The organism is Burkholderia sp. E168m15, from assembly GCF_016586105.1.
In the GTDB taxonomy this organism is placed as follows: Bacteria; Pseudomonadota; Gammaproteobacteria; order Burkholderiales; family Burkholderiaceae; genus Burkholderia; species Burkholderia orbicola.
Window position 1 is genome coordinate 1 of record NZ_BCPO01000126.1, and the last position, 55,252, is coordinate 55,252.

General features: G+C 67.0%; 57 protein-coding genes, 1 pseudogene and 1 riboswitch. Of the genes and pseudogenes, 35 read left to right on the forward strand and 23 right to left on the reverse strand.

Annotated features, from left to right (window positions below):
• On the forward strand, positions 1–1,607 hold a 1,607-nt coding region (locus JMF86_RS19985), incomplete at its 5' end, for a sulfite reductase flavoprotein subunit alpha (RefSeq protein ID WP_201317117.1).
• 49 nt (positions 1,608–1,656) lie between these two features.
• On the opposite strand, the gene JMF86_RS19990 is transcribed toward JMF86_RS19985, so the two are convergent.
• Positions 1,657–2,433, reverse strand: coding sequence for an SDR family oxidoreductase (locus tag JMF86_RS19990; RefSeq protein WP_011547606.1), 777 nt, complete (start codon positions 2,431–2,433; stop codon positions 1,657–1,659).
• A gap of 4 nt (positions 2,434–2,437) precedes the next feature.
• Positions 2,438–2,881 carry a heme-binding protein gene (locus JMF86_RS19995; protein WP_011547607.1) on the reverse strand — a complete coding sequence of 148 codons (444 nt, stop codon included), beginning with the start codon at positions 2,879–2,881 and terminating at the stop codon, positions 2,438–2,440.
• A 106-nt stretch (positions 2,882–2,987) separates the two neighbouring features.
• Here JMF86_RS19995 and JMF86_RS20000 point away from each other — a divergent pair, with 106 nt between their 5' ends.
• The 5 genes from JMF86_RS20000 (at position 2,988) to JMF86_RS20020 (ending at position 8,732) form a co-directional block, all read left to right on the forward strand.
• Positions 2,988–3,908 (forward strand): LysR family transcriptional regulator, encoded by a 921-nt coding sequence (locus JMF86_RS20000; RefSeq protein ID WP_011547608.1) that lies wholly within the window; start codon positions 2,988–2,990, stop codon positions 3,906–3,908.
• Between the two features lie 81 nt (positions 3,909–3,989).
• Positions 3,990–4,430: a hypothetical protein gene (locus tag JMF86_RS20005; protein ID WP_011547609.1), complete on the forward strand. Its 441-nt coding sequence runs from the start codon at positions 3,990–3,992 to the stop codon at positions 4,428–4,430.
• Positions 4,431–4,468: 38 nt separating this feature from the next.
• Complete coding sequence (locus JMF86_RS20010; RefSeq protein ID WP_226292054.1) at positions 4,469–4,705, forward strand: hypothetical protein; 237 nt, start codon at positions 4,469–4,471, stop codon at positions 4,703–4,705.
• A gap of 152 nt (positions 4,706–4,857) precedes the next feature.
• A complete protein-coding gene (gene mprF / locus JMF86_RS20015) occupies positions 4,858–7,452 on the forward strand; it encodes a bifunctional lysylphosphatidylglycerol flippase/synthetase MprF (RefSeq protein ID WP_041489388.1) in 2,595 nt (864 codons plus the stop codon).
• Entirely contained in the window at positions 7,449–8,732 is a 1,284-nt protein-coding gene (locus tag JMF86_RS20020; protein ID WP_011547612.1) for a virulence factor family protein, read from the forward strand. Before mprF ends, JMF86_RS20020 begins: the two co-directional genes overlap by 4 nt.
• A gap of 82 nt (positions 8,733–8,814) precedes the next feature.
• Here the strand turns inward: JMF86_RS20020 and JMF86_RS35430 are convergent.
• From JMF86_RS35430 to uxuA, 5 genes and pseudogenes are all read right to left on the reverse strand, one after another.
• Positions 8,815–8,973: pseudogene (locus JMF86_RS35430) on the reverse strand (DUF934 domain-containing protein); the annotation flags it as partial.
• Positions 8,970–9,359 (reverse strand): hypothetical protein, encoded by a 390-nt coding sequence (locus JMF86_RS20025; protein WP_011547613.1) that lies wholly within the window; start codon positions 9,357–9,359, stop codon positions 8,970–8,972. The pseudogene JMF86_RS35430 and the gene JMF86_RS20025, both read right to left, overlap by 4 nt.
• A 106-nt stretch (positions 9,360–9,465) precedes the next feature.
• Positions 9,466–10,899: a PLP-dependent aminotransferase family protein gene (locus tag JMF86_RS20030; protein ID WP_011547614.1), complete on the reverse strand. Its 1,434-nt coding sequence runs from the start codon at positions 10,897–10,899 to the stop codon at positions 9,466–9,468.
• Between the two features lie 130 nt (positions 10,900–11,029).
• On the reverse strand, positions 11,030–12,340 hold the full coding sequence (locus JMF86_RS20035; protein WP_011547615.1) for an MFS transporter: 1,311 nt from the start codon (positions 12,338–12,340) through the stop codon (positions 11,030–11,032).
• A 72-nt stretch (positions 12,341–12,412) separates the two neighbouring features.
• On the reverse strand, positions 12,413–13,474 hold the full coding sequence (gene uxuA, locus JMF86_RS20040; RefSeq protein ID WP_171984320.1) for a mannonate dehydratase: 1,062 nt from the start codon (positions 13,472–13,474) through the stop codon (positions 12,413–12,415).
• A gap of 269 nt (positions 13,475–13,743) precedes the next feature.
• Here uxuA and JMF86_RS20045 point away from each other — a divergent pair, with 269 nt between their 5' ends.
• The 3 genes from JMF86_RS20045 (at position 13,744) to JMF86_RS20055 (ending at position 17,556) form a co-directional block, all read left to right on the forward strand.
• On the forward strand, positions 13,744–14,466 hold the full coding sequence (locus JMF86_RS20045; protein ID WP_011694757.1) for a FadR/GntR family transcriptional regulator: 723 nt from the start codon (positions 13,744–13,746) through the stop codon (positions 14,464–14,466).
• A 190-nt stretch (positions 14,467–14,656) separates the two neighbouring features.
• Positions 14,657–15,787, forward strand: coding sequence for a PotD/PotF family extracellular solute-binding protein (locus tag JMF86_RS20050; RefSeq protein ID WP_006478945.1), 1,131 nt, complete (start codon positions 14,657–14,659; stop codon positions 15,785–15,787).
• Complete coding sequence (locus JMF86_RS20055; protein WP_006478946.1) at positions 15,784–17,556, forward strand: diguanylate cyclase domain-containing protein; 1,773 nt, start codon at positions 15,784–15,786, stop codon at positions 17,554–17,556. The genes JMF86_RS20050 and JMF86_RS20055 overlap by 4 nt, the downstream gene beginning before the upstream one ends.
• Before the next feature lie 84 nt (positions 17,557–17,640).
• Here JMF86_RS20055 and JMF86_RS20060 read toward each other — a convergent pair whose 3' ends face one another.
• The 3 genes from JMF86_RS20060 to JMF86_RS20070 form a co-directional block, all read right to left on the reverse strand.
• Positions 17,641–17,940: a DUF4148 domain-containing protein gene (locus JMF86_RS20060; protein ID WP_006478947.1), complete on the reverse strand. Its 300-nt coding sequence runs from the start codon at positions 17,938–17,940 to the stop codon at positions 17,641–17,643.
• 286 nt (positions 17,941–18,226) lie between these two features.
• Positions 18,227–18,484: a hypothetical protein gene (locus tag JMF86_RS20065; protein ID WP_006478949.1), complete on the reverse strand. Its 258-nt coding sequence runs from the start codon at positions 18,482–18,484 to the stop codon at positions 18,227–18,229.
• Between the two features lie 434 nt (positions 18,485–18,918).
• The gene (locus JMF86_RS20070) at positions 18,919–19,107 is read right to left on the reverse strand and encodes a hypothetical protein (RefSeq protein WP_264168814.1); all 189 of its coding nucleotides are present in this window, start codon (positions 19,105–19,107) and stop codon (positions 18,919–18,921) included.
• An 85-nt stretch (positions 19,108–19,192) separates the two neighbouring features.
• Between JMF86_RS20070 and JMF86_RS20075 the strand changes: the two genes are divergently transcribed.
• Entirely contained in the window at positions 19,193–20,089 is an 897-nt protein-coding gene (locus JMF86_RS20075) for a LysR family transcriptional regulator (RefSeq protein ID WP_011547619.1), read from the forward strand.
• A gap of 118 nt (positions 20,090–20,207) precedes the next feature.
• The gene (locus JMF86_RS20080; RefSeq protein ID WP_171984321.1) at positions 20,208–20,840 is read left to right on the forward strand and encodes a LysE family translocator; all 633 of its coding nucleotides are present in this window, start codon (positions 20,208–20,210) and stop codon (positions 20,838–20,840) included.
• 70 nt (positions 20,841–20,910) lie between these two features.
• Here JMF86_RS20080 and yddG read toward each other — a convergent pair whose 3' ends face one another.
• The 3 genes from yddG to JMF86_RS20095 all read right to left on the reverse strand — a co-directional run bounded on the left by yddG (position 20,911) and on the right by JMF86_RS20095 (position 24,113).
• Positions 20,911–21,855, reverse strand: a complete 945-nt coding sequence (gene yddG, locus JMF86_RS20085; protein WP_041489389.1) for an aromatic amino acid DMT transporter YddG — start codon at positions 21,853–21,855, stop codon at positions 20,911–20,913.
• A gap of 184 nt (positions 21,856–22,039) precedes the next feature.
• Positions 22,040–22,327, reverse strand: a complete 288-nt coding sequence (locus JMF86_RS20090; RefSeq protein ID WP_011547622.1) for a hypothetical protein — start codon at positions 22,325–22,327, stop codon at positions 22,040–22,042.
• A 100-nt stretch (positions 22,328–22,427) separates the two neighbouring features.
• A complete protein-coding gene (locus JMF86_RS20095) occupies positions 22,428–24,113 on the reverse strand; it encodes a metallophosphoesterase family protein (RefSeq protein WP_011694756.1) in 1,686 nt (561 codons plus the stop codon).
• 319 nt (positions 24,114–24,432) lie between these two features.
• Here JMF86_RS20095 and JMF86_RS20100 point away from each other — a divergent pair, with 319 nt between their 5' ends.
• From JMF86_RS20100 to JMF86_RS20130, 7 genes are all read left to right on the forward strand, one after another.
• Positions 24,433–24,732: a YXWGXW repeat-containing protein gene (locus tag JMF86_RS20100; protein ID WP_011547624.1), complete on the forward strand. Its 300-nt coding sequence runs from the start codon at positions 24,433–24,435 to the stop codon at positions 24,730–24,732.
• A 226-nt stretch (positions 24,733–24,958) separates the two neighbouring features.
• Entirely contained in the window at positions 24,959–25,753 is a 795-nt protein-coding gene (locus JMF86_RS20105; RefSeq protein ID WP_011694754.1) for an RNA polymerase sigma factor, read from the forward strand.
• Positions 25,750–26,169, forward strand: coding sequence for a hypothetical protein (locus tag JMF86_RS20110; RefSeq protein WP_011547626.1), 420 nt, complete (start codon positions 25,750–25,752; stop codon positions 26,167–26,169). The genes JMF86_RS20105 and JMF86_RS20110 overlap by 4 nt, the downstream gene beginning before the upstream one ends.
• The gene (locus JMF86_RS20115) at positions 26,166–26,669 is read left to right on the forward strand and encodes a periplasmic heavy metal sensor (RefSeq protein WP_011547627.1); all 504 of its coding nucleotides are present in this window, start codon (positions 26,166–26,168) and stop codon (positions 26,667–26,669) included. The genes JMF86_RS20110 and JMF86_RS20115 overlap by 4 nt, the downstream gene beginning before the upstream one ends.
• Positions 26,670–26,897: 228 nt before the next feature.
• Complete coding sequence (locus JMF86_RS20120) at positions 26,898–28,292, forward strand: DUF1800 family protein (RefSeq protein WP_011547628.1); 1,395 nt, start codon at positions 26,898–26,900, stop codon at positions 28,290–28,292.
• A gap of 2 nt (positions 28,293–28,294) precedes the next feature.
• The gene (locus tag JMF86_RS20125) at positions 28,295–29,452 is read left to right on the forward strand and encodes a DUF1501 domain-containing protein (protein WP_011547629.1); all 1,158 of its coding nucleotides are present in this window, start codon (positions 28,295–28,297) and stop codon (positions 29,450–29,452) included.
• Between the two features lie 58 nt (positions 29,453–29,510).
• Positions 29,511–29,729, forward strand: coding sequence for a YXWGXW repeat-containing protein (locus JMF86_RS20130; protein ID WP_011547630.1), 219 nt, complete (start codon positions 29,511–29,513; stop codon positions 29,727–29,729).
• Between the two features lie 120 nt (positions 29,730–29,849).
• On the opposite strand, the gene JMF86_RS20135 is transcribed toward JMF86_RS20130, so the two are convergent.
• Entirely contained in the window at positions 29,850–31,046 is a 1,197-nt protein-coding gene (locus tag JMF86_RS20135) for a tyrosine-type recombinase/integrase (RefSeq protein ID WP_011547631.1), read from the reverse strand.
• Positions 31,047–31,341: 295 nt separating this feature from the next.
• Between JMF86_RS20135 and JMF86_RS20140 the strand changes: the two genes are divergently transcribed.
• Positions 31,342–31,722, forward strand: a complete 381-nt coding sequence (locus JMF86_RS20140) for a DUF4377 domain-containing protein (protein ID WP_011547632.1) — start codon at positions 31,342–31,344, stop codon at positions 31,720–31,722.
• A gap of 9 nt (positions 31,723–31,731) precedes the next feature.
• Here JMF86_RS20140 and JMF86_RS20145 read toward each other — a convergent pair whose 3' ends face one another.
• Positions 31,732–33,120 (reverse strand): DHA2 family efflux MFS transporter permease subunit, encoded by a 1,389-nt coding sequence (locus JMF86_RS20145; protein ID WP_006478963.1) that lies wholly within the window; start codon positions 33,118–33,120, stop codon positions 31,732–31,734.
• Between JMF86_RS20145 and JMF86_RS20150 the strand changes: the two genes are divergently transcribed.
• The gene (locus tag JMF86_RS20150) at positions 33,062–33,382 is read left to right on the forward strand and encodes a hypothetical protein (RefSeq protein ID WP_166488159.1); all 321 of its coding nucleotides are present in this window, start codon (positions 33,062–33,064) and stop codon (positions 33,380–33,382) included. The two genes, JMF86_RS20145 and JMF86_RS20150, sit on opposite strands and share 59 nt — an antisense overlap.
• A 109-nt stretch (positions 33,383–33,491) precedes the next feature.
• On the opposite strand, the gene JMF86_RS20155 is transcribed toward JMF86_RS20150, so the two are convergent.
• Entirely contained in the window at positions 33,492–34,181 is a 690-nt protein-coding gene (locus tag JMF86_RS20155; RefSeq protein ID WP_171984323.1) for a hypothetical protein, read from the reverse strand.
• A gap of 1,149 nt (positions 34,182–35,330) precedes the next feature.
• On the opposite strand from JMF86_RS20155, the gene JMF86_RS20160 reads away from it, so the two are divergent.
• Positions 35,331–36,008 (forward strand): hypothetical protein, encoded by a 678-nt coding sequence (locus JMF86_RS20160; protein WP_012339913.1) that lies wholly within the window; start codon positions 35,331–35,333, stop codon positions 36,006–36,008.
• A gap of 19 nt (positions 36,009–36,027) precedes the next feature.
• On the opposite strand, the gene JMF86_RS20165 is transcribed toward JMF86_RS20160, so the two are convergent.
• A complete protein-coding gene (locus JMF86_RS20165) occupies positions 36,028–37,254 on the reverse strand; it encodes an acyltransferase (protein WP_012339914.1) in 1,227 nt (408 codons plus the stop codon).
• A 490-nt stretch (positions 37,255–37,744) separates the two neighbouring features.
• On the opposite strand from JMF86_RS20165, the gene JMF86_RS20170 reads away from it, so the two are divergent.
• The 12 genes from JMF86_RS20170 to JMF86_RS20225 all read left to right on the forward strand — a co-directional run bounded on the left by JMF86_RS20170 (position 37,745) and on the right by JMF86_RS20225 (position 46,566).
• The gene (locus tag JMF86_RS20170; protein ID WP_011547638.1) at positions 37,745–37,981 is read left to right on the forward strand and encodes a DNA-binding protein; all 237 of its coding nucleotides are present in this window, start codon (positions 37,745–37,747) and stop codon (positions 37,979–37,981) included.
• Positions 37,968–38,384: a type II toxin-antitoxin system VapC family toxin gene (locus JMF86_RS20175; RefSeq protein WP_027807311.1), complete on the forward strand. Its 417-nt coding sequence runs from the start codon at positions 37,968–37,970 to the stop codon at positions 38,382–38,384. Before JMF86_RS20170 ends, JMF86_RS20175 begins: the two co-directional genes overlap by 14 nt.
• 413 nt (positions 38,385–38,797) lie before the next feature.
• The gene (locus tag JMF86_RS20180) at positions 38,798–39,001 is read left to right on the forward strand and encodes a cold-shock protein (protein ID WP_006483056.1); all 204 of its coding nucleotides are present in this window, start codon (positions 38,798–38,800) and stop codon (positions 38,999–39,001) included.
• Between the two features lie 466 nt (positions 39,002–39,467).
• Positions 39,468–39,731 (forward strand): translation initiation factor IF-1, encoded by a 264-nt coding sequence (gene infA / locus JMF86_RS20185; RefSeq protein ID WP_006483034.1) that lies wholly within the window; start codon positions 39,468–39,470, stop codon positions 39,729–39,731.
• A 569-nt stretch (positions 39,732–40,300) separates the two neighbouring features.
• Complete coding sequence (locus tag JMF86_RS20190; protein WP_011547640.1) at positions 40,301–41,548, forward strand: alkaline phosphatase family protein; 1,248 nt, start codon at positions 40,301–40,303, stop codon at positions 41,546–41,548.
• Entirely contained in the window at positions 41,545–41,793 is a 249-nt protein-coding gene (locus tag JMF86_RS20195) for a hypothetical protein (protein WP_011547641.1), read from the forward strand. The genes JMF86_RS20190 and JMF86_RS20195 overlap by 4 nt, the downstream gene beginning before the upstream one ends.
• A 449-nt stretch (positions 41,794–42,242) precedes the next feature.
• Entirely contained in the window at positions 42,243–42,491 is a 249-nt protein-coding gene (locus tag JMF86_RS20200; RefSeq protein WP_006478971.1) for a hypothetical protein, read from the forward strand.
• 211 nt (positions 42,492–42,702) lie between these two features.
• Entirely contained in the window at positions 42,703–43,002 is a 300-nt protein-coding gene (locus JMF86_RS20205) for a hypothetical protein (RefSeq protein WP_011547642.1), read from the forward strand.
• A gap of 167 nt (positions 43,003–43,169) precedes the next feature.
• On the forward strand, positions 43,170–43,814 hold the full coding sequence (locus JMF86_RS20210; protein ID WP_011694752.1) for a DUF1326 domain-containing protein: 645 nt from the start codon (positions 43,170–43,172) through the stop codon (positions 43,812–43,814).
• Positions 43,811–44,602, forward strand: coding sequence for a DUF2182 domain-containing protein (locus JMF86_RS20215; protein ID WP_011547644.1), 792 nt, complete (start codon positions 43,811–43,813; stop codon positions 44,600–44,602). Before JMF86_RS20210 ends, JMF86_RS20215 begins: the two co-directional genes overlap by 4 nt.
• 53 nt (positions 44,603–44,655) lie before the next feature.
• Positions 44,656–45,003 (forward strand): copper-binding protein, encoded by a 348-nt coding sequence (locus JMF86_RS20220; protein ID WP_011547645.1) that lies wholly within the window; start codon positions 44,656–44,658, stop codon positions 45,001–45,003.
• A 264-nt stretch (positions 45,004–45,267) separates the two neighbouring features.
• On the forward strand, positions 45,268–46,566 hold the full coding sequence (locus tag JMF86_RS20225; protein WP_201317118.1) for a collagen-like triple helix repeat-containing protein: 1,299 nt from the start codon (positions 45,268–45,270) through the stop codon (positions 46,564–46,566).
• A 113-nt stretch (positions 46,567–46,679) separates the two neighbouring features.
• Here the strand turns inward: JMF86_RS20225 and JMF86_RS20230 are convergent, their stop codons facing one another.
• The gene (locus JMF86_RS20230) at positions 46,680–47,141 is read right to left on the reverse strand and encodes an Lrp/AsnC family transcriptional regulator (RefSeq protein ID WP_012339921.1); all 462 of its coding nucleotides are present in this window, start codon (positions 47,139–47,141) and stop codon (positions 46,680–46,682) included.
• A 116-nt stretch (positions 47,142–47,257) separates the two neighbouring features.
• On the opposite strand from JMF86_RS20230, the gene JMF86_RS20235 reads away from it, so the two are divergent.
• The gene (locus JMF86_RS20235) at positions 47,258–47,890 is read left to right on the forward strand and encodes a LysE family translocator (protein WP_011547648.1); all 633 of its coding nucleotides are present in this window, start codon (positions 47,258–47,260) and stop codon (positions 47,888–47,890) included.
• Between the two features lie 43 nt (positions 47,891–47,933).
• Here JMF86_RS20235 and JMF86_RS20240 read toward each other — a convergent pair whose 3' ends face one another.
• The 5 genes from JMF86_RS20240 to JMF86_RS20260 form a co-directional block, all read right to left on the reverse strand.
• Positions 47,934–49,862, reverse strand: coding sequence for a TonB-dependent receptor domain-containing protein (locus JMF86_RS20240; RefSeq protein ID WP_011547649.1), 1,929 nt, complete (start codon positions 49,860–49,862; stop codon positions 47,934–47,936).
• Positions 49,863–50,077: 215 nt separating this feature from the next.
• A riboswitch (cobalamin riboswitch) is annotated at positions 50,078–50,271 on the reverse strand.
• A 284-nt stretch (positions 50,272–50,555) separates the two neighbouring features.
• Positions 50,556–50,804: a hypothetical protein gene (locus JMF86_RS20245; RefSeq protein ID WP_011547650.1), complete on the reverse strand. Its 249-nt coding sequence runs from the start codon at positions 50,802–50,804 to the stop codon at positions 50,556–50,558.
• Positions 50,805–50,919: 115 nt separating this feature from the next.
• Positions 50,920–51,894: a threo-3-hydroxy-L-aspartate ammonia-lyase gene (locus JMF86_RS20250; protein WP_011547651.1), complete on the reverse strand. Its 975-nt coding sequence runs from the start codon at positions 51,892–51,894 to the stop codon at positions 50,920–50,922.
• 66 nt (positions 51,895–51,960) lie between these two features.
• Positions 51,961–52,599, reverse strand: coding sequence for a transcriptional regulator (locus tag JMF86_RS20255; protein WP_011547652.1), 639 nt, complete (start codon positions 52,597–52,599; stop codon positions 51,961–51,963).
• Positions 52,596–53,117, reverse strand: coding sequence for a YbaK/prolyl-tRNA synthetase associated domain-containing protein (locus JMF86_RS20260; protein ID WP_011694750.1), 522 nt, complete (start codon positions 53,115–53,117; stop codon positions 52,596–52,598). The genes JMF86_RS20255 and JMF86_RS20260 overlap by 4 nt, the downstream gene beginning before the upstream one ends.
• Positions 53,118–53,514: 397 nt before the next feature.
• Between JMF86_RS20260 and JMF86_RS20265 the strand changes: the two genes are divergently transcribed.
• Positions 53,515–55,098 (forward strand): isocitrate lyase, encoded by a 1,584-nt coding sequence (locus JMF86_RS20265; protein ID WP_011547654.1) that lies wholly within the window; start codon positions 53,515–53,517, stop codon positions 55,096–55,098.
• Positions 55,099–55,252 lie beyond the last annotated feature (154 nt).

Genomic DNA, 55,252 nt, shown 5'->3' on the forward strand with positions numbered 1-55,252 from the left:
AGGTCACGTTGTTGTGGGCGTCGCAGACCGGCAACATCGAATCGTTGACCGAGGATTACGCGACGAAGCTGATGAACGCGGGCTTCGAGATCCGCACCGCGTGCATGTCCGACTATCCGGTCGCGTCGCTGGCCGGCGCGCAATACGTGCTGCTGATGACGAGCACGTTCGGCGACGGCGATGCGCCGGACAACGGCAGCGAATTCTGGGATGCGTTGCAGGCCGGCAGCGCCGCGCGCCTCGACGGCGTGCATTTCGCGGTGCTCGCGTTCGGCGACCGCAACTACGACCAGTTCTGCGGCCACGGCCGCCGGCTCGACGCACGGCTCGCGGAACTCGGCGCGGCGCGCCTGTGCGCACGCGTCGATTGCGACGTCGAATTCCAGCACGATGCCGATCAGTGGCTCGAGCGCGTCGTCGCGCGCATCAAGGAGGCCGATGCCGCGCTGCACGCGGTGCCGTCCGGTGGATTGAGCCCGTCGGGGCTGTTGCCGACGAAAGCGCATCCGGCGCCGTCGAAGCTCGTCGCGAACCTGCGGCTGAACCGGCCGGGCGCCGCGAAAGACACGCGCTACGTGTCGCTGTCGACCCAGGGCGCGAACCTCGAATACGAAACCGGCGACGCGCTCGGCGTATGGCCGACCAACTGCCCGGAACTGGTCGACGAACTGCTGTCCGTCACCGCGCTGAAGGCCGATGCGCCCGTGTCGGTCGCGGGTGTCGGCGAGATCCGGCTCGGCGATGCGCTCGCGCGCCATTTCGACATCACGCGCCCGCATCCCGACACGCTGGCCTTCATCGCGTCGCGCAGCGCGAACGGCGCGCTGAAGTCGCTGCTTGGCGAAGATCGCAAGGGCGACCTCAAGCAATGGCTGTGGGGGCAGCAACTGGCGGACGTGCTGCACGAATACCCGGTCGAGCTGTCGGGCGCGGAACTGGTCGGCATGCTCAAGCGCATGCAGCCGCGCCTCTATTCGATCGCGTCGAGCCCGAGCGCGCACGAGGGCGAGATTCACCTGACCGTGTCGGCCGTGCGCTATCACAATGGCCGGCGCGCGCGCAAAGGCGTCGCGTCGACGTTCCTCGCCGATCGCGCGGACGACGGCCGCGTGCCCGTGTTCGTGCAGAAGTCCGCGCATTTCCGGCCGCCGGTGAACGGCGACGTGCCGATCGTGATGGTCGGCCCGGGCACCGGCGTCGCGCCGTTCCGCGGCTTCCTGCACGAGCGGCGGGCGCGCGGCGCGCGCGGGCGCAACTGGCTGTTCTTCGGCGAGCAGCACGCGCAGACCGACTTCTACTACGGCGACGAGTTGAGCGAGATGCGCGACAGCGGCTTCCTGACGCGGCTCGACCTCGCGTTCTCGCGCGACCAGGCCGACAAGGTCTACGTGCAGGACCGGATGCGCGAGCAGGGCGCCGAGCTGTTCGCGTGGCTGGAAGAGGGCGCGCACTTCTACGTGTGCGGCGACGCCGCGCGGATGGCCAAGGACGTCGATACGGCGCTGAAGGCGATCGTCGCCCGGCACGGCGGCATGTCGGACGAAGCCGCGAACGACTACGTCGCGCGGCTTTCGAAGGCGCGGCGCTACATGCGGGACGTGTACTGAATCGCGTGAGCGGCGGGCCGTTGCGTTGGCCCGCCGCTTCGCCGCCGGCTTACTGTTGCCGCTCCCACGCACGCGCCTGCTCGGTGCGCACGAACGCTTCCGATGAAGCCGGCAGCAGGTTGCGGAACGCGCCGCCGTCGCTGTCGATCACGTCGACCATCTTCGCGATCATTTCCTCCGGGTCGTGCTGTTCGAGCGGGAACGCCAGCCGCTCGGGCGTCACGGTATGCACGGCCGGATCGTGCCAGCGCCGCGTCGTTTCCATCATCCGGTCGTTGAAGCCGGTGCGGTACGGGCCCGGGTTCACGACCGCGACGCGGATGCCGTGCGGCGCCAGCTCCGCGTGCATCGCCTCGGCCACCGATTCGATTGCGTGCTTCGACGCGCAGTACGCGCCGGTGAACGGCCCCGTGATCAACCCCGCGATCGACGACACGAACACGATCTTGCCGTGCTTGCGCGCGAGCATCCCGCGTGCGATCTGCTGCGTGAGTTCGAGCGGCCCGAACACGTTCACGTCGAACAGCTCGCGGACGATCTCGACCGGCAGGTCGACGAGCGCGCCGGCTTCGCCGACGCCTGCGTTGTTCACGAGCACGTCGACGTCGAGTTCGGCGGCGCGCGCGCGATCGTAGGCCGACGTGACGTCGAGCTTCACCGCGCGCAACGCGGTGCCGCGCTGCGCGGCGGCGTCCGTCAGTGCGTCGATCTCGACGGCCGTGCGTACGCCGGCCGTCACGTCGTGGCCGCGTTCGGCGAGCCGCAGCGCGACTTCGCGGCCGAAGCCGGTGCCCGCGCCGGTGATGAGGATGCGTTTCCGTGTCATGTGCTTACCTTGTGGAGTGAAGGGTTGCCTGAAAAAGGTCGCGGCAGTGCCGCGCGATCGCGGTGTCTTCGTCGACGCTGCCGCCCGAGACGCCGATCGCGCCGACGCAGCGCCCGTCGCCGTCGACGAGCGGCTCGCCGCCGCCGAACGTGACGAGCCCGCCGTGACTGTGTTCGATGCCGCGCAGCGGACCGTCGCCCGACATCGCGCCGAGCGCACCGGTCGACGCGCGAAAGCGCACCGCCGTCAGCGCCTTGCGCTGCGCGAGATCGATCGCGCCGAGAAAACAGTCGTCGGTACGCACGAACGCGAGCAGGTTCGCGCCGGCATCGACGACGGCGATCGCGACGCCGGCCACTTGCAGCGATGCGGCCTGCGCGAGCGCCGCGTCGACCGTGCGGCGGGCGACGGCGAGCGGCAGCGGGAGTGCGGCGGTGAGCGGGTTCATGCGAGGCTCCGAGGGGACGACAGCGCCAGTGTAGGCAGTTGCGGTATATGGGAGAATCCGCATTCCGCTCGAAGCAGTTTCAAGTTTTTTTAATGATGGACAGACGATGAGCAGACGCGATCCGATGGCCGGGCTGCACGTGTTCATGACCGTCGCGACGGCCGGCAACTTCACGCGGGCCGCGGCCGCGCTGGGCCTGACGCCGGCGGCCGTTAGCCTGGCGATCGGGCAACTCGAGGGCGAACTCAACGTGAAGCTGTTCAACCGCAGCACGCGCGGCGTGAGCCTCACCGAGGCCGGCCAGCGCTACTGGCGGCAGACCGAACCCGCTTACCGGCAGGTCATGCAGGCACGCGACGAACTGAAGGATGCGCGCAGCGAGCCGAACGGGCTGCTGCGCGTGACCGCGCTGCCGCTCGCGCGCTTGCTCGTGATCGCGCCGGTGCTCGCCACGTTCCGCGAGCGCTATCCGAAAGTCCGGCTCGAAATCCGCTACGACAACGAACTCGTCGACATCGCGAAGGATGGCTTCGACGCGGGGATTCGCCTGGCCGACCGATTGCAGCCTGGCATGATCGGCGTGCGGATCGCGCCGGCGCTGACGTGTGCGCTGGTCGCGTCGCCGGCCTATCTTGCGCGGCACGGCACGCCCGAGTCGATCGCCGCGCTCGGGCGGCATGCGTGCATCCGTTTCCGGTTTGCGGAGAGCGGACGCCTGCATAAATGGCTGCTGCACGACGGGCGCCGCGACGTCGATCTCGATCCGGACGGCGTGTTCGTGACGAACGACGACGATGCGGTGATCGACGCAGCGCGCGTCGGTGTCGGCATCGCGTTCGCGTTCGTGCGCGAGCGGATCGAGCAGGATCTGCACGACGGCACGCTCGTCGAAGTGCTGCCCGGCGCGTGCCGGACCCTGCCGCCGATGTGGCTGTATTACGTGAACCGCAAGCACGTGCCGGCCAAGCTGCGCGCGTTCATCGACGTGCTGCGCGAGCGCGAAGGCGCGGGCGCGGACGTCGCGTAATCGCATCGGCTCGGGTCACTGCAGCAATGGATTGGGCGGTGCATGATGGCGGCTCCAGCCACGAAGCCATGGAGTTGCGTGATGACGGCATTCCCGTATTTCCCGATTCGAACCCTTTTGATTGCCACGGCGCTGGGTGCTGTCGCGATCGGTAGCGCGCCCGCCGTCGGCCAGACGTCGACGTCGACCGTGCCGGCCGGCTCGGCGGCGGCGACTCCCGACAACGCGATACTGCTGACGGTTTTCCTGAAACACGACCAGTCCCGCCCGCTCGCCGAGCTGAACGCGCAACTCGCGAAGCAGGGTTTCTACAAGGCGTTTCCGCCGCCGGGCGTCGAGGTCGTGAGCTGGACCGTGACGATGGGGATCGGGCAGATCGTCGTGCTGCGACTGCCGGCGTCGCGGCTGCGCGAGGTCAATCGCGTGCTCGAGGATACGGCGTGGGGCGCGTACCGGACAGAGTTCTATCCGAATTACGACTACAAGGCGATCGGTTTGGGGGAGCATGAACGGGCGAAGTGACGCGTAGTGGCGTATTTCCGTACCGGTGGCGCGCCGGAATGAACGCGCCGAATCAACTCGCGGCCATTCCGAAATGCGCCGCGCCGTCGCGTTTTCGTCCTCGCCCGCCGGGCCCGGCGCGGCAAATTCCGCCCAAATGCATCACAAGTCATTCATCCGATGAAAAAAACGCCCCGGTTCCCGGTATGATGCGCACCTTGCGTTCGTGGGACGCCCTGTTTCTTTATGCGTTTTTGATGCGCGAGAAACCACAAATCCGCACAAAGGCGACGTGAAAGATTCTGTAATATAAGTTCCGTATACTCGTAAGTTCTGATCCAGGCGCCTCGAGTCCGTCTTCGGCCGGCCGCCCATGCAGAACAACCAGATACGTCGCCGCCCGGCCAGCCCGCGCCGCGACACGCTATGCACCACCACTGAACACGTTATGTCTTCCCGCCACCCTGGTTCGCCCGGCCGTGCCGAGGCGGTGATCGTCCGTGCCCGGGCGCTGATCCGCAACGAGCGCGTACTGTCGCCGCTGCTCGCGCTCGGCATCGGCCTGCTGCTGATCGTGGTTTTCCAGCATCTGTCGGAATCCGTCGACTATCGGTCGGTGATTCGCCAGTTGCGTCACATGTCCGTCGGCGAGTGGGGCGCGTCGCTGGCCGCGACGGCCCTCAGCTATCTCGCGCTCGTCGCCCGCGATGCGGTCGGCCTGCGTTATGTCGCGGCCAGGGTGCCGCGCGTCGCGCTGTGGATCGGCGCGATTGCCGGTTCCGCGCTCGGCAACGCGACCGGCTTCGGCGCGCTGACGGGCGGCGCGGTGCGTGCTCGCGTGTACGGCGTGTCGGGCGTCACGCCCGCCCAGATCGGCCGGATGACGGTGTTCACGAGCGGCACGCTGGCGCTCGCGATGGTGTTGATGACGGCGGTCGGCATGGTCTGCGTGCCGGAGGCGCTCGCCGCGATGCTGCACGTCGCGCCCGGCGTGCTCACGTGGACGGGCGCGGCACTGCTCGTCGCGCTCGCCGCGCTGGTCGTGCTGTGCGGCAACACCGCGCGCCCGGTCGTCACGCGCTTCAAATGGCTGTCGTTCGACGTGCCGGCGCGGCGCGATCTCGTTGCACAGGTCGTCTATGCGGTGCTCGACGTCGTTGCCGCGGGCCTGACGCTGTGGGTGTTGCTGCCGGCGGCTCCCGTCGGCTTCCCGACCTTCATCACCGTTTATGCAGCCGCGTTGCTGCTCGGGATGATCGGCCATACGCCGGGCGGGATCGGCGTGTTCGAAGCGGCGATGGTCTTCACGCTGGGCCGCGAAGTGCCCGCGCACGCGATGGTCGCCGCGCTGATCGCGTATCGCGCGATCTATTTCGGCGTGCCGCTCGTGCTGTCGGCCGGCCTGCTGGCCGGCTTCGAGGGCCGCGCGCTGCGGCGCCGGCTCGTGACGCGGCAGGCCGTGCGCGTGTCGCAACTGGCGCCGGTGTTCCTGAGCCTCGTGACCTTCGCGGTCGGCGGGATGCTGGTGATCTCGAGTGCGACGCCCGCGTTCTGGCACCGGATCGCGATCCTGCGCCACATCGTGCCGCTGTGGGTGCTCGAAGGCTCGCAGGTGATCTGCAGCGTGCTCGGCGTCGCGCTGCTGTTCGTCGCGCGCGGGCTGCTGCGCCGGCTCGACGGCGCGTGGTGGATGACGTTCGCCTTGACGCTCGCGAGCCTCGCGCTGTCGCTGGCCAAGGGCCTCGCATTCGTCGAGGCAGGCGTGCTCGGCACGCTGCTCGTGCTGCTGCTCGTCAGCCGCCGCCGGTTCAACCGTCATTCGTCGCTGCTTGCCGAGCGCTTTACCGTGAGCTGGTTCGTGTCGGTGGCGATGGTGCTGATGCTGGCCGTGTGGGTGCTGTTCTTCGCGTTCCGCGACGTGCCTTACACGCGCGATCTGTGGTCGCATTTCTCGTTCGATGCGCGCGCGCCGCGAGCGCTGCGCGCGACGCTCGCCGCCGGCGTATTCGTCGCGCTGTTCGCGCTGTGGCAATTGCTGCGCCCGGCGCCCGGTCGTTTCGTGAAGCCCGCGCAGCAGGACCTCATCGACGCGGAGCAGATCATCCGCGCGCAGGAATGCAGCGACGCGGGCCTCGCGCTGATGGGCGACAAGTCGTTCCTGTTTTCCGAATCGCGCCGTGCGTTCCTGATGTACGCGAAGAACGGCCGCACGTGGGCCGCGCTGCACGACCCGGTCGGGCCGCGTGAAGAGTGGCCGGCGCTGATCAGCAAGTTCATCGCGCTTGCGCACGCGCACAGCGGCCGCGCGGCGTTCTACCAGGTGCGCGCGAACGCGTTGCCGCTGTATCTCGACGCGGGGCTCACGCTGATGAAGCTCGGCGAGGAAGCGCATATCGCGCTCGACCAGTTCGACCTGAAGGGTTCGAACCGTTCGCACCTGCGCTACGCGCTGCGTCGCGGCGACAAGGATGCGCTGACGGTCGAGGTGATCGCGCCGGGCGACGTGCCCGCCGCGCTGCCGGCGCTGCGCGACATCTCCGACGGCTGGCTCGACAGCCGCGATGCGCGCGAGAAAAGTTTCTCGGTGGCCGCGTTCCACGACGGCTATCTGTCGACGCAGTCGGTGATGCTGGTGCGGCAGGCCGACAAGCCGATCGCGTTCGTCACGTTCATGACGACCGACCTCAACACCGAGGCGACGGTCGGCGTGATGCGCCATCTGCCGGACGCATCGCCGTATGCGATGGAGTATCTGTTTACGCAGCTCGCGCTGCATCTGAAGGAAGCGGGGTTCCGCAAGCTGAGCCTGGGCATCGCGCCGTTCTCGGGAATGGGGGCGGCGAAGATGCCGTCGCCGTTCCACCGGCTCGGCCTGATGGTCTGGCGCTTCGGCGGCCGCTTCTACAACTTCCGCGGCTTGCGCGCTTTCAAGAGCAAGTTCGAACCGCACTGGGAGCCGCGTTATCTCGCGGCCTCGGGCTCGGTCGGCGTGTTCGTCACGCTGGCGGATCTGTCATTGCTGGCTGGAGGTCGGCGTTCATGATGTTGAAGAAGGTAAGCGCGCGGGCGGCAGCCGCCTGCGCGGGAATGATGCTGGCCGGCGCCGCGTGCGCCGCGCAGCCGGCCGACGTGAAAGCCGAAACCGTGTCCGGCGGCCGCTACGGGCCCGTGACCGTGACCAAGCCGAGCGGGCCGCTGCGCGGTTTCGTCGTGCTGTTCTCGCGTGAGGCCGGCTGGCATGTCGCCGATCAGCAGGCGGCCGACGCGCTCGCGAAAGCCGGTGCGATGACGGTCGGCGTCGATTCCGGGCGTTACGCGGCGAATCTCGCCGCGAAGCAGGAGACCTGCCATCACCTCGACGGCGACGCCGAGGCGGTCAGCCATCAGCTCGAACGTCTCGCGCAGTCGTCGCGCTATTTCACGCCGATCGTCGCGGGCGTGGGCCAGGGCGGCGCGATCGCGAAGCAGATTCTCGCGATGGCGCCGGAGAACACGATCGCCGGCGTCGTCGCGGTCGGTCCGGCCGCGAAGCTCGATCCGCGCTTCAAGCCGTGCCCGCCCGATCCGACGATCGTGCGCCGCGCGATGCCGGGCTTCGTCGAGACGGCGGCCGCGGGCGACACCGCGAAGCTCGTGTCGCTCGTCACGTCGCACCTGCGCGACACCAGCGGCAGCAGCGACGAGCTCGACGTGTCCGACCTGCCGCTCGTCGAGCTGCCGGCCAAGGGCGGCAGCGACCGGCTCGCGATCGTGATCTCGGGCGACGGCGGCTGGCGCGATCTCGACAAGACGATCGCCGAGGCGCTGCAGCGCGACGGCGTGTCGGTGGTCGGCATCGACAGCCTGCGTTATTTCTGGAGCGAGAAGCCGCCCGCCCAGGTGAGCCGCGACCTGGCCCGCGTGATGCGCACCTACATGGCGCGCTGGCATGCGAGCCGCGTGGCGCTGGTCGGCTACTCGTTCGGCGCCGACGTGATGCCGTTCGCGTACAACCGGCTGCCGGCCGACCTGCGCGACAAGGTCGCGGTGATGTCGCTGCTCGGCTTCGCGCCGTCGGCCGATTTCCAGATCCGCGTGACGGGCTGGCTTGGGATGCCCGCGAGCGACAAGGCGCTGAAGGTCGCGCCGGAAATCGCGAAGGTGCCGCCGACGCTCGTGCAGTGCTTCTATGGCGCGGAAGAGACGGACACGATGTGCCCGGCGCTCGCGAACACGGGCGCCGACGTGATCAAGACGCAGGGCGATCACCACTTCGGCCGCGATTACATCGCGCTCGAGAAGAAGATCCTCGGCGGGTTCGGCAAGCCGGTGGCGGCGCGCTGAATGCCGGGGGCGCCCGCATGATGGCGGGCGCCGGCCGGTTTGCTTCCGGTTCATCGTACGGGCGGCCAGCGAGCCGCCCGTTTCATTTTCCGGGCTGCGCTGCGGCGTCTTGCGGCGGCAGGGTCGTTCCCGCGTCGCGCTGATGGAAGCCCGGAAACCGAACGAGCTGCCGCCGCGCGGCCGCGAGATCGGTGTCGTCGCCGAGCACCGCGCTCGAAAACCCCGTGCGTTGCGCGATCACGCGTCGATGACGAGCGCCGGATCGAGCGCGCGGATGCGCTGGTCGATGAAGTAGCCGCCGCCTTCCTGGTAGCGCAGGAACAGGCGGCCGCACGTACTGCAGCGGCTGACGGTGCAGCGGTTGTACGGGAAATGGCGCGGCGCGATCGGCGCGTCGTCCGATGCATAGCGCGTGCCGGCCGGATGATATTCCGCGTAGGTCGGCTCGGGTTCGCCCGGCGGCGCGAGCGTGGCCACTTCGATCAGTTGCGTGTCCGGCAGCGACAGCGGCAGCGTGGTCCAGCCGGCGAGCGAGGTCTTCGTGCACGTGCACGGCTGCGTGACGTGCGCCGCTTCGGCCGTCAATGTCAGCAGCGCATCGTGATCGAGGTAGGGCAATGGGCTCATGGGCAATCGGGAAAGGGCGGGAGGACCTGCAATGTAACCCGCACGCGGAGCGGCTGCATGACCGTGACGCACGCAGCACGGCGCGGTGCGCTCGCCCAGGACGCGATCAGCCTGCCTTGCGGACCGACGGCTGCGCGACCAGTTCGCCGAGCACGCGGATCGCGCGCTCGATGTCGCGGCTCCACGGATGGCCGAAGTTCACGCGCACGCAGCGCTCGAAGCCGTGCGCGGCCGAAAACAGCGGCCCCGGCGCGAAGCTGATGCCGCGTTCGATCGCCTCGCGATGCAGTTCCATCGCGTCGATCGCATCGGGAAACGCGAGCCACAGGAAATACCCGCCGTCGGGCCGCACCCATTCGACGCCGGCCGGCAGCCAGCGCCGCAGCGCGTCGTCCATCCGGTCGAGCTGCGCGTGCAGCGCGCCGCGCAGCTTGCGCAGGTGCCGGTCGTAGCCGCCGTGCTCGAGATAGTTCGCGATGCCGGCCTGCGCGGGAATGCTGGCCGACAGCGTCGTCATCAGCTTGAGCCGCTGCACCTTCTCCGCGAACCGGCCGGCGGCGGCCCAGCCGATCCGGTAGCCGGGCGCGAGCGTTTTCGAGAACGAACTGCAGTGCATCACGAGGCCGTGACGGTCGAACGCGCGCGCGGGCAGCGGGTAGTCCGGGCCGAAATGCAGTTCGCCGTACACGTCGTCCTCGATCAGCGGCACGTTGCGCGCCGCGAGCAATTCGACGAGCGCGCGCTTCTTTTCGGCGGTCAGCGTGACGCCGGTCGGATTCTGGAAATTGGTCATGAACCAGCACGCGCGGATGGCGTGCCGGTCGAGCGCGTTCGCGAGCGCATCAAGATCGAGGCCGGTGCGCGGATCGACGGGAATCTCGACCGCGCGCAGGTCGAGCCGCTCGATCGCCTGCAGCGCCGCATAGAAGCCCGGTGCTTCGACGGCGACGACGTCGCCGGGCCGCGTCACCGCCATCAGGCACAGGTTCAGCGCTTCGAGTGCGCCGTTCGTGACGACGATTTCGTCGATCGGTTGCGAGATGCCGGTGGCGAGATAGCGCCGCGCGATCTGCTGACGCAGCGCTTCGTTGCCGGGTGGCAGGTCGACCACCGTGCTCCACGGGCTCACGAGTCGCGTGGCCTGCGCGAGCGACTTCGCCAGGCGCGGCAGCGGAAACAGCTGCGGCGCCGGGAACGCGGAACCGAGCGGCACGATGCCGGGCTGCGTGGCCGCATCGAGCACGGAGAACACGAGGTTGCTGATGTCGACCTTGCGCGTTGCACCCGCGCGGCTCGTCCGGCGTTTCGTCGCCGGGCTCGTGGCCGGCTGCGCGCCCGGCGCGACGTAGTAGCCCGAGCGTTCGCGCGCGCGGATCAGCCCCCACTGCTCGAGCAGGTAATACGCGCGAAACACCGTCGACTGGCTCACGCCATGTTGCGCGATGATCTGCCGCAGCGACGGCAGACGTGTACCGACCGCGAGGTTGCCGTTGCGGATGTCGTCGGCGATCGTATGGGCGAGGGTTTCGTAGCGTTTCATCGGCGTGGGCGGGGCGCTCCGCCGCCGCGCGCGGGCCGGGGCGGCACCGCGCCCGGCGGGCGCGGCTCATTGTCCGATGCGTGGCCCGAAAAGGAAAGCGTGGGCGTTTCGGTCGCGCCGTCCCGCTGCGTCAGGCCGCGTTCGGTTCGACATTCCGTGCGCTGCTGCCGCGCCGCAGCGGCGGCAACGGCTCGACCTTGCCGACCACGAACAGGTACGACAGCGCACCGACCACGCACAGCGCGCCGGCCACCGCGAGCGGCACCACGAACGAGCCTTTCGTGAGCGACAGCATCACGCCGGTGAAGGTCGTGATGAAGATGCCCGCGAGATTGCCCGCGAAGTTCTGGATGCCGCCGAGCGAGGCGACGTGCGCGGGCGTCGGCGCGACTTCGCCGACCAGCGTCCACACGTTGGCGCCGGCGAACGACAGGCTGGCATACGCGAGCGCGAACAGGCCGAGGCAGGCCCACACGTTTTCCACGAACGCGGACAGCGCGATCGACGACGACAGCAGCATGCCGAGCACGAGACAGGTCTTGCGCGCGGCGGTGGCGCTCCAGCCACGGCGGAACAGGCTGTCCGACACGTAGCCGCCGAGCCAGCCGCCGGGAATCGCGAGCAGCGCGGGCAGCATGCCCCACGTGCCGAGCGACGCGAGCGAGAAGCCGCGCGACTGCAGCAGGTAGCTCGGGAACCACGTGATGAAGAAGTAGATCGCGAAGTTCAGGCAGAACAGGCCGATCATCATCCCCCACACGGTGCGATAGCGGAACAGGTCCAGCCACGACACCTTCGGGCCGTCGGTTGCGGCCGCAACCGTCGGTGCGCCGCGTTGCGCGAGCAGCGCATCGACGGCGTCCGGCGCGATCGCGCGATAGCGTTCCGGGTCGCGATAGACGAACCACCACGCGAGCGCCCAGACGATGCCGATGCCGCCCGTGATCACGAACGACCCGCGCCAGCCGACGAGCGAGATCAGCCACGCGACGAGCGGCAGCGACAGCGCGGAGCCGACGCGCGAGCCGCTGTCGAAGATGCTGCTGGCCAGGCCGCGCTCGCTGCGCGGGAACCAGTTGAACGCGACCTTCGCGAACGACGGGATCGCGGCCGCTTCGCCGACGCCGAGCATCAGCCGCACGCCGACGAGTTGCGCGAGGCCGCGCGCGGCGCCCGTCGCGACGGTGAACACCGACCACCAGCCGACGGCCAGCGCGAGGCTCACGCGTACGCCGACCTTGTCGATGAACCAGCCGGCCGGTAATTGCAGGAACGCATAGGTCCAGAAGAACGCGCTCAGCACGAGCCCCATGCCGACCGCGTCGAGCCCGAGGTCGGCACGGATGCTGGGCGCCGCGATCGCGAGGTTCGCGCGATCGATGAAGTTGATGACGTTGGCCAGGAAGCACATCAGGATCATGGCCCATCGAATGCGTGGCATGGCGGTGTCTCCGCGCGGAATGTCGTGGCGGGCGACCGGCGATCCGCTGCGCCGGCCGCCTCGAAGGGCGGATTACCGCGACGCTTGCGGGGTGCGGTCGAACTTCGCCAGCGCTTCCCACAGGCCGTTCAGGTAGACGGCGCCGAGCGCGCGGTCGTAGAGGCCGTAGCCGGGCTTGCCCGTCTCGCCCCAGATCATGCGGCCGTGGTCGGGGCGCACGTAGCCGGTGAAGCCGGTGTCGTGGTACGCCTTCACGATCGCGGCGATGTCGAGCGAGCCGCAGCTCGACAGATGCGCGGTTTCCTCGAAATCGCCGTTCGCGTCGACCTTCACGTTGCGGATGTGCGCGAAATGGATGCGGCCCATCGCGCCGAACTCGCGCACGAGCGCTTCGACGTCGTTCTCGGGGCCCGCGCCGAGCGAGCCCGAGCACAGCGTCAGCCCGTTCGCGGGCGAGTCGACGATGCGCACGATCCGCGCGAGATCGTCGCGGTTCTTCACGATGCGCGGCAGCCCGAAGATCGGGCGCGGCGGATCGTCGGGATGGATCGCCATCTTCACGCCGGCTTCCTCGGCGACCGGAATGATCGCCTTCAGGAAGTATTCGAGATTGGCCCACAGCGCGTTCTCGTCGACGTCGCGGTAGTCGGCGAGCAGCGCCTGCAACTGTTCGGGCCGGTAGCTCGAATCCCAGCCGGGCAGCGCGATGCCGTCGTTCGGATCGATCCGGTCGACCGCGTCGGTGCTGAACGCGAGGCAGGTCGAGCCGTCGTCGAGCGTCTTCGACAGCTCGGTGCGGGTCCAGTCGAACACGGGCATGAAGTTGTAGCAGACGACGCGGATGCCGGCCGCGCCGAGATGGCGGATCGTCTGCCGGTAGTGGTCGATCAGGCGGTCGCGGGTTGGCTTGCCGAGCTTGATGTCCTCGTGCACCGGCACCGATTCGACGACGTCGAACCGCAGGCCGGCGCGCTCGATCGTCGCCTTCAGCGCGTCGATCTTGTGCGCGGGCCACACCTCGCCCACGGGTTCGTCGTAGATCGCGGACACGATATGCGTGACGCCGGGGATCTGGCGGATGTATTGCAGCGAGACCGGATCGGACTCGCCGTACCAACGGAAAGACATCTTCACTGGAAAGGCTCCTGGCTGTCGGTTCATGCGTCGGACGAGCGGGGCGGCGGCGTGCCGGGCCGTCGTCGGTGTGCGGATTATGATTGGTATGCCAGTTGCGTGGGATAGTGGTTTACCAGTTGTCAGGCAAGCGATCACGCGTGATGCATTTCTGGAAGTGGCAGGCATAGGCTGGCCGATCGGTCGAACCGGCGGCGCAGCCAAATTGGTGTACCATTTTGTCGATCCGACGCCGCAGCGGCGCCGGCCAGCCTGTTGCGAGCCTTTCGATGACCGACCTTTCCAGCCTGCCCGCCAGCCGCGACACCGATGCCGCGGACCGCTCCTATATCGGCCTTGCGCGGCAGATTCACGCGATGGTGGCCGCCGGCGCGTTCGAAGCCGGCGCGCGGCTGCCGTCGGAGCGCAGTCTGGCCGACCAGTTCGGCGTGAGCCGTACGCAAGTGCGCGAGGCGATCATCGCGCTCGAGGTGCAGGGGGTCGTCGAGGTGCGGATCGGCTCGGGCATCTACGTGTCGGCGGCCGACGCCGCGCGGCCGGTCACGTTCGAAGTACCGCGCGGCCCCGGGCCGATCGAGACGCTGCGCGCGCGCGGGCTGATCGAGGCGGAAGTCGCGGCGCTCGCGGCGACCGAGCGCAAGGATGGCGATCTCGACCGCCTGTTTTTCTCGCTGACGACGATGCGCGAACAGATGAACGACAAGGCCGCATACGACGCGGCCGATCGCCAATTCCACCTGCGCATCGCGGAATCGACCGGCAACACGGTGCTGCTGCACATGGTCACGGCGATGTGGGATTGCGCGCGCGCCGATCCGCTGTGGGACAAGATCGAGGAGCACTTTCACTCGCCCGCGCTGCGCGAGGCGTCGCAGGAGGATCACCAGCGGATCTTCGCGGCGATCATGGCGCGCGACGCGGCCGGTGCGCGCGACGCGATGCGCGCCCACCTGTCGCGCGTGATCGCCGAATTCACGCAGGCCTGGCGCTGACGTTCGTATTCGCGTCTCCGCGTATTCGCGTGTTCGTGTGTTCGCGGCCCGACGCGGGCTCGTGTAATTGGGTCGCATTCAGCCGTGAGGCCCGCGAATATGCGCGACGTGCGGCTTGTTCCGATTGCGTGACCCTGCGTTTTATGGTCTCGTTGCGGGATATCGCATCGACTCGAAAAAGGACAGTCGAATGCAGCCGGGCGATTCACGCGGGGTGCGATTGATCAGGGGAATCGGTGCACGCGCGCGCGCCCGCGGCGCCGTGCGCACGCTGCTTGTCATGCTGACGCTTGGCTTACTGGCGCCCGTTCCGCCGGCCGTCGCGGCCTCTCCCGAAACCGTCAACGACAACGTGCTGCGCGTGCTGGCCTGGCCCGGTTATGCGGACAGCGATATCGTCAGCGCATTCGAGGCGCAGTTTCATGTGCGTGTCGAGGTGACGCTGGTCGATTCCGACGAAGCGCTGTGGACGCGGTTGCACAGCGCGTCGCCGCCGCCGTACGACGTGCTGGCCGCGAACACGGCCGAGATCCAGCGCTATGCGCATGAACACCTGCTTGCGCCGATCGACCTGTCGCGCATCGCGAACCGGCGGCGGCAGTTGCCGAATTTCCAGCAGCTCGCGACGATCGGCGGCCTCGTGCAGGACGGCGCGTCCTACGCGATCCCGTTCACGTATTCGTCGATGGGGCTGATCTACGATCGCAAGCAGGTGCCGGCCGCGCCGCGCTCGATGCGCGAGCTGTGGAATCCTCGCTATCGCGGCAAGGTGCTCGACTTCAACAGCGCGCAGCACAACTTCTCGTTCACGGCGCTGGCGCTCGGCTATTCCGATCCGTTCCGCCTGTCGCCCGCGCAGACGCTTGCCGTGGCCCGCAAGCTGATCGACCTGCGCCGCAACCTGCTGACGTACTACACGCTTCCCGAAGAAGCGACCGCGCTGTTCGTCCAGCATCGCGCGGCGCTGATGTTCGGCAACTACGGCACGCAGCAGGTGGAGCAGTTGCGTCGCGCCGGCGCGGACGTCGGGTACGTGATCCCGGACGAAGGCGCGCTCGCGTGGCTCGACTGCTGGGCCGTCACGCGCGGCGCGCAACGTCCCGAGCTTGCCTTCGCGTGGATCAACTACATGCTCGAACCGGCGATCGGCGCGCTGCTGACCGAGCGTCAGGGGCTCGCGAACACGCTCGAGCCGCCGCGCGGCCTGGATACCGGACACCAGCATCTCGTGTGGCTTCAGCCCGTGGAGGACATCGCGCGCCGCGAATCGCTGTGGAGCCGCATCGTGTCGGGCGACCGGCCGGAGCGATTCGGAAAATGATCCGGCTCGGCCTCACGTCGAAGCTGTCGGTGCTGTTCGCGTGCATCGGCGTGATCGCGGCCGGCACGACCGGCTACTACGCGTATCGCGCCAACCGCGCGATGCTCGTGCAGGAAGCGCAGCACAGCCTGCTGATGTCGACGCAATTGCTCGGGCAGCGCTTCACCACCGCGCTTGCCGACGTGGCCGACGATGCGCTCGTGCTCGCGCAGTTGCCGTCGTCCGCGTCCGTCGCCGGCGGCGACAACCCGGACGCCGCGCGACGCATGCGGCTCGAGCAGGTGTACTACAGCTTCATGCGCAATCATGCGGAATACCTGCAGATTCGCCTGATCGCGAGCGGGCATTTCGGGATCGAACGCATTCGCCTCGATCGCGATGCGCGCGGCATCGTCGTGCTGCCCGAAAGCGCGTTCCAGGAGAAAGGGCAGTTCTCCTATGTATTCGATACGCTCGCGACGGCGCCCGGCCATATCTATCTGTCGCCGATCGTGGTCAATCACGAGACGGGATCGCATGCGGCGGAAGGGCTGCCGATCCTGCGCGTGGGCACGCCGGTGGTCGACGCGGCCGGCCAGACGGTCGGCGCGCTCGTCGTCGACGTCGAGCTGTCGCGCGTGTTAGACCGGCTCGAACGCGATCTTCCGGACGACTATGCGGTCTATCTCGCGAACGAGTGGGGCGATTTTCTCGTGCATCCCGATCCGGCGCAGACGTTCGGCTTCGATCGCGGCCGGCGCGTCCTGATGCAGGACCGCTTTGCCGTCACGCGCGCGCTGTTCGACAGCGCGCGCACGAACGTGACGCTCAATGGACTCGCGCAGCCCGACGAAGCACCGGGCCAGATGTTCGCGTTCGTGCGCACGCCGTTCGGGCAGGACGAGGGCAACCGCTTCGTCGTGCTCGGGATGGCGCGCCCGCTGGCCGACGTGCTCGCGCCGGCCGGCATGCTGGGCGAACGAATCGTCAGGATGGTGCTCGTATCGAGCGTGCTGGCGGTGATTCTCGCGATCCTGTTCGCGCGTGCGATCACGCGGCCGTTGCAGACCCTCGCGCGCGCCGCGACACACGTGTTCGACGACCCGGCCGCCGAACGGCTGCCGGTCGCGCGGGCCGACGAGATCGGCGTGCTCGCGCGCTGTTTCGACAGCATGCGCGTGGAGATCCGCACGCAGATGGCGATGCTGCGCGCGAAGCAGCTGGAACTGACGCACCTCGCCGGTCACGACCCGCTGACCGGCCTGCCGAACCGCCTGCTGTTCATGGAGCATCTCGAGGCCGCGATCCGGCATGCGGCCGCGGTGCGCGAGGGGTTGGCGGTGATGTTCGTCGATCTCGACCGCTTCAAGCAGATCAATGACCAGCACGGACACTCGGCGGGCGACCGCACGCTCGTCGCGGTCGCGAAGCGGCTGAGCCAGGTGCTGCGCGCCGGCGACATGGCGGCACGGCTCGGCGGCGACGAATTCATCGTGCTGATTTCGGACGTGAGTTCACCCGCGGTGATCGGCGATGTCGCGTCGCGCATCCAGATCGTGATGGCCGAGGAACTCGAGTTCGACGAAGGGCGCATGGCCGTCGGCGCGAGCATCGGCGTCAGCGAGTTTCCGGCGGATGGCGCGTCGGCCGAGGAGTTGCTCGTCAAGGCGGATGCGGCGATGTATGCGGCGAAGGCGTCCGCGCAGTGCGTGTGCGTGCGCTATCAGGATCTGGTCCGCGGCGGTACGCCGGACCAAACCGGTCGCGTCGCCTCGGACGGCACTCGCTGACGGCGGGCCGAAACGCAACGAGCCCGACGCGGGACGGGCTCGTTGCATCTGCGGGCCGCACGCGCGGGGCGTGCAGCGGCAGACTTAGTGGCCGAAGTAGACCGAGTCGCGCGGGTTCTGCGCGCGGACGACCGGTGCGCCGCTCTCGGCGGTCGCGGCCGGTTGCGAGCCGGAGCCGCTGTTGTCGACGCCGTGCACGCGGGCTTGCGCAGCCTGGATGTCGGCGGGGTAATGCGGGCTCGACTGGCTGGGCTTGTAGCCGGCGTTTTCGAGCTGGACCAGTTCCTCGCGCACCTGGGCGCGCGTCACGGTGCTTTGTGCGAATGCGCCGAACGAGGCGGACAGGGCGACTGCGGCGGCGACTGCGGAAACGAGCGATTTCATGATGACCTCCGATGTTTATTTGGCTTTCCGCGTTCGACACCATGTCGTAAGCGGTTGATTACATCGTAGGCGTCGCGTGATCTAGGGTAAACGTGGGTTTGAGTGAAAGATCGTTGCGCTCGAGGTAATAATTTCGAGACAAACGTCTTCCGTCCCCATGCGGTGTTGCCGGGATTGCAAGGGACAGCGGGGGCGTGAACAGAAGGGATGCGCGCACGGGGGACGCCCTGCGGGAAGGAGGGGGCGAACAACGTGCAACGGATCGCGAGACGGCACGGTGGCTGGATCAGACCCCGTCGTCGTCGATTTCCTTGCGCTCGCGGCGTTCCTCGTTGCCGCGACGCGCGCGCAGACGCTGGCGCGACAGGACCGCGATCACCTGCTGGGTCGGCGCGCCGGACGGCAACTCGTTGCGGATGCGATCGGGCACCATCGGCAGGCCCGCACGCTGGCGGCGCAGTGCCTTGGCGATTGCCCGGCGGCATTCGTCGCCGTGGCAATCCCATTCATCGCGGATTCTCTGGCAATAACGGCATTGTTCCATCCGAATAGTCTAACGCGTCTTCGGGAATGGAGCAGGGCGCGGTGCCGGACATGTCGCGTGCCGGGCGGCAGCGGCGACCGACCGTTCAGGGGCGGGCGGGCGATGTCAGGCTGAATCGGACTGCGAATCAAGTCGAATGGAACCGTTCACCGACACTACGGTTTCCCGTCCGTCTCCCTACGGAATCCTTGCGCGCGGACGGGGCCGGTGCGCGTCATCGGAGCGACCAGATGCCCCAGATCGCGATCAACAAGCCAAGGCCCAATCCGCAGCCCAGCAACACATAGGTTTCCATTTCGTGCCTTTGAAAACGTGGCAACGCCGACGTCAGCATCAGCGTACGCGCAGCAAAGCCGGTCGCGTATCGTCCGCGCTGTCGGTCGGAGCGGGTCGGAGCGATACGCCGGGTCTGCGAATACTACGCGTTGCAGCTTTCAGAACGCATGCGCGATCGATGGCTTGATTGCGTGCACGCTGCCCGTGCGGGCGGCAGACGATCCGCCGTGCCGAAATGCGCCCGACTTCCAGATCATCCGCGACGCTGCGATGAGCACGAACTGCAGGGCGATCATCCTGAAAATCCCGGGCGATATCTTGTCCCGCAGCGGGCGAACCAGCCCCATGCCGGCACTCGCCGGCAGTTCAATATAATTCAAGTCGATTAGCCACCTCATGCGTGGCATACATACCCCCGAACAAGGAAACCCGATGACGCTTGCGCAGTTGCAGGCCCTGGCCGCCGTGGTCGAACTCGGCTCGCTGACGGCCGCGGCAGACCGGCTCAGCCGCAGTCAATCCGCGATCAGCCATGCGCTGACGGAGCTGGAAGACATCACGCAGGTCAAGCTGCTCTGGCGCGACCGGCAGCCGGTCGTCCTGACGGCGGCCGGCGAACGCCTGTGGCCGTATGTCCAGAGCGTGGTGCGGGAAGCGCAGATGCTGCGCCAGCAGTTCGGCCTGTCGCGCGGCAAGCTTGAAGGGAAGCTGGTGGTCGCGTCGCTGCCGAGCGTGTCGCTGGCGTTCGTCGTTCCCGCGCTCGAGGCGTTGAAGGAAATGCACCAGGGCGTGTCGGCGGTGCTGCTCGAAGGCACGGACAGCGAAGTCGAAGGGTGGATCGACGACGGGACGGCCGACGTCGGCGTGGTGGCCGGCACGAAGACGTTTGCGCACAACCTGCCGCTCCTCGACGAGGATTTTGTCGCGGTAGCGGCCGACGACATGTTCGCCGGCCGCAAGAGCGTGTCGGCCAGGCAGTTGGCCGCGGCGCCGTTTATCTTCTCGAAGGCGGGGTGCGGGCCGGTGATTACGGATTACTTCGCGCGCGGCGGCGTGCCGCTTCGCGCGGCGTTCAACGTCGTCGAGATGCGCACCATCCTGTCGATGGCGGAGGCCGGCATGGGCGTGTCGATCGTGCCGCGCATCACGCTCACGTACACGCCGTTTGGCGGCCGTGTGCTGGAATTGTCGCCGCGGCTGCATCGCTCCGTGCGACTGGCGTGGAATACCGCCGGCAATGCGGTCACCGACGAATTCGTGCGGCTCGTCGATGCGCAACGTGCGAAGGCTGGGAATACGACCCGGACGCGCGCGAAAAAGAGCAGGTAGCAACCGGTAGGCACGATGCACGACGCTCATGGGGCACTTGCGGTTTATTCATGCCGACGATGATTGAGATGCAATATATTGTTCGGACATCGTTGTCGTTGCCATGAAGGAGTGTTCCGTGCCGGCCTTGCCCACCCTGTTTGCGTTCGGACTCGTGTCGCTCGGCATGGTGCTGACGCCTGGACCGAACATGATTTATCTGGTTTCGCGCTCGATCTGCCAGGGCCGCCGCGCCGGGCTGATATCGCTCGGCGGCGTCGCACTGGGATTCGTGTTCTACATGGTGTGTGCGGCAGTGGGCATCACCGCGCTGGTGATGACCGTGCCGTACGCATACGATGCGCTGCGCTTTGCCGGCGCGCTGTATCTGGCGTACCTGGCGTGGCAGGCGCTGAAGCCGGGCGGGCGCTCCGCGTTCCAGGTCCGGCAGTTGCCGCACGACAGCCGTGTCAGGCTGTTCACGATGGGCTTCGTCACGAACCTCGCGAACCCGAAGATCGCGGTGATGTATCTGTCGTTGCTGCCGCAGTTCATCGTGCCGGGGCACGGCAGCGTGCTCGCGCAGTCGCTGGCGCTCGGCTGTGTGCAGATCGTGGTGAGCGTCAGCGTCAACGCGCTGATCGCCTGCGCGGCCGGTTCGATCGCAGGCTTTCTCGCGGGGCGGCCGCTGTGGGCGGCGGTTCAGCGCTGGTTGATGGGGACGGTGCTGGCCGGGCTGGCCGTGCGGATCGCGCTGGAATCGCAGAGGTAGCCCGGCGGCCGCAGTTCGGGGCATGGCCGACCGCTGCGTTCGAGCCCTCCGTCGACGGCGCCGGGCATCGTTATCCGTGGCAGTTACCTTCGGTTTCCTTACCGATCGGCACGGGCTCGGCCTCGTCACGACGCCGGCTGCGCGTCGCGAGCCAGCACAGGATCGAGCCGCCGCACACCATCGATGCGCCTTGCCAGAATTCGATCGACAGCGGCGCATGCAGCAGCGTGGCGGCGAGGGCGGCGGCGAGCACCGGCGTGAAGTACGATGCGCCGACGATGACCGTCACGTTGCCGTGCATGATGCCGGTGTTCCAGGCTGCGTAGCCGAAGCCGAGCGCCGACGCCGCCAGCACGAGATACACGATCGCGCGAAAACTGAACGTCATGCCGCCGCCGCCTTCGATCGCGAACTTGATCCAGAGCACCGCGGCGACCAGCATGAAGAACGGCGTGACGCCGTTCTTGCCGTTGGCGATGCGCGCGGTCACCGTGCAATAGGCAGCCCAGATCAGCGCGCCGAACAATGCCAGGCCGTAGCTCAGCGGATTGTCCGCGACGTTGCGCAGCATGCCGGCGGGATCGAGCCCCTGGTCGCCGCCGAGCACCCAGCAGATGCCGAGCATCGACAGCAGGACGCCCGGCACGACCAGCAGGTTCGCACGCTGCCGGTTGAACACGATGGCGGCGACCAACGTAAGGCTCGGCCACAGATAGTTGACCATCGCGACTTCGATCGCTTGCCGACCGTTGCTCGCATAGCCGATCGACAGCGCCAGGCACAGCTCGTACGACACGAACAGCAGCCCGCCCCAGAGCAGATAGCTTTTCGGGAAGCGGCTCAGGTCGGGGAAGCCGATCGAGAACAGCAGCAGCACGGACGCCACCGTATAGATCATCGCCGCGCCGCCGGTCGCGCCGAGGCTTTCGCTGACGCCGCGCACGAGCGCGACCACCGACGCCCATAACAGCACCGCGCCGAGCCCGACGAGCGTTGCCTTGTTCTTGCGTTTCATGCTTGCTGCCTGTTTCAACATGCCAGTTCGATTTCGGATGATTCGGCTCGGCTCGCGCGTGCCGTCAGCGCGTGCCGCGATACAAAGGGAAGATTTCGCCGGAAACGCGCATTTTACGGGGACGCGGCCGTTGCAGCGACGCAGCCGGACTGGCGTGCACGATCGACTCAGGCGCGCGAGCCGATCACGCGTCGTCGATACGCCACGGTGCGTCGATTCCCGACAGCGCACGCCCGATCGCGTCGAGCATCGCGTTTCGCGTCGGGCCCAGCGTCGTGACAAGGCGGAAAACGGCTGCTTCGATCGACAGATCGATCAGCGGCGAGCCGCTGGCCGCATCGAGAATTTCAAGCCGCCGTTCATGGGGATCGACGTCGATGTCGCAATGCGCTTGCCGCAGCACGTTGGCGACGGCGTCGAATGGGGCGGCCGAAGATGGCGTGTAAATGCGGTATTCGAAACTCATCTGCATGGGCCGGAGTGCGACGCGGGCAGTCTGACCCGCGCCGCGCGTTCCGGCCGTCGACGGCCGCGCATCGGGCGCTCGTCGCAGCGGGCGCCCGATGCGTCGATCACCGCTCGCGCCGCTTCTTGCTCAACTCGATCGTCTCGAACAGCTCGTACTGCGCGGTCGGATGCTGGTCGGCGCCCGGCGCGTGGTAGTAGCGCATCGTGATCGTCGTTTGGCCGCCCGGCTTGCCCGGATCGTGGTCGAACACCGCGATCCCGTAGCCGGTGCCCGTATCGCGACGCGCGGACCAGATCGCATCCTCGAGCGCATCGGCCGGCTGACGCACGAACGTGTTCGGCGCGGTGCCCGGCACCGGCCGGTTCGGCTTCGTGAACACCTTCGCCTGCGCAAAGCCGGTCGACGGGTTTTCGCCGTACACGTCGAGCGGCGCGCTGGTGCCGCCGCCGCCGAGGATCAGGTGGATCGTGCCGTGGCTCGTATCGAACTTCGTGCGATCCGGATCGTTCGAGCCGACCGGGCGCGGCTGCAGCGTTTCGACCACTTCACCGGTTTTCGCATCGACGCCCGCCCGGTGATTGCAACCGCGCACCGGGTAGCTGCGCTCGTAGTCGTGATCGTGGCCGCACAGCACGAGGTCGACGCCGTAACGGTCGAACAGCGGCAGCCACGCTTCGCGAATGCCCTTGTCGGAGCCGTTGCCCGTTTTCGACGAACTGAGCGCGTCCTGATGCATCTGCACGACGATCCAGTCGATGTCGTCGTCGTGCGCGGCGTGACGCAGCGTGCGTTCGAGCCAGCGCGTCTGCTCGCCGTTGCTGTAGCCGCGCACGTAGAACGACGTGCCGGGCTCGATCGGCGGGCGGCCGGTGCTCGCGGCCGGCACGAGCGGCGCCGGGCCGCCGACGAACGCGGCGGCATCCTGGTACACGACGTCGTCGGCGTCGAGCGACACGAACAGCACGGAGCTCACGCGGAAGCTGTACCAGCGGCCCGGGAAATGCGTGCCGTTCTCGGGCAGCGTATAGCGTGCGAGGTACGAGTCGAGCCCCTGCGGACCGTTGTTGAATTCGATCTCGTGATTACCGGGGCACGGCATCCACGGGCGGTTCGCAGCCGACGTCTGGTTGTTGTTGCCGAAATCGCGCCACACCTCGGGCTGGTGCGCCGGGTTCAGGTTCGCATAGCAGAGGTCGCCGTTCAGCAGGTGAAACAGCGGCTGGAACTGTTCGACGGCCTGCACCGCGAAGCGGCTCTGCGGCGACGACAGCACCCACGCGCCGTTCGGCGTCGCGAGATCGCCGTAGCTCGTGAAACGGAACGGCGCCCGGCCGCGCGGCGCAGTCGAGAAATTCGCGGAGAACGGCTGCGCGGCGTTGCTGTCGTTGTCGGCCGTGATCTCGTAGCGGTAGCGCGTATCCGGCTTCAGTCCGTGCACGCGCGCGTGGTACGCGAATACGGTCTCGCCGTTCAGGCCGTCCGTGTACAGGCGCTGGACGCCGTGCACGGTGCGCGCAGGCTCGCCGTCGGCGACGATGCGCGCGCGCGGATTGACGGCCGGGGCGAGCGACGCCCACGAGATCACGACTTCGGACGTCGGGTCGTTGCCCCACGTCAGGTGAACTTGCTCGGGCGTGCCGTCCGGATTCGACGCGGCGGCGCGGGCGGCCGCAAGCCCGCCGGCAGCAGTGGCGAGGCTGGAGACGCCGGCGAGTTTCAGGAAGCCGCGACGCGACACGGAGGCGGCCGGCTCGTTCGGCTGGTCAGGGAAAGTGTCCTGGTTCGACATGGTCGGTGTATTCGTTTGATGGGGCGCGAGGGGAACCGCGCGGCCATGCGCAAGCACGGCCGGGGCGTGGGCCGGAAACGAGCGGGGTCCCGGTCGCCTGCATTGTCGAAGGGCAGTTTTGCCGCGTTGTGACAGTACCGCAACCCCGCATGCATGGCGGCCGATACGTACGATCGCGCGGCGCGCGCCGCCAGTCGACATCGACGCCGCGGCGGCCCCCGAAATTTATTCGCCGGTATCGCGACGGATTTCTTCCGCCTGCTCCGTTTAATGCATGAACGACCGCCACCGGTCGATGCCCGTTATTTCGGAGTCTTTCATGAAACTTTCTGTTTCATTGCGATTGGCCGCCGCAGGCATGGCTGCGCTCGCGACGTCCGCCGCATTCGCGCAGGCCGTGATCGTCGCGCCTTATGCACCGCCGCCGCCGCGCGTCGAAGTGATGCCGGCGGCCCGTGCGGGTTACGTATGGGATCAGGGGCACTGGCACTGGCGGCAGGGTCGCTACGTATGGATTCCGGGCCACTGGCAGGTCGTGCGCGTCGGTTACCACTGGGTGCCCGGGCATTGGGACGCGCGCGGCCCGGCCTGGCGCTGGGTACCGGGCCACTGGGCCTGACGTGCACGCCGCCGCGCGGCACGCGAGACCGGCGCGGCGGATTTTTCATGCAACATCATGAGTCGAAGCGATGCCCTTTCGAACCATCGTGATACTGGCGGCCGCAGCCATCGTGCTGGCCGGCTGCGTCGTGGTGCCGGCCCGTCCGGTGTATTACCGGCCCGCGCCGGTCGTCGTATATTGAGCGCGCCGGCCGACGGTGGCGCGGTTGGCAGACAGGGTCGACATGCGGCACGAACCGGATGTCGATGAAACCGACACGGCCGACACCGTGTGCGATGCCGGGCGCGACGCGCGCGGCGATGCCGAACCGTCGGAACCGCCGGCATGGCGCCGTCCGGTGATGGCCCGACGCATGCAAGGAGAGCACGACGATGAGCTTCAGCCGGGCGGTGGGGATACCTGCCGTAACAGGGCGGCGCCCGCGCGCCGCACGACGGAGCAGGCGGCGTTGAACGATCGCGGCGACCGCGATCCGGACGCGGAACTCGTCGCGCGCGTCGGCGCGCGCGATGCGTCGGCGGTGCGCGTGCTTGTCGCGCGCAAGCTGCCGCGGCTGCTCGCATTGGCGACGCGCATGCTCGGCGACCGGAACGAAGCCGAGGACGTCGCGCAGGAGACCTTCTTGCGAATCTGGAACCAGGCGCCGCGCTGGCGCGAAGGCGAAGCCCGCTTCGACACGTGGCTGCATCGCGTCGTGCTGAACCTGTGCTACGACCGGTTGCGCGGCCGGCGCGAGGAGCCCGTCGACACGCTGCCCGACGTGCCGGATACGCAGCCGGAGCCGGCCGCGCATGCGGAACTGCGTTCGCGCGACGCACGCGTGCGGCAGGCGCTGGCCGCGTTGCCGCCGCGGCAGCGGGAAGCGCTGGTGCTCCAGTACTATCAGGAAATGTCGAACGTGGAAGCGGCCAACCTGATGGGCATCACCGTCGATGCGCTGGAAAGCCTGCTCGCCCGTGCGCGGCGCAACCTGCGCGCGCAACTGGCCGGCGATCCACCTAGCGAGGACAAGCGATGACACCCGAACGATTCCGTACCATCGTCGCCGCGTACGGCTCGGACGCGCGGCGCTGGCCGCAAGCCGAGCGCGCGGCGGCCGAAGCGTGGGCGCAAGCACATCCGCGCGACGCATTGGAAGCGCTCGACGAGGCGGCCGAGCTTGATGCGTGGCTGATGCAGGACACGGTCGCGCCGCCCGCGCCGGCGCTGGTCGAACGTATCGTCGCCACGGCGCCTGCGCCGCAACGCGCGCGAAGCCGCGGCAGAGTGTGGTGGTCGGGCGCCGCGTTCGCGGGCGTCGGGCTGGCCGGCGCGCTTGCCGGTGCGGTCGCCGTGTCGATGCTGATGCTCGGCAGCGCACCGATCGCGCAACACGAACCAGGCTACCTGACGACGACCTTCGGCGGCCCGAGCATCGACGGAGCCGACGAATGAGCGAACGCAGCTGGAAATTCATTCTCGTCGGCTCGGTCGTGTTGAATGTGTTCATGCTCGGCGCGATCGGCGGCGGCGCGTATCAGTGGTTCTCGACTCACCGCGACCTGCATGCGGCGGGCACGCCCGCATCGCGCACCGCGTTGCGTTTCGCCGCCGACGAATTGCCCGATGCGCGGCAGCGCGAGTTCGCCGCCGCGCTGAAGGCGGCGCGCAAGAGCGGCCGCGATTTCGCGCGGGAAGGGCGCGACGGCCGGATCACCGTGCTCGACCTGCTCGCCGCGCCGCAACTCGATCGCGCGGCGATCGATGCGGCGCTCGACCGCACGCGCGCGGCCGACACCGCGATGCGGGCACAGGTCGAGCGCAGCGTCGTCGATTTCGCGGCGACGCTGACACCCGACGAGCGCGCGAAGTTCGTCGACGGGTTGCAGCGCAGCGGCAACTGGCGTCTGCCGCCGAAGCTGCAGAAGAAGCCGGACGCATCGGCGAGCGAGTAAACCGGCTAAACCACGCGGGCGGCATGCGATCCGCATGTCGCTCGCGCGTCATGCGTTTGCCGGTTCCGGCGAATCGCGCGGTCGTTCTCCATTGACGATGCCTGCCGCCGCGCGGCGAGAAACTTCCGCCCGGCGTTCCCTCGATCAAAAAGAATATTTTCCCTTCCCGCGACGGATTTCCCGGTGTGCTTGCGTTGAACGTGAGTACGCACCGCAAGAGAGCCCGTCATGGACCACCCGAACGACTCCACGCCGGCCGCAATCGCGCTGAACCGCTTCGGTCTCGGCGCACGCGCCGACGAAGCGCCGCCCGCCGATCCGAAAGCGGCACTCGTCGCGCAATTCGACCGTTACGACGCACGACCCGCCGCATGGGCCGGCGAACCGGACGCAATCACGCTCGCCACGCGCTTTGCCGATGCACGCAACGCGATGAAGAGCGACGACCCCGCCGCGAAGCGCGCGACCGAGCAATCGATCCGCCGCGACGGCTACGACGCGTATCGCAGCGCCGTCGCCGCGCGCATGAACAGCGCATTGACCACGCCCGCGCCGTTCGTCGAACGTCTCGTGCATTTCTGGGCGAACCATTTCGCGGTATCGGTCGACAAGGGGCAGGTGGCCGCGTACGCGGGCGCATTCGAACGCGACGCGATCCGCCCGCACGTGCTCGGTCGTTTCGAGGACATGCTCGTCGCCGTCGAGCAGCATCCCGCGATGCAGGTGTTCCTCGACCAGGCGCGTTCGGTCGGCCCCGACAGTCCGGCCGCGCTGCATGCGCAGGCACGCAATCCGGCGGCGAAGCGCGGGCTCAACGAGAACCTCGCGCGCGAAATCATGGAACTGCATACGCTCGGCGTGCGCACCGGCTACACGCAAGCCGACGTGACGGAATTCGCGCGCGCATTGACCGGCTGGAGCATCGCCGGCGGGCGCGGGCCGCAACCGGGCGATGCGGCGCCCGGTGCATTCGTGTTCCGCCCGAACCTGCACGAACCCGGCACGCGCACGGTAATGGGCCGCACCTACGATCAACCGGGCGAAGCGCAGGCGCGCGCGATCCTGCACGACCTCGCGCGATCGGAGGCGACGGGCCGGCACGTCGCGTTTCAGCTCGCCCGTCATTTCGTCGCCGACAACCCGCCGCCCGCGCTGACCGACCGGCTCGCGCGCGCGTTCGACACGAGCGGTGGCGATCTGCCGACCGTCTATCGCGCGCTCGTCGATGCGCCGGACGCGTGGTCGCCGGTCGACCGCAAGTTCAAGACACCGTGGGAGTGGGCCGTATCGTCGCTGCGCGGGCTCGGCTGGCGCGACACCGGTGATCTCAAGGCCGCGCCGCTGCTCGCGCAGCTCGGCCAGCCGGTGTGGCGGCCGGGCTCGCCGGCCGGCTACGACGACGTCGCCGCGAGCTGGGCGGCGCCGGACGCGCTCGTACGCCGCGTCGAGATTGCGCAGCGCCTGGCCGCGCGCACGGGCGACCGGCTCGACCCGCGCACGCTCGGCAACACGCTGCTCGCCGGTTCGCTGAGCGCGCCGACCGCGACCGCGCTCGCGCGCGCCGAAAGCGCGACGACGTCGCTCGCGCTGCTGCTTGTCTCGCCCGATTTCCAACGGAGATGACCATGGCACTGTCCCGCCGACAATTCCTCAGCGTCGCCGCCGCCGGCGCGGGCGCGATCCTCGTCGCGCCACGCATCGTATTCGCGAACGTCGAGACCGACCGGCGCTTCGTGTTCGTGATCCAGCGCGGCGCGGCCGACGGCCTGAACATCGTCGTCCCGTATGCGGAGCCCGCGTATGCGTCGCTGCGCGGCCCGCTCGCGATCGACACGGCGGCGGCAACGCGGCTCGACGGCACGTTCGCGCTGCATCCGTCGCTCGCGCAGACCGCGCAGTTGTATCGCGACGGTCAGGCGCTGTTCGTCCATGCGATCGCGTCGCCGTATCGCGACCGCTCGCATTTCGACGGCCAGAACGTGCTCGAAACGGGCGGCCGTGCGCCGTACCAGGTGAAGGACGGCTGGCTGAACCGGCTCGCCGCGCTGCTGCCGGCGACGCGCGACAACGCGATCGCATTCGCGCCGACCGTGCCGCTCGCGCTGCGCGGCACGGTGCAGGCCGCGTCGTATGCGCCGTCCGGCTCGCCCGCCGCGCCGGACGATCTGCTCACGCGCGTGTCGGCGCTCTACGAAGCCGACGCGCAGCTCGGCCCGTTGTGGCAATCCGCGATGGAAGCACGCGGTCTCGCCGGCGATGCGCATGCACGGCAGGACCCGGCCGGCGTCGGCAAGCTCGCCGCGACGTTTCTCGCGCGTGACGACGGTCCGCGGATCGCGATGATCGAGACGGGCGGCTGGGATACCCATAGCGCGCAGAACGCGCGGCTCGCGAATCAGTTGAAGGCGCTCGACACGATGCTCGCCGCATTGCGCGACGGCCTCGGGCCCGCGTGGCAGCAGACCACGGTGCTGGTCGCGACCGAGTTCGGCCGCACGGCCGCGGTGAACGGCACGGGCGGCACCGATCACGGGCAGGCATCGGTCGCGATGCTGGCGGGCGGCGCGGTCGCGGGCGGGCGCGTGATCGCCGACTGGCCGGGGCTGCGCCCCGGCGATCTGTACGAAGGGCGCGACTTGAAGCCGACCGCATCGCTCGACGCGCTGATCGCTGGCGCGGCCGCCGACAGCCTGCGGCTCGACCCGCGCCGCACCGCGTCCGCATTGTTCGCGGAAAGCGGCCCGGCGCGGCCGATGAGCGGCCTGATTCATGGGGTCGCGTGATGCGGCGCAAGCCCGCGCTCGGCCCGCTCAACTCATTACACAACAGGGAGAATCGACAATGAAGATCCGATCCGTTTCGCTCGCCGTATTGGTGAGCGCGAGTGCCGTGCTGATGTCCGCCTGCGTGGTCGAGCCCGTGCGGCCGCCGCAGCCGGCGCCCGTCGTCGAGGTGGCGCCGCCACCGCCCGCGCCCGGCTATCGCTGGGCGAAGGGGCATTACCGGTGGGCCGGCAATCACTGGGCGTGGGTGCCGGGGCACTGGGTTGGCGTGTACTGACACGGCAAGCGTACCGACGTGCTGCTATGCGGCTAAATCAACCTGCCGGTGGCAAGCGACCGTGCTAAATGCCGCAGCAACGGCGGCCTCTACCTCGCACGCTGAGCGGCGCAACGCAGCCTAGTCCCACCCGATCCGGTGCTTCTCCTCCGTCTCGCGATGGCGCCAGTCGTCGTCCGCATGAAGATACTGACTCGTCGTCGTGAGCGATACATGGCCGAGGTTGTCGCGCACGAGCCGCAGGTCGACGCGGCCGTCGGCCATGTGCGAGCCCGCGCTGTGGCGCAGCCAGTGCGCGGACGCCTGTTCGAGCACGCGCGCCGCCTGCTCGCCGGTTTCGCCGTTCGCGCGCAGCCGGCCGGCCGCGTGCCGGAACACCTGCTTCACGATGCGGTGCAGCGCCGCGCGCGTGAGCGGCTTGCGCGCCTGACCGAACGGCAGCACGAGCGGGGTCGGCTCGCCGTCGAGCGGTAGCGCGGGCAGGCCGTGCGTGCGCCGGTAGCGCGTCAGCTCGGCCATCATCTCGTCGGTGGCCGGCACGAGCCGCTGCCGGCCGCCTTTGCCCGTCACGTCGAGCCACCAGCGCTCGTGCCCGTTCGCATCGCGCCGGCAGAAGAATTGCCCCATCGTCGTATCGGCCGCCTCGGTGATGCGCAGCCCGCCGAGATACAGCAGCGTGAAGAGCCAGCGCGCGCGATCAGCATGGAAGCACGCGCGCGCATCGTCGCGCGGCATCGCGGCGATCGCGTCCTTCACCGATTGCCACAGCGGCTGCCCGAGATGGCGCGTGACGCGCGGGGCGGGCCGGCGCTGCCGCTGTCGCGACAACGCGAGCGGGTTGCCGGCCAGATAGCCGGCCTGCACGAGCCACGAGAACATCACGTTCAGGATCACCAGCGCCTGCCGCTGGCTGGCTGCCGACAGCGGCCCGTAGAACGGCCGCCAGCGCGGATCGTCGCGCGGATGCTTGCGGCCGCCGTTCGCGCACCACAGCTCGGCCGGCGCGGGCGCGAGCAGGAATTGCCGGTAGACGACGAGATCCTCGTGCGTGAGCGACGACAGCGGCTTGCCGCACGCGATCACGGCCCACAGCAGCAGGCGCTCGGCTTCCTTGCGGTAGTTCTGGAACGTGGTCGGCGTATCGACGAAGCGCGCGAGCCACGCGCGCACCGCGTCGAGGTCGTTGGTCGCGGCGATCTGCGGATGCGCGCTGCCCGAGCGATTGGTGCCCGTGCGTCCGTCGAGCACGGCCGGCACGACGAGCGTATCGATCGGCAGCGGGCGCAGCGCGGTGTCGGACGAGGCGGATGAGGTCATGCGAGGGAAACGCGCTGCGCGAACCGCGCGGGCGTGGCCGGGGAACGAAGGCAGTGCGTCGAAGCGTATCGGGAAGCGCAGATGGTACACGATCGCCGCACGGTGATGCCGCCGTCGATGGCGATCGACTGGCCGGTGACGAAGCGCGCGGCGGAACTGGAACACGCTAACGTATCGGCTCGCGCGCGACATCACTTGAGTGAGAGTGGTCGAACGCATCCTGTAAGGTGTTTGTGAACTTTCTCGCGGGGCAGTTCGTCTAATCGGCCCTCCAACGCTCCCAGAGGAACATCAGATGATTCGTCACTCCAGAACGCTGCTCGGCGCGGCCGTCATTGCCGGCAGCATGCTCGTCGCCGGATGCCAGACTGATGCGGCGGCCACCGCGCCGAATGCCACGCGTCCGGCCGACGGCAAGCCCGTGACCAAAACCGTCTACGTCGCGCCGCAGTCCGCGCGCTGCACGGGCGTCGCGCCGATGGAGTGCCTGCAGGTGCGCAGCAGCCCGGGCGAGCCGTGGAGCCTGTGGTACGCGGGCATCGAAGGGTTTGCGTACCAGCCTGGCTACCTGTACACGCTCGAAGTCGACGAGTACCGCGTCGCGCAGCCGCCGGCCGACGGTTCGTCGATCCGCTGGGTGCTCAAGCGCGTCGTCGAGCGCCGGCAGGTGAACTGACGGGCGCGATCACGCGGAAGGTCGCGCCGTCGCCTTGACCGGCGGCGCGGCCGTATCGATCCGCCGGAACACGACGGACGACAGCAGCGTCACCACGCCCATGCACGCGAACGACAGCATGAACCCGTGCGCCATCGAGCCCCGATAGGCGGCGAACAGGTTGACGAGCCCGCCGCCGATCGAGACGCCCAGCCCCATCGCCAGCATCTGCATCATCGTGAACAGGCTGTTGCCGCTGCCGGCGTCGGCATGCGACAGCCCCTTGAGCGTCACGCCGTTCATCGCCGCGAACTGCATCGAATTCGCCGCGCCGAACACGATCAGCAGCACACCTTCCAGCACCGGCGCGGGCCGCGCCGACACCAGCGCGAACCCCGCGATCGCGCAGCCGACGATTCCCGTATTCACGACCAGAAACGCCGCATAGCCGAAGCGCTTCACGAGCGGCGCGATCCACCGTTTCGCGATGACGCCCGCGATCGCGGCCGGCAGCATCATCAACCCCGATCGCAGCGGCGTATAGCCGAGCTGCACCTGCATCAGCAGCGGCAGCATGAACGGCACCGAACTCGTGCCGATCCGGCACAGCAGGTTGCCGAGCAGCCCCGAGCCGAAGTTCGGCTCGCGGAACAACCCGAGCCGGAACAGCGGCTGCGTGCGTCGCCGCGCATGGGGCAGGTACGCGAGCGCGCTCGCGAGGCCGAGCCCGGCGAGCGCGGCCGACCACGCGGCGCGGTGCGTGGACATCGGCGGGTCGATCGCGAGCGACAGCGCGATCATCGCGGCCGACAGCAACGCACAGCCGACGAAGTCGAATGGCGGCGGTTGCGTCGCCTGGTCGTGCGGCAGGTAGCGCTGCACGGCGATGAAGCCGACCACGCCGACCGGCACGTTGACGATGAACACCCAGTGCCACGAAATCGCCTGGGTGAGCCAGCCGCCGAGCGTCGGCCCGACGATCGGGCCGAGCTGGCCGGCGATCGACACGAACGCGATCGCCGCGACGTACTGTTCGCCCGGCACGCGGCGCAGCACGGCGAGCCGCCCGATCGGCAGCAGCATCGAGCCGCCGATGCCCTGCACGGCGCGCGCGACGACGAGCTGGCCGAGCGTATGCGACGCCGCGCAGCCGATCGACGCGAGCACGAACACGAGGATCGCGACCGAGAACACGCGGCGCGTGCCGAACCGGTCGGCGAGCCAGCCGGAGGCCGGCGTGAGCATCGCCATCGTCAGCGTGTAGACGACCACGACGGGCTGCATCGCAAGCGGCGACGCATGCAGGCTTTGGGCGATGGAGGGCAGCGCGGTGTTGACGATCGTCGTATCGAGCGACTGCATGAAGAACGCAGCGGCGACGATCCAGAGCAGCACGGAATGTGTGGGTTCCCGGGACATGGCGAAATGGGTGGTGCGAAAAGCCCGGCGCGTGCCGGACTTCGAGCGCTCGATGGTACCGATTCCGGTGGTCATCGGGAAGTCGCGCGACGGCATTGACTGTCACAAAGTGGCGATGACAATTATCCGTGACCCGCCGCAATTCGTCCTTATCGTGCGGCCGGCCTGCGCGACGCCGATTCGTCCAACAGACGGCGCGAGGGCGATCAAGGGTGTTCAAGGAGACGATCGAACAGGCAGCCGTGTTTCTGGCGTCGGATAGGGCTGGTTACATCACGAGGCAGCAACTGAACGTGTCTTGATGGTGCCGGCAGTAGTAAGCACGAAAAAGCCCACTCAGGCGAGCGGGCTTCGGATTCACTTAGGGTGCGTCAGTTGTCTTGAGCAGTGACATCACCAGTTTGTGCAATCTTTGCCAGTATGCGTTTCTGGTATGCATACCACGATGTCAGACATTCCTTGTCGCGACAATTTTTTTCTCGGAAATTCCACTGTTTGCGCGTTCGCTCAACAAACGCAGTTTTGTCGATGACGGCATCTTTGGCTTGTTGGTAAGTCGTTGCGAGATCCCGGTCCGCAGCGGCAAGATCTGCATCGTGACAGATCAAAAATTCGGGAATGGACTTCGCTTTGGTGCAGTCGAAGCTCGTTTGTTGCAGCGGGGATGTCGTCGCATCGCTTGCGGGCTGGTTGGCGGGCGATTGAGCCACGGGCAAAGTCGATGGGGTCAACGCGGACGTACGTTGACCATAGGGAGTCAGTTGTCCGGACATCGCGTCTTCGATCATCGCGCCGATAAGCGAATTAGGTACAACGCGCAGTGTTTCAGTTTTCAGAATCGAGTCGCCTGCCATGGTTTGCGATTTGGCGAAATTGCACGGAGCTTGGCACGTGATGCGGTTCGAAATATTTGGGTTGTCCTCGTCGACCAGCAGCAGAATATAACTACCGTCCCTCACGCCGACATAGCGCATCATGACAAGCGCCTTTGTCGCTTTTCCCGCTCTCACGTCGTCTTCACTGAGCGCGGGCTCGTAACCATACGTGCCGTCCTGACTCATCGCGTAATGGTGTGAAGGGGGTGGAGGCGCAGGCGCGACGACTACTGGCGGTGACGGTTGTTGTGCCGGGGTGCTGTCGCTAGACGCGCTGGGACTCGCCGCGGACGATTGAATGTTGTCCGACTGTTTCGAATTACAACCTGCTACCACGGTTGCAGCCAACAAAAGAAGTGCAAATCGATTCACAATTTCCCCCGCTATTCGATTGGTCTAATTAATTGCCGCTGGCATCCCCGAATTACTAGAGACTCGCTGCCTCGCCAGCGGTTTTCTAGCGGTCAGGCTGTTTGCCAAATCGGCTTGCTCTTGGTCGACGGATTGTACCAAGACACCCCGGCTCACGTGTCGCCACGGGGAGTTCGTAAATCCGTGCATCGTGATTCGGTTTGCTTTACGGTGGAGCACGCAATGAGACACGGAAATTGCACTCGTCAATAAGGTTAAAAGTGCCGCTGTCCGGTCATCTAGTAATCGATGTGCCCGTCGGTCCATTGCCGTCGTTTCGAATCATGTATTGATCCATCGACGGACAAGATGCTTGCGCACGCATCGGTATTCACCCTGTCTCGTTACGCGGGATAGCGCATCGGCGTCGCGTGCGACCGGTACGAGGTCGCACTTTTGCAACGCTTTTTCAACGTATCCATCGGCGCACGCTTGATCGCAACGGCGACCGCCCTGCGCTGACGGCCGTCCAGCCTCTTTCCACCTGCATTCTGCGATCGACGCCAGATGCCGACGATCGCGTGTTTCGGCGTCGCGTGCCGAATACGGATACGTTCCTGAAACATTTCCCGTCGATTGCGATTCCCGCCACGACCCGTCCCGACGGATGGCGCTTTTTCCGCCTCGGTCAGCGCCGCATGGCACGCGCTTTGCGGTTCACCCGATGCCGCCGGCGCAGACGAATTTCGCCAGAACGATCCGCGCCTCCGCGGCATGTAACGACATCGAAACAAACGGGGAATCGGATCGGGTCGCGCGCGCCGTGTGCCACGGTGCATGCGCAGCGCATGTCGTATCGGTCATGCGCACCGCGCAACGCGTCCCCGGTCCGTCGAACAGCAAGCGTGCTTGCAAGGTGTCGTGCCGGGGTTCGCATCGCGCATCGCGACGAAGGTCGCATGTACGTGGCGTCGCGCCCGGCACATGTCGGGGGAGGCGCCCGTGAAAACGATAGTGAATCAATGGGCAGCGGTCGCGGTGGTGTTCGCCGCGAGCGCGCACGCGCAGGAAATCTACCTGCAGGGCGGCACGCAGGGCGTCGGCATCGGAGCGGCCGTGAGCTTCAATTCGATGCTGGGCGCGCACGCGGATTTCAACGCGATCAATCTGACGCATGATTTCACGGTGGCCGGCAACCGCTATCAGGACGACCTGAAGCTGCGCCAGGGCGGCATCTATGCCGACATCTTCCCGTGGCGAGGCAGCGGCTTCCGCGCGACGCTGGGGCTGCGCTTCAACGACGACGAACTTCACGGCGTGTCGGTGCCGACCAACGGAACCTACGTGTTCGGCGGCAAGCGCTATCCGGCGCTGCCGGGTATGTATGCGGTCGCGGAAGCGCGCTATCCGACCGTGATGCCGTATGTCGGAATCGGCTACGGACATCGACCGGCGTCGAAAGGGCTCGGGTTCGTCGCCGATATCGGCGTCGCGTACGGGATGCCGAAATGTTCGTACACGCTGTCGCCGGAACTCGCCGCGGCGGCCGGACCGGCGAAGAGCCAGGTACTGGTCGCAAGCGGGCTCGATTCGCTGCGGCAAATGATGTCGCGCTATCGGTGGTATCCGGTCCTGCAGATCGGCATCTCGTATCGCTTCTGAGCCTTGAACCGAAGGTGGGTCACAGCGTGACGGTTTGGCGCTCGCGAGCGGGCTCGGCCGCTCGGCGTGCCGGGCGTGCGTCGTTGCGTCTTGCGATGAACGGATGCTCGACGTAGCGGTAAGTCAGCAGCGCGCACAAGACGGCAACCAGCGCGCACGCCAGCGCGAGCGCCCAGATGCCTGAATCGCCGACGGAATTGATCGGGAAAACGAACTTGTCGACTGCGTGGACGATCATGTACACGATCACCATGTGGATCATGTAGATGCTGAAGCTGGCGGTGCCGAGCAACGCGAGCGGCCGGGTTCTCAGTACACCGTAGAACGTATTCCCGCATGCAATGCAGAGAAACACCGGAAGCAGCGGCAGCGCGCCTTCGATCGAATAGCGTTCGGTCGGGGACGGAGACAGCGCGAGAATCAGCAGCGCGACGGTCGCCGCCGGTTTCGTGGCGAGCCGCGCGCAGATCGCGGGGTGCCGCGACACCTCGTAGGCCACGGCGCCGAACGCGAACAGCAGTGCCATGCCGCCGGGCGGCCCGAACAACGCGGCACAGGCCGAGACGATCGCGAGCGCGAGCAGCTTGCGCCACGCACGTGTGGCGACGAACCACGCGAGAAAGGGGACGGCGACGTAGAACCGCCATTCGTACGCGAGGGTCCACCAGACGCCGCTCAGATAGGGCGTCCGCTCCGCTCCGTTGATCGGGAACGCGCCGAACCAGCCGAGCGAAACGGCCTTGAGCAGGTCGGCCAGCAACTGCGTTGGTGCGCCGACGGCGTTGCCGGGAAACCAGTAAAGCGTGCAGGCGACGATGACGGCCGCGTAGAACAGATAGAGCGGCGCGAGGCGTCGCACGCGCCCGACGAAGAAGGTCCGCACGTCGAGCGTGCCTCTGCATGCGCGTTCCCAGAACAGCAGCCCGGTGACCATGAAGAACATCGCGACCGGAATCGTCCCGAGATTGCGCAGGAAATCGGTGCCGGCCCCCCAGACGCCGGTCGACAGCAACGCCTGGTTGCACGCGAAGTGATGGAAGACCACGGAGGTGGCGAGGATGCCGCGGAAACCGTCGAGATTGCGATAGCGCATCGACAGCGACTTGTCGACGGCCGACCGATAGAACGGCACGTGTCGGGCGACGAGCCACGCGATGATCGCCACGGCCGCAAGGCATGCCGGGAAGTAGAGTTTGTCGGGTGTCGGGGAGAACAGGGTTTGCAGAGCTGGCGTAACAAAGTCCACTGAAGAGCGTCTCGTGTCTTGGATCGGGATTTCAGGCACGGATGGTCCGCGTCGATGCAAGGTCTTCTGCGCGCTTCGCACGGCGTTCGATCGCCGGTCTTGTGATTCGATGGTATCAAACGATCGCGACGGCCGCGGCCCGGTGTGCAACACGATGTTTCAGCGTGAATCGGTGCGATGTCCGTGCTCGCAGCCCATGTCGCCAACGGCGCCTGCGCCGCAAATCCCGTTCCTCGCCGGCCGGACATGCGTCGTGATCGATGCGCTCGACTGGCCATCCGGCCGGCTTCCCCATCGTCCCGCGCCGGCTTACCTTGAGCGACAGCAGTTCGATGCGTCGGGCCAGCGGCGGGACGGGGATGGATTCATGCCGTCCGCTGCGGCTGGCTCACGCCGACTCCAGGGTCCGTCCGGTCACGAAGATGATAGCAATGCTTGCAATTTGCCTTCGTGATGCTATCATTGATAGCAAATCTGGATGGAGGTACTCATGGCAAATCTTCTGGTGCGTAACGTGGATGACACTATCGTTCAAAGCCTGCGTGAGCAGGCGGCGGCCAATGGCAGGAGCGCCGAGGCCGAACATCGAGCCATTCTGGCCGAAGCGCTCGGCCGGCCGAAGCGGCGGACATTTGCTCAAGTGCTGCTGAGCATGCCGGAGGTGGGCGAGGACGCGGATTTCCAACGTGTTCAGGATTCAGGCGAGGTCAGGCGTGTTTTTGATTGATACGAACGTCATCAGCGAAATCAGGAAGGGCAGGCGAACCAATCGCGGCGTGCGGGCGTTCTTCAGGCAGGCCGAAGCCGACGCGAGCCCGCTTTACCTGTCCGTCGTGACGGTGGCCGAGTTGCGGCGCGGCGTCGACCTGATCCGTCATCGCGGCGATCATAGCCAGGCGTCGGCGCTCGAGGCCTGGATCGCGATGATCCTGTCGGGCTATGCGCCGAACATCCTGCCGGTCGATATCGAGACCAGCCAGATGTGGGGGCATTTGCGGGTGCCCGATCCGACGCACGAACTCGACAAGCTGATCGCGGCCACCGCGCTGATCAACGATCTGACGGTCGTCACGCGCAACGTCGACGATTTCGCTCGCACTGGCGTCCGGTTGCTGAATCCGTTCGACTAGCGGCGCGGCAGCGGCTGGCCATCGCGCGAGGTCAGGGGAGGCAGGTTGGCGAGCGACGTATGGCTCCCGTAGGCAACTCGGCGCGACCGCCACAATTCATGCTCGGTACCGAATGCATCAGAGCCGCAGTAAAAACGCGCAAGCCGGCGGAAAATCAGGGGCATATCGAGACAGGCTCCATTGGCCGGCAACACTTGCCGCAGAAGGCGCAGGAGCATTTGCGCTTGTGCGCCGCATCAAAATAACTTGACGAAACGGCCGCTACCGCGTAGTGTCCGAGACCGAAGTCGTCAAGAAGTTCGATTGCTCATCATTGGCCGCACACCGTGCGGCAGTCGTTGGTCTCTCCCTCTTTGATTCTTTCTGTGCCCGTCGCGGGCGCATGTTCAATTATTTGTATTAAGGAAGTATTTGTGGATACCGGTACCGTCAAGTGGTTCAACGAAACCAAGGGCTTTGGTTTCATTTCCCCGGACAACGGCGGCGACGATCTGTTCGCCCATTTCTCGGAAATTCGCGGCACGGGCTTCAAGACCCTGGCCGAAGGCCAGAAGGTCAGCTTCGAAGTGAAGCGTGGCCCGAAGGGTCTGCAAGCGTCGAACATCACGCCGCAGTAAGCCGCATCGGCATCGGTCGCCAAGCGGCGGCCGCTGCCGGATGGAGTATCGCGCGGGGCGCCGCTTCACGGCGGCCGGCGCGTTCCGATGCGCACGACCGATGCATCGCGACATTCACGATGCATCGGTCGTGACGCCTCCCTCATCGCATGCCTGAACCGCATGCGACGCAACGCCCTCGTGACACGCACGTCGTTTCGCGAGCGCATCACCGCTTCAACGCATCAACCCGAGCAGACCGCCGCCATGCTTCAGCTGGCGCGGTCCCGACTTGCGCGGCGCTGCTGGCGCCGCAGCCACTGACCGCCCGAACGCCGCAACGCGCCGGGCTCCGATCGCAAGACAGGCCCGAGGCCCGTCTGAACGAACCGATCCCGGCTGCCTGCCGGCCGCCGTCCCGTTTGCGGGAGCCGGCGCCGGGCAGTCGCCGCGGCCGCGGTCAATCACCTTGTCTGGAGGAATTGGTTTGGCAAAAGAAGAACTGCTGGAACTGGACGGAATCGTCGACGAAGTGCTGCCGGACAGCAAATATCGTGTCACGCTGGAAAACGGCGTCGTGGTTGGCGCGTACGCGTCGGGCCGCATGCGCAAGAACCACATCCGCATTCTCGCGGGCGATCGCGTGACGCTGGAACTGTCGGTGTACGACCTCACCAAGGGCCGCATCAACTTCCGGCACAAGGACGCGAATTCCCCGCGTCCGCCGCGAAGCGGGCAGCCGCGCCGCTAAGCGGCCACGACCGGTGCGCCTCAGCGCGTACCGATCGACACCTGTCCGGCCCATGGCCGGACGAACCGATGAGCCGGCGCATGGTGTGTCGTTCATCGGTCGCCGGCGGCGCCATCGCGCCGCGGCGGCTTCTTCTGCTTCTCCCGCCTTTACCGGCGCCGCGCGGGTACCACGCTGAGGCGGCCGCGTCCTGCGAAAAATCCTCGATCACCATCGCGAAATACGACAGGCATTCCTGCGTCGGGTAGTGCCCGCAATTCGGTATCGTCACAAGCCGCGCGTTCGGATGTCATGCGCTCGCGGTTTTGCCGCAACTTGGCATTGGCCCAGCGCGCCGACAGGCCCCGTCACGAGCCGCACACGCGGCGAAGCGCATCGTCGTCCGCACCGGCCAGCGACTGAGCGCATGCGCTACGACGCCGTCAGCCTGCGGCTTTACGCACGAGCTGGCGCGGCCGTACACTCGTCGGCAATTCACGGCCCGTGCGTGGTTTTCAATCCATTCAGTGCTTTCAGCGGGCCAACGGTCGTGCCAGCCCGACGTTCGTCGCGCGACGCCAGGAGGCGCCATGAGTGCAGACGCAGCCCCCGCATCCTCGCCGGTTCAGGATCGCATCCAGCACGTGTTCGTGCTGATGCTCGAGAACCGTTCGTTCGATCACCTGTTCGCGCTGTCGGGCATCGCCGACATCGTCGCCGCGTCGCCCGGCAACAGCAACGCGTACGGCGGCACGGTCTATCCGTTCGGCGGCGGCGCGCCTGACCGGATGCCGACCGATCCGTGCCACGAATTCACCGACGTGCTCGAACAGCTCTGCGGCGCGGGCAGGCCGTTCGTGAAAGGGCAGCCCTATCCGAACATCGACAACTCGGGGTTCGTGTCGAACTACGCGACGTCGCATTCCGAGGGCGCACCGCCGCAGCCGGCCGACGCGGCCAAGATCATGCAGGGCGTTGATGCCGCGGCGCAAGTCCCGTCGTTGTACGCGCTCGCGAATGCGTTCGTGCTGTGCGACGCGTGGCATGCGTCGATGCCGGGGCCGACCTGGCCGAACCGCTTTTTCCTGCATGGCGCGTCGTCGGCCGGGCTCGACCATTCGCCGACCAAGGAGGAAATGGCCGGATGGGATACGCTCGACGGCTTCCACTATCCGAAGGGTTCGATCTTCGATTCGCTCGGCGACGACAACTGGCGCATCTACCAGGACCAGTCCGGCGACCCGCTCGGCCACGTGCCGCAGGTCGCATCGCTGAAGGGCATCAGCTTCTTCGACGTCGATGATCTCGCGCATTTCGAAGCCGATCTCGCGGCCGGCTACACCGCGCGCTACACGTTCATCGAGCCTGGTTATGGCGACATCGTGCACGGCACTTACCGGAACGGCAGCTCGCAGCACCCGATGGACGGGCTGGCCGGCGGCGACCAGCTTGCCGCGCGCGTGTACAACGCGATCCGCAACTCGCCGGTATGGAACAGCAGCCTGTTCGTGATCCTCTACGACGAGCACGGCGGCTTCTACGATTCGGTCAGGCCGGGCGTCGCGCCGCCGCCCAACGATGGCGCACCCGCGACGCTGAACGCGAGCGGCTTCGGCTTCGACGTGTACGGCGTGCGGGTGCCGGCGATCGTGATTTCGCCGTGGGTCGCGGCCGGGCAGGTCGATCACACGCCGTATGACCACGCGTCGGTGGCCGCGACGCTCGAGCGGCTGTTCGGCCTCGCACCGCTGACCGACCGCGATCGTCTCGCCAACGACCTGCTCGCGCTCGTCACGGCGACGTGCCGGACGGATTGTCCGCAAAGGATTGGAACATGAGTACCGCCCCGACTCCGGACCCGCGTGATGCGCTGCCCGTACGCGACGGCACGAGCCTGATCGCTTATCTGCACATCCTGAGGAAAGCGCATGCGGCGCTCGTCGGCCAGGACAGGGCGCATCAGCGCTTCAGCGAGATCGTCACACGCGGGCAGGCGCGGCAGTACATCGAGGAACTGATGCCGGTGCTGTTGCACAAGCGCGCCGAGCATCGGGCGCGCAAGCATGGCGGGAAGCATCGCTGAATGAAGGGGCGCCGTGCATGCCTGGCACGGATGGGGCGCGTCATGCCGCCCGCCGCACGCTGACTGCCGATACCACTGCGCCCGTCAATTGAACCGCCGCGCCGGCGAACATCGCCACGCGCAGGCCGACGGCGCGTGCGGCGATCAGCACCGACACCGACGTACCGCGCGGCGTGCTGCTTGCGCGGGCATGCCGGCACGTGTCGTGAGGCAACCGAGCGACGCGACGTATGCCGTGCGTGCGCGGCGATGTCGCGAATCCGCTCGCCGCTGTCGGGATCGACGATCAGTGCGATCGTGTCTTGTTTCGTCATGGTGGTCCGCGTTGCCGCTGCGAGATCGATGTCCTTTTACGCGTGCCGGTCGATCGGCTCGATACCGGATCGATTGCGTCACGCATCGCCATTGGCTTAAGATCGCCGGGAGATCATCCCACGCCTTCAGCGTCAATGAAAAAGAGCATAAGCCTGCGGGTCGCCGTCATCGCTTCGGCCGTTGCCGTGTACAGCGTCTACATGCACATCCAGCAACTGATCAGCGGCTGCATGTGGGTCAGGGGCCATCAGCGCTGCAGTTTCGAAAACAGTACGAATTTCCAGGGACTGATGGATCTGGACCTGATGATCACCTGTTGCTGGGTCGCCGCGGCGGTGGTCGGATGGATTTCCGTTGCGCAGGGCACGAAAAAGCCGGGTTGACGGCGTCACGCGCGTCCTCTTGGACGAGTACGACATGACCGCTCGATCAGGCTGACTCTGTCAATCCGTGACAACGCGCATTCGCTGAGGAGCGGAGACGATGCGCTCGATGCATTCGCGCCCGAATGCCCGACTTCGTTGCCGGCGGACGAGATGATGTTGATCTTCGGCGAGAGGCGTTGCATCGCGCGCCGCGCGAAGGGAGGTTCCCGTGCAATTTCCGACAGGATCGGTGGTCGCGCTCAGTTCGGCCGCGGCGACGATGTTCTCGATGGGCATGCTGTTTCTCGGCTACTGGGGGTTGCACGAGGCGCTGCCTTGGCGATTCGGCGACTACGTCGTGATCGTGCCGGCGCTGGCGGGGTTCGCATGCCTGGCCAGCGTGCCGTTTCTCGCGACGTCGCCGATGAAAACACCTGACGACGAATCGCGAATGTTCGTCGCACGGCGCGTGTTTCTGTGCGGTGCAGGCGCGGTGTGGTGTGCGATCGTCGCATCGCTGATCGTGTGAGAACACGCTGGCGGGACGGTTTCGGGAACAGCCCCGGGAACGCATCCCGAAACGTCTTACGTGAGGCCGCAACGCGCGGTTTTCACGCCGCCATTCCCGCTTTGCTTTCCCTCACCCCGTGCACTAGATTCGAAGCGTTCGTCCGTTTCAGCGCGCGAGGTGGAGCCATGACGCCGTGGGAAATTCAGGGAACCGAAATGATCAGCTGCAATTGCTCATACGGTTGCCCTTGTCAGTTCAATGCGCTGCCGACCAACGGCAACTGCGAAGCGATGGGGGCGATTTCGATCGACAGCGGCCACTACGGCGACGTGGTGCTCGACGGCGTCAGGATCGCGGTGGTGTTCCAGTGGCCGGGCGCCGTGCACGAAGGCAAGGGAAAGTGCCAGCCGATCGTCGACGAGCGTGCCAGTCCGGCGCAGCGCGATGCCGTGCTGAAGATCATGACCGGTCAGGACACCGATCCATTCGCGACGATGTTCTCGGTGTATGCGTCGACGCTCGAGCACGCGTTCGATCCGATCTTCACGAAGATCGATTTCGACGTCGATGTCGATGCGCGGCGCGGCCGGATTCACGTCGACGGTGTGTTCGATGCGGCCGGCGAACCCATCCGCAATCCGGTGACGGGGGCCGAGCATCGCGTGCGGATCGACCTGCCGCACGGTTTCGAATACGAGCTGGCCGAGATCGGTTCGGGCACGGGGCGCTCGCAGGGCAACATCGCGCTGAATCTCGACGGAACCTATGCGCAGTTCGCGCGGCTGCATCTGAACAATCACGGGCTGATCCGGCATCGCGCCGCGGCATGACGCCGTTCGACTCCTGGTTCGCGCGCGAGCGGGCCGTCACGCTGCTCGGCATGGCCGCGCTCGTGGGGCTGTGCTGGTTCTATCTGTGGACGGGTGCGGGAACTGGCATGTCGGCGCGGGAGATGACGACCGTCGCGCTGTTTCCGCATCGGCTGGCGGACGGCATGGGCAGCATGGACCCGTCTCTGCCGACCGTGATCGCGATGTGGTGGGTGATGATGATCGCGATGATGACGCCCGGCGCGGCGCCGCTCGTGATGCTGTACCGGCGCGTGCTGCGGCAGCACGGCGACGGGGCGGCGGGATCGGCGTTCACGTCGGTCGCGCTGCTGGCCGGCTATCTGACGACATGGCTGGCGTTCTCGATCGGCGCGGCGTTGCTTCAGGCGCTGCTGCAGCCGGCCGGGCTGATCTCCGCGATGATGCTGTGGTCGAAGAGTGCGCTTCTTTCCGCGATCGTGCTGGCGCTGGCCGGACTCTACCAATTCTCGCCGCTGAAACGTGCGTGCCTGCGGCAATGCCGTGCGCCGGCGGCATTCCTGGTCGCGCACTGGCGTCCGGGCGTTGCCGGCAGTTTCCTGCTGGGTGCGCGGCACGGCATGGTTTGCGTGGGCTGCTGCTGGTTGCTGATGGCGCTGCTGTTCGTCGGCGGCGTGATGAACGTCGTATGGATCGTCGCGTTGTCGCTGTTCGTGTTCGTGGAAAAGGTGCTGCCCGGCGGCGACCGTATCGGCCGTGTGCTGGGTGCCGTGCTGATCGCATGGGCCGGTGTGACGTTGATCGTGTGATGCGTAGCGCCGACTGGCGGGGGAAACGCGCCGGGCCCGACGGGAGACGCTCGATGAAAACCTGTTTTCACGCCGTCGTCGTGTCGTGCGCGACGGCGATCGTTGCGACGTCGACGCTCGCGAGTGGCGACATGTCCGGCATGAGGTCAGCCGACACGACCATGTCGGTGCCGGATACGAAGCTGACCGATGCCGAAGTCAAGGAAATCGACGCCGGCCGCCAGCTCGTGACGCTGAAGCACGGCGCCCTCGACAACATCGGAATGCCGCCGATGACGATGGCGTTCAAGGCCGGCGACGCGGCGATGATCCCGTCGCTGCATGTGGGCGACAGGGTCCGGGTTCGAGTGGAAAACGTCAACGGCACACTGACGATCGTGAAACTGGTGAAGCGACCGTGACGACTATGTGGCCCGTGTACGGATGGACGACGTCGGTTTTTCCTGGTTCGTGCTACGTAACGCAGGGCCGGTGTTACGTCGGCGTTATCGGAATGCCAGGGCGGACCGCGCCGCGAGGCACGATCCGCACGTGATGCGCCATGCCGCGCAGTGCGGCGCGGACGGCTATCGCAGGGTGATTGTGAAATTGTGAAGGAGGCCGTTGGAAATGGCACGGTAGATGCTTGTTGGGGTGATCGCGCTGAATAGCGAACGGGGGCTTCCATGCAAGATCACTTCATCAAGGCGAACGTTGCGTTCGCCGCCATTGCCGCGGCGTGCGCGCTCGCGGCATGCGGCGGCGGCGACATTACGGCACCGACGCTGGCCGGTAACAACATCGGGACGAGTACGAGCGGGACGAACGGGACCAGCGGTACTAGTGGCGCGAGTGGATCAAGTGGCACGAGTGGAAGCAGCGGCACGAGTGGATCAAGTGGCACGAGCGGTACCAGCGGAACTAGCGGAACTAGCGGAACTAGCGGAACTAGCGGAACTAGCGGAACTAGCGGAACTAGCGGAACTAGCGGAACTAGCGGAACTAGCGGAACTAGCGGAACTAGCGGAACTAGCGGAACTAGCGGAACCAGCGGAACCAGCGGAACCAGTGGCACGAGTGGAACCAGCGGCACAGGCGGCACGAGCGGAACCAGCGGCACACCCGGCACCAACGGCATCATCAGTTCCGTCGGCGCAGTCGTGCTGGCTGCGGGCGCGACGCTCGGCGACGTGACGCTGCCGGGCGTCGGCAAGGCGGTGACGGCCGGGCCGGCCGACACGGTCACCGGCGTCGGCACGATCATCCGCGATACGACGAACGCCGTGAGCAACGGTATCGGTCAGATCGGCTTTACGCCGAACCCGGTCGGCAGGACGGTAACGGGCCTTGGCACCCTCGTCGGCTCGACCAGCAACCCGGTCAACGGCCTCAGCGAAACGGTGAAGGCGCTCGGCTCTGGCCCGCTGTCACCGCTCGCGCCGATCACGACGCCCGTCGGTGGCCTGCTCGACACGGTGGCCGGCGGCCTGAAGTCGGGCGGCACCATGCTCGGCGCGACTCTCGCGTCGGCCCCGGTCCAGCAGGCGACGCAGGCGATCAGCACCGCGATCACGCCGCTCGTGACGACGGCGGGCCAGCTCACGCAGCAGGTCGGCACCGCAACCGGCCTCGGGCAGCCGGTCGCGGGCCTGCTCGGGCAGGTCGGCGGCGCGATCACGTCGGCCGGATGGAAGGTGACGTCCACGTCGCCGCAGCCGATCGTCGGCGCGGTCGGCGGCCTCGTTCGGGCAGTCGGCAACACGGTGACCAATGCGGGCGGTCTCGTGAACCCGAGCGGCCCGAACGGTGCGGTGCCGGTTGCCGGTCTGGTGACGAGCGTGGTCGGCGGCATCCCGGCGACCGTGCACGATGGCTCGGCGACCGGTACGAGCGGGGGCGGCTCGCCGCTGGGCGGTCTCGCCAATCCGCTTGCGCCGGTGACGTCGCTGGTGGGTGGCCTGCTCGGCGGTGCGGTCGGCAAATAGTCAGCCCGTACCGATCGTCATGCGAGGGGAACGCGATGCATGACGGGGGCCGGCGACCATCGGTCGTCGCCGGTTCGGCCGGTCGCGTGGGACGGTCCCGAAACCGCGGCCCGCTATCGACGCGTGTCGCCGGGCTTCGACGGCGGCCGCGCCATCCCGCGCGCCGGCAACGGCGTCGACATCACGATCGACGTGCGCGTTTCGCCGTACAGGTTGACCCGTTCGATCAGTTGTTCGAGATGGGCCATGCTGACGGCGACGAACCGCATCACGTACGAATCCGCGCCCGTCACGTGATGGCATTCGACGACTTCGGGAATCGTCTCCAGCAGCTTGAGGAACTTCGCTTTCGCCGGTTGCGGCACCGTGATGCCGATCAGCGCGCTCACTGGATAGCCGGCCGCGGACGGATTGATCCGGGCGGTGTAGCCGTCGATCACACCGGCCGCTTCAAGACGCTTCACGCGCTCCGTCACCGCCGGCACCGACAGGTGAACCTGGCGCGCGAGCTCCGTATAGCTGATGCGCCCGTTGTCCTGCAACAGCGCCAGCACCTTCCAGTCCAGATCGTCCATTGCGGTTGGAGTTTTTAAGGGAGAGTGGCCATTTTTCCTTAAAAACCGCATTCAGCGGGGGCCGGACTTTCCCTACGATGCCTGTTCGAGCCACTGGATGTTGCAAGGAGCAGGCGATGTTGTTCATCAAATCCGTCGTGATGGGGCTGTCGATCGCGGTGCCGGTCGGCCCGATCGGCATGCTGTGCATTCAGCGCAGCCTGAGCCGCGGCTTCCAGGCGGGCTTCGCGACGGGCATCGGCGCCGCGTGCGCCGATGCGATTTACGGCCTGCTCGGCGCGCTGGGTGTCGCGGGCATCGTCACCGCGTTCCCGATGCTGACCGTCGGCCTGAAAATCGGCGGCGGCGCGTTTCTCGTCTGGCTCGCATGGACCATCGCACGCCAGGCGCCGGCCGCGCCGGCGGGGCAACGCGACCTGCCGCGGTCGACCGTCCTGCGCGATTTCCTGACGACGTTCGGCCTCACGCTGTCGAACCCGATGACGATCGTGTCGTTCGTCGGGATCTTCGCGGCGCTCGGCCCGTTGCCGAGGGCGCGGGAAGGCGCGATGTGGGCGACCGTGGGGTGGATGGTGGCCGGCGTGTTCGTCGGTTCGGCCACGTGGTGGCTGTGCCTGAGCGGCGCGAGCGCCGCGCTGCGCACGAAGCTGTCGTTCGCGTTCATGCACGCGCTGTCGCGCGGGTCGGCGGCCGTCGTCGCGGTATTCGGCGCGATCCAGCTGGTCGCGGGCGTGCGCGGGTTGATCTAGGCGCGCGTGCCGGTGGGGTTCCTTGCGCCGATGTGCGTGGCCGTCAGAACGTATAGCTGACCTTGCCGAACGCGGTGCGCCCGAGCGTGTTGTAGCCGTACGCGGTCATGTATTGCCGGTCGAACAGGTTCGACAGCGACGCCGACACGGTCAGGTGTGCATTGATCCGGTACGACGCGCGCAGGCTCACCGTCAGGTACGACGCCAGGTACTGCCGGTTGGCCGGATCGTCGAACGTCGAGCCGCCGTACAGCAGCGACGCGCCCGTGCTCAGCGCGTGCAGCTTCAGTTCGTCCCACGTGTGGTCGACGTTCAGGCTGACCGTCTGGCGCGGCCGGCGGCTGAGCCAGGTCTGGTTGGTCTCGTCCTGCGGATTCAGGATGCCGACCGCGACGCTCACCGGCGTCGAACGGCCGATCGTCCCCTTGTACGACAGGTCGATGCCGCGAATGTGCGAACGGCCGATGTTCATCGGCGAGAACGTTGCCGGGTTGTACGCGATCAGGTTGCTGACGCGCGTGTCGTAGATCGCCGCGGTGAACGTGCCGTACGCCGTGTTCGCGTCGAGCGCGGCCTCGACCGACGTGCTGCGTTCCGGGCTGAGGTTCGGATTGCCGTAGCCGGGGTAGTACAGGTCGTTGAAGGTCGGCAGGCGGAACGCATTGCCGTACGACACCCGCGCCGTGTAGACCGGCGTGATCGCCCACGACAGCGCGGCGTTGCCGGTGTTCACCGCTTGCCCGGCGATGATCTCGTGACGGCCGGCCACGAACATCGTCACGCGGCCGAGCGTCGCCGACTGGTGCAGCGAGAACGCGGAATCGTTGCGCGTCGGCACGCCGCCGGGAATGTCGACCGGCAGGAACGCCTGCTCGCGCGTGAAGTCGTACGCGAGCTTCGATTCGCCCGACAGCGGCAGGCCGAACAGGTGAAACCCGTGCTCCTGATGGGTCAGCGACGTCGACGTGCTGATGCGCTGCGAATTGATCTGATCCGTCGCGAGGGCCGGGTTGTCCGCGTAGATGAACTGGCGGTCGTTCGCATAACCGAACGACTGGTCGAACTGCGTATCGGGCGTGATGTCGAGATGGAACGCGACGCCGGTCGTCAACTGGTGATCGAGCTCCCGATTCGCGTAGCCGCTGTTGTCGTAGGACAGATCGGAGCGGTGGTACAGCGCGAACGTCGAGATCGACCAGTTGTCGCGCGCATAGCCGAGCCGTGCGTCGAGGTCCTGCGCATGATACGGATTGCGGCCGTCTTCGTGGCCGTAGAAGAACGGCCGCGTCGCATCGATGCCGGCCGTGTTGTAGTCGTGCAGCCCGAGCGAGTAGGTGAGCCCGCCGAGCGCGGCCATCGGCCCCGTCGACGGCACCGTGCCCGACGTGCGGAACTGCGTGTCGAACGTCTTGTTCGAGCCGCCGCCGAACGACACGGTGGTCTGGTTCGGCTGGTGGGCGGCGCGGCGCGTGAAGAGTTGAACGACGCCCCCCATTGCGTTGTTGCCGAACGACGCGGCGGCCGGCCCGGAGATCACTTCGACGCGCTCGAACGCTTCGGTCGGCAGGTCGGCCCACGGCGCGATGCCGGTGGTCGGCGAGCCGATCCGGATGCCGTCGATGAACACGGCGACCTGGCTCGCCGACGAGCCGCGGATGCTGACCGACGCGGACGAGCCGGGCCCGCCGTTCTGCGCGACGGTCACGCCCGGCAGCGTCGCGAGCGCCTGCGTGATGCTAGGGTCGGCGGGCGACAGCCGGTCGAGATCCTCGCGCGTGAGCACCTGCGTCGACGCATAGCGGCGGTCGAACGATTCGGGCAGATGCCGCGTGTCGGTCACGCTGATCGTCGGCAGGTCCGCGCCTGACGCAGGCGCGGCGGGCTGCGCCTGCGCCATGTCGCCGGCCGCATGGGCGAGCGGGGAAAGCAGCGCGGTGGCGGCGGATGTGGCAAGCAGGTGACGAATATTCATGAGACAGCGGGACCAAGCGTGTGGCGTGTACGGCGATCGTGAGCCGAAGGCGGACGAGGAGCGCATGCCGACGGCGTGTCGGTGCGACGCTTCCGGTCGGGAAGCGGATTCGGGAACGATGGACATCTGACGGATCCTGAGGTCGGGTCGTCCATGCAACGGGCGGCCGCCGGGGGCGGCGCCTGGCGCATCGGGACACCCCGCCCGGTGCGGCTGCTGGACCTCGGGTCGATGGCAGGTCTCCTGGCTCGCGGGTCGTCGTCCGTGCGGGCCTTCCCGGTTTCCCAGTGGCATGCGGTGGCACGGATTCGCCGCTCACAGTTGCGGGGGCAGCCGCAGCTTCGAGGCGTTGCCTCACCTGCGTTCCCTTTTGATCCCGTCTCCGGGAACCATCAGCGCGCAAGGGTAATGGCGCGCCCTCCGGCGCGTCAATCGTGCGGCCGGGTGGGGATGCAAAAAAACGTCATTGTCCTGCGGCGGAGTGCCGGATTCGCTCGTGTTCTCCCGACGGTACCGCGTTTCACGTCTGATGAAATTGGCGGGGTCGAGCGCGTGACTTCGCGCCGGGCACGACTGGCTGATTGCTCAACCGGGGACGACCGACAGCGCGCGGCAGCGGCGCACCGACGATCTCCACGGCACCCGTGGTCCGTCGCTGCCGACGTTCCGAATGCCGATGGCCGGCGCGTATCGTTACATATGCGTGCCGCCGTGCGCGCGGCCGGCCGGGTCGCCCCCGCGATCGGGCGGCGTATTGTTCTGATCGATCTTCGCGAACACGAAGCCGGCGGGCGGCAACGCGGCGGGCGAACGGTGCATTGCTTGCCCGGCTGCAGGACGAGGCGCGGCGGCGGGAAAACCGGATGACGTCACGCCCGGTTGAGCGAACGCCGACAGGGAAGCGGCCGCCAGGGCGGCGGCGACGATCGCGTGCGTATTCATGGCGACTCCTTCACGACTGAATTCAGGACGACGTAATCAGTCTAGGGCGCGAAACTTAACGCGCCGTGAAGGGGCGGCGGCACGCATGACAGGATCTTCATGCGCGCCGCGACGGTCAGGCGGGCGCCGACACCAGCGCGCAGAAGTTCTCGAGATCGACGTTGCCGCCGCTGATCACCACGCCGACGCGCTTGCCCTGCAGCGCATCCTTCATCCGCCGCACGGCGGCGAACGACAGGCAGCCGGTCGGCTCGACGACGATCTTCATCCGTGTGGCGAAGAAACGCATGGACTCGATCAGTTCTGCGTCCGTCGCGGTCAGGATGTCGTCGACGTCGCGGCGCAGGATCGGGAACGTCAGGTTGCCGAGGTGCTGCGTCTGCGCGCCGTCGGCGATCGTGCGCGGTGTGTCGATATGCACGATCGTGCCGGACCGGAACGATTGCTGGGCGTCGTTGCCGGCTTCCGGCTCGACGCCGTACAGCTTCGCGTGCGGCGACAGCGCGCGCGTGGCGAGCGCGGTGCCCGACAGCAACCCGCCACCGCCGAGCGGCGTGAACACCGCGTCGAGCGGGCCGACTTCGTCGAACAGTTCCTTGGCCGCGGTGCCCTGGCCGGCGATCACGTCCGGGTGATCGTAGGGCGGGACCAGCGTGAGCCCATGCTTCTCCGCGAGATCGCGCCCGATCTGCTCGCGATCCTCGGTATAGCGGTCGTAGGTCACGACGTTGCCGCCGTAGCCGCGCGTCGCGGCCATCTTCGCGGCCGGCGCGTCCTGCGGCATCACGATCGTCGCGGGAATGCCGAGAATGCGCGCCGACAGCGCGACCGCCTGCGCATGGTTGCCCGACGAGAACGCGACGACGCCGTGGCGGCGCTGTTCCGCGTTGAAGCGCGACAGTGCGTTGAACGCGCCGCGGAACTTGAAGGCGCCCATGCGCTGCAGGTTCTCGCATTTGAAGAACACCTGCGCGCCGAGCGCGTCGTCGATCGTCCGCGACGTCATCACCGGCGTGCGGTGCGCGTGGCCTTCGAGCCGGGCCGCGGCGGCGACGACGTCGTCGTACGTAGGGAGAGTCGGAGAATTCATGGTCGCTCGAGAGTCGGAAAGGTCAGTCAACGGGAAACTCAAAACGGCAAAGCCGGGCGCGCGGCGTCACTTCGCGTCGTTGTAGACGGTCGCGCGCGACACGCCGAGATGCTGCGACACGATCTCCATCGCGCGGCGCACCTCGAGGAAGCCGTCGGCCTTCAGCGTCTGCATCAGTTCACGGCGCTGGTCGGTCTTCAGCTCGCGCGGCGTCGTCGCGAGGCGCGTCGCGAATGCGTCGATGCGCTGCCGGATCGCGTCCGCGCCGGCCGGGTCCAGCGTCTCGACGACGGTCTCGCCATCGGTGCGGCAGAACTGGTTCAGCATGCCCTGGAAGCCGCGGAACAGCGTGACGTCGGCGTTCAGGCACAGCGCGGCGACGTAGCGCCCGGTCGAATCCTTGATGCCGATCGACGTGCTTTTCGCGGTGCGGCCGTCGGCGAAGCGGTTCGGGTAGTTCGCGAGCACCTGCGGGAAATCGTCGTCGGCGATGCGGGCGAGGCCGAGTTCGGTCGCGGGATCGCCGACCGCGCGGCCGGACAGGTTGTTGTGGATCGCGAGGATCGCGTGCTCCGGCGTGCGGAGGTCGTGCACGACGACCTCGGTGAACGGCGCGAACATCTCGCCGAGTCCTTCGGCGATGCGCTGTACCTGTTCGATCAGCGACGCCTGCTCCGACGGCAGCGGTTTGCGGTTCGTGCTCATGCGTGGTCCTGGGGGGCGGGTGTGTCGGTCGTCTCGGGCCGCGTGATGTCGACCAGCAGCGGGCGCGCGATCCGGACATAGTCGGCCGCGTCGAGCACGACCGAGCGGTCGAGGCGGCCGGCGTTGAACGCGATCTCGGTGTTGCGCTCGACCAGCGCGGGATCGACCACGAGCGTCACGTTCGCATCGAATACGAACGGCGGCACGGCACCCATCACGCAGCGCGTGACGGCGGCCGCGACGTCAGGCGACGCGAGCGTCGCCTTGCGCCGGCCCACCGCATCGGCGACCTTGCGGAAGTCGATTTTCAGGTGCCCGGGAATCACCGCGAGCGCGGTGGTGTCGCCGCCATCCTTGAACGTGCAGAGCATTGCCTTCGCGCCCTGTTCGGGGCGGGTGCCGCGCAGTGCGGCGATCGCGTCGGATTTGCCTTCCGCCGGATGCTCGAGCACGCGGAAACGCGCGCCGGATGTATTCAGCAGTTCGCACAGCGTGTCGAAAACGGAAGAGTCGTTCATGTCGCTCCGGGCCGGCAGGCCAATGCGTCGATATACACGGATCAAATAATCGTCCAAGTATAGACGTTTTGTCCTAACTATGGGGAGTGGCCGTCGTTGCCCCGCCTTGTCGACGCATGCCCATTCTTCAGCAGCCGAAAGGGCATTTCATATTGCGGAAGTCGCGCGAAATTCCTGTCGTCACGTTTTACCGCCGCTTGAAACCGTGTTTTGCATCGCAAAAACACGTGACTATCTCATTGAAAAATAACGAAAATTTATATCTTATGTCTTATATAAGACTTGACCGAAATTTCGCTGGGCGGGATTACTATTGAGTCCATGCAGTTCGCTTCGTCACGCGCGGCGGGCACGCTGAAACCTTTACTCAAATGCGCTTCGTTCCCAGGAGATAGACATGTCCCAATATCAAGACGACATCAAGGCAGTGGCTGGCTTGAAGGAAAACCACGGCAGCGCGTGGAACGCCATCAGCCCCGAGTATGCGGCCCGCATGCGTGCCCAGAACAAGTTCAAGACCGGCCTGGACATCGCGAAGTACACCGCGAAGATCATGCGCGCCGACATGGCCGCGTACGATGCCGATCCGTCCAAGTACACGCAGTCGCTGGGTTGCTGGCACGGCTTCATCGGCCAGCAGAAGATGATTTCCATCAAGAAGCACTTCAACAGCACCGAACGTCGCTACCTGTACCTGTCGGGCTGGATGGTCGCCGCGCTGCGTTCGGAATTCGGCCCGCTGCCGGACCAGTCGATGCACGAAAAGACCTCGGTCAGCGCGCTGATCCGCGAGCTGTACACGTTCCTGCGCCAGGCTGACGCCCGTGAGCTGGGCGGCCTGTTCCGCGAGCTGGATGCCGCGAAGGACGCGACCGCCAAGGCCGCGATCCAGCAAAAGATCGACAACCACGTCACGCACGTCGTGCCGATCATCGCCGACATCGACGCCGGCTTCGGCAACGCGGAAGCGACCTACCTGCTGGCCAAGCAGTTCATCGAAGCGGGCGCGTGCTGCATCCAGATCGAAAACCAGGTGTCGGACGAGAAGCAGTGCGGCCACCAGGACGGCAAGGTCACGGTGCCGCACGAGGACTTCCTCGCGAAGATCCGCGCGATCCGCTACGCATTCCTGGAGCTGGGCGTGGACGACGGCATCATCGTCGCCCGTACCGATTCGCTGGGCGCTGGCCTGACCAAGCAGATCGCCGTGACGAACCAGCCGGGCGACCTGGGCGATCAATACAACGCGTTCCTCGATTGCGAAGAACTGTCGGCCGACCAACTGGGCAACGGTGACGTCGTCATCAAGCGCGACGGCAAGCTGCTGCGCCCGAAGCGCCTGCCGAGCAACCTGTTCCAGTTCCGCGCCGGCACGGGCGAAGCGCGTTGCGTGCTCGACTGCATCACGTCGCTGCAGAACGGCGCCGACCTGCTGTGGATCGAAACCGAAAAACCGCATATCGCACAGATCGGCGGCATGGTCAGCGAGATCCGCAAGGTGATCCCGAACGCGAAGCTGGTGTACAACAACAGCCCGTCGTTCAACTGGACGCTGAACTTCCGCCAGCAGGCGTACGACGCGATGAAGGCCGAAGGCAAGGACGTGTCGGCTTACGACCGTGCGCAGCTGATGAGCGTCGAATACGACGAAACCGAACTGGCCAAGCTCGCCGACGAGAAGATCCGTACGTTCCAGGCCGATGCATCGCGTGAAGCAGGCATCTTCCACCACCTGATCACGCTGCCGACGTACCACACGGCAGCGCTGTCGACCGACAACCTGGCCAAGGAATACTTCGGCGACCAGGGCATGCTCGGCTACGTGGCAGGCGTGCAGCGCAAGGAAATCCGCCAGGGCATCGCGTGCGTGAAGCACCAGAACATGTCGGGTTCGGACATCGGCGACGACCACAAGGAATACTTCAGCGGCGAAGCGGCGCTGAAGGCAGCGGGCAAGGACAACACGATGAATCAGTTCTGATCGTCGTCGGACCCGCAACACGACGCCAGCCCCGCGGGGCTGGCGTTTTTTTGTCTGCTCGAACCTGGCGCGTTATCCGCGCACGACTTTTACGACGTACGGGCATTCGGACAGGATGTTTGTGTACACAACCTAATTCAGGGTTTGCCTGAGT

What these genes read in the sequence shown, in the direction of transcription:
- JMF86_RS19990 (WP_011547606.1), bottom strand. Translation starts at nt 2,433, where the DNA reads ATGACACGGAAACGCATCCTCATCACCGGCGCGGGCACCGGCTTCGGC.
- JMF86_RS19995 (WP_011547607.1), bottom strand. Translation starts at nt 2,881, where the DNA reads ATGAACCCGCTCACCGCCGCACTCCCGCTGCCGCTCGCCGTCGCCCGC.
- JMF86_RS20000 (WP_011547608.1), top strand. Translation starts at nt 2,988, where the DNA reads ATGAGCAGACGCGATCCGATGGCCGGGCTGCACGTGTTCATGACCGTC.
- JMF86_RS20005 (WP_011547609.1), top strand. Translation starts at nt 3,990, where the DNA reads ATGACGGCATTCCCGTATTTCCCGATTCGAACCCTTTTGATTGCCACG.
- JMF86_RS20010 (WP_226292054.1), top strand. Translation starts at nt 4,469, where the DNA reads ATGAACGCGCCGAATCAACTCGCGGCCATTCCGAAATGCGCCGCGCCG.
- mprF (WP_041489388.1), top strand. Translation starts at nt 4,858, where the DNA reads ATGTCTTCCCGCCACCCTGGTTCGCCCGGCCGTGCCGAGGCGGTGATC.
- JMF86_RS20020 (WP_011547612.1), top strand. Translation starts at nt 7,449, where the DNA reads ATGATGTTGAAGAAGGTAAGCGCGCGGGCGGCAGCCGCCTGCGCGGGA.
- JMF86_RS20025 (WP_011547613.1), bottom strand. Translation starts at nt 9,359, where the DNA reads ATGAGCCCATTGCCCTACCTCGATCACGATGCGCTGCTGACATTGACG.
- JMF86_RS20030 (WP_011547614.1), bottom strand. Translation starts at nt 10,899, where the DNA reads ATGAAACGCTACGAAACCCTCGCCCATACGATCGCCGACGACATCCGC.
- JMF86_RS20035 (WP_011547615.1), bottom strand. Translation starts at nt 12,340, where the DNA reads ATGCCACGCATTCGATGGGCCATGATCCTGATGTGCTTCCTGGCCAAC.
- JMF86_RS20045 (WP_011694757.1), top strand. Translation starts at nt 13,744, where the DNA reads ATGACCGACCTTTCCAGCCTGCCCGCCAGCCGCGACACCGATGCCGCG.
- JMF86_RS20050 (WP_006478945.1), top strand. Translation starts at nt 14,657, where the DNA reads ATGCAGCCGGGCGATTCACGCGGGGTGCGATTGATCAGGGGAATCGGT.
- JMF86_RS20055 (WP_006478946.1), top strand. Translation starts at nt 15,784, where the DNA reads ATGATCCGGCTCGGCCTCACGTCGAAGCTGTCGGTGCTGTTCGCGTGC.
- JMF86_RS20060 (WP_006478947.1), bottom strand. Translation starts at nt 17,940, where the DNA reads ATGAAATCGCTCGTTTCCGCAGTCGCCGCCGCAGTCGCCCTGTCCGCC.
- JMF86_RS20065 (WP_006478949.1), bottom strand. Translation starts at nt 18,484, where the DNA reads ATGGAACAATGCCGTTATTGCCAGAGAATCCGCGATGAATGGGATTGC.
- JMF86_RS20070 (WP_264168814.1), bottom strand. Translation starts at nt 19,107, where the DNA reads ATGGGGCTGGTTCGCCCGCTGCGGGACAAGATATCGCCCGGGATTTTC.
- JMF86_RS20075 (WP_011547619.1), top strand. Translation starts at nt 19,193, where the DNA reads ATGACGCTTGCGCAGTTGCAGGCCCTGGCCGCCGTGGTCGAACTCGGC.
- yddG (WP_041489389.1), bottom strand. Translation starts at nt 21,855, where the DNA reads ATGAAACGCAAGAACAAGGCAACGCTCGTCGGGCTCGGCGCGGTGCTG.
- JMF86_RS20090 (WP_011547622.1), bottom strand. Translation starts at nt 22,327, where the DNA reads ATGCAGATGAGTTTCGAATACCGCATTTACACGCCATCTTCGGCCGCC.
- JMF86_RS20095 (WP_011694756.1), bottom strand. Translation starts at nt 24,113, where the DNA reads ATGTCGAACCAGGACACTTTCCCTGACCAGCCGAACGAGCCGGCCGCC.
- JMF86_RS20100 (WP_011547624.1), top strand. Translation starts at nt 24,433, where the DNA reads ATGAAACTTTCTGTTTCATTGCGATTGGCCGCCGCAGGCATGGCTGCG.
- JMF86_RS20105 (WP_011694754.1), top strand. Translation starts at nt 24,959, where the DNA reads ATGCGGCACGAACCGGATGTCGATGAAACCGACACGGCCGACACCGTG.
- JMF86_RS20110 (WP_011547626.1), top strand. Translation starts at nt 25,750, where the DNA reads ATGACACCCGAACGATTCCGTACCATCGTCGCCGCGTACGGCTCGGAC.
- JMF86_RS20115 (WP_011547627.1), top strand. Translation starts at nt 26,166, where the DNA reads ATGAGCGAACGCAGCTGGAAATTCATTCTCGTCGGCTCGGTCGTGTTG.
- JMF86_RS20120 (WP_011547628.1), top strand. Translation starts at nt 26,898, where the DNA reads ATGGACCACCCGAACGACTCCACGCCGGCCGCAATCGCGCTGAACCGC.
- JMF86_RS20125 (WP_011547629.1), top strand. Translation starts at nt 28,295, where the DNA reads ATGGCACTGTCCCGCCGACAATTCCTCAGCGTCGCCGCCGCCGGCGCG.
- JMF86_RS20130 (WP_011547630.1), top strand. Translation starts at nt 29,511, where the DNA reads ATGAAGATCCGATCCGTTTCGCTCGCCGTATTGGTGAGCGCGAGTGCC.
- JMF86_RS20135 (WP_011547631.1), bottom strand. Translation starts at nt 31,046, where the DNA reads ATGACCTCATCCGCCTCGTCCGACACCGCGCTGCGCCCGCTGCCGATC.
- JMF86_RS20140 (WP_011547632.1), top strand. Translation starts at nt 31,342, where the DNA reads ATGATTCGTCACTCCAGAACGCTGCTCGGCGCGGCCGTCATTGCCGGC.
- JMF86_RS20150 (WP_166488159.1), top strand. Translation starts at nt 33,062, where the DNA reads ATGAAGAACGCAGCGGCGACGATCCAGAGCAGCACGGAATGTGTGGGT.
- JMF86_RS20145 (WP_006478963.1), bottom strand. Translation starts at nt 33,120, where the DNA reads ATGTCCCGGGAACCCACACATTCCGTGCTGCTCTGGATCGTCGCCGCT.
- JMF86_RS20155 (WP_171984323.1), bottom strand. Translation starts at nt 34,181, where the DNA reads ATGAGTCAGGACGGCACGTATGGTTACGAGCCCGCGCTCAGTGAAGAC.
- JMF86_RS20160 (WP_012339913.1), top strand. Translation starts at nt 35,331, where the DNA reads ATGTCGGGGGAGGCGCCCGTGAAAACGATAGTGAATCAATGGGCAGCG.
- JMF86_RS20170 (WP_011547638.1), top strand. Translation starts at nt 37,745, where the DNA reads ATGGCAAATCTTCTGGTGCGTAACGTGGATGACACTATCGTTCAAAGC.
- JMF86_RS20190 (WP_011547640.1), top strand. Translation starts at nt 40,301, where the DNA reads ATGAGTGCAGACGCAGCCCCCGCATCCTCGCCGGTTCAGGATCGCATC.
- JMF86_RS20195 (WP_011547641.1), top strand. Translation starts at nt 41,545, where the DNA reads ATGAGTACCGCCCCGACTCCGGACCCGCGTGATGCGCTGCCCGTACGC.
- JMF86_RS20200 (WP_006478971.1), top strand. Translation starts at nt 42,243, where the DNA reads ATGAAAAAGAGCATAAGCCTGCGGGTCGCCGTCATCGCTTCGGCCGTT.
- JMF86_RS20210 (WP_011694752.1), top strand. Translation starts at nt 43,170, where the DNA reads ATGACGCCGTGGGAAATTCAGGGAACCGAAATGATCAGCTGCAATTGC.
- JMF86_RS20215 (WP_011547644.1), top strand. Translation starts at nt 43,811, where the DNA reads ATGACGCCGTTCGACTCCTGGTTCGCGCGCGAGCGGGCCGTCACGCTG.
- JMF86_RS20220 (WP_011547645.1), top strand. Translation starts at nt 44,656, where the DNA reads ATGAAAACCTGTTTTCACGCCGTCGTCGTGTCGTGCGCGACGGCGATC.
- JMF86_RS20225 (WP_201317118.1), top strand. Translation starts at nt 45,268, where the DNA reads ATGCAAGATCACTTCATCAAGGCGAACGTTGCGTTCGCCGCCATTGCC.
- JMF86_RS20230 (WP_012339921.1), bottom strand. Translation starts at nt 47,141, where the DNA reads ATGGACGATCTGGACTGGAAGGTGCTGGCGCTGTTGCAGGACAACGGG.
- JMF86_RS20235 (WP_011547648.1), top strand. Translation starts at nt 47,258, where the DNA reads ATGTTGTTCATCAAATCCGTCGTGATGGGGCTGTCGATCGCGGTGCCG.
- JMF86_RS20240 (WP_011547649.1), bottom strand. Translation starts at nt 49,862, where the DNA reads ATGAATATTCGTCACCTGCTTGCCACATCCGCCGCCACCGCGCTGCTT.
- JMF86_RS20245 (WP_011547650.1), bottom strand. Translation starts at nt 50,804, where the DNA reads ATGAATACGCACGCGATCGTCGCCGCCGCCCTGGCGGCCGCTTCCCTG.
- JMF86_RS20250 (WP_011547651.1), bottom strand. Translation starts at nt 51,894, where the DNA reads ATGAATTCTCCGACTCTCCCTACGTACGACGACGTCGTCGCCGCCGCG.
- JMF86_RS20255 (WP_011547652.1), bottom strand. Translation starts at nt 52,599, where the DNA reads ATGAGCACGAACCGCAAACCGCTGCCGTCGGAGCAGGCGTCGCTGATC.
- JMF86_RS20260 (WP_011694750.1), bottom strand. Translation starts at nt 53,117, where the DNA reads ATGAACGACTCTTCCGTTTTCGACACGCTGTGCGAACTGCTGAATACA.
- JMF86_RS20265 (WP_011547654.1), top strand. Translation starts at nt 53,515, where the DNA reads ATGTCCCAATATCAAGACGACATCAAGGCAGTGGCTGGCTTGAAGGAA.